The organism is Flavobacterium sp., assembly GCF_004211145.1.
In the GTDB taxonomy this organism is placed as follows: domain Bacteria; phylum Bacteroidota; class Bacteroidia; order Flavobacteriales; family Flavobacteriaceae; genus Flavobacterium.
On record NZ_SEBS01000003.1, the window covers coordinates 115344 to 173014 of the forward strand.

A 57671-nucleotide genomic window follows, 5' to 3' on the forward strand; every position below is an offset into this window, starting at 1 on the left:
ATTTTTGGTCTTCGACGTGCGTGATCTCGGTCACCCAATTCATTTTCAATCCGAAAAGCGGCGTGATCGTATAGTCGATGATCTGGCCGGCGAACATATCGCGATCGCCTCCCGACAATGTCTTGAATCCCATCGAAGGCGGCGTGATCACGGCAAGATTGTTTGGAGTGGAAATGAAATCCCAGACTTTTTGTATGGGAACCGGAAAATTCTGGACGGCGTGCAATTGGTATAATTTCATACTTTAAAGATAAAAACTGTTCAACGATTACCCTAATTTGTTAGACATTTAAAGTTTGGAATTATGGAAATATTAACATTTGACGCAGGCGTTATTCGTAATTTTGAAACGCAACAAAACCACTTAAAAACATGAAGAAAATTATTATTGCTTTAGCGATTTTTATCGCCAACTACGCGATCGCACAAGTAAAAACGCCTGCCGCAAGCCCGCACGCGACATTTACGCAGGTTGTCGGTTTGACCGATGTCGAGGTTGATTATTCGCGTCCGTCGATGAAAGGCCGCACCGTATTCGGAGATCTCGTTCCTTTCGGGAAAACGTGGAGAACCGGCGCTAACCAGAACAGCATGATCACATTCAGCGAAGATGTGACGATCGACGGCAAAACGCTTAAAAAAGGAAAATACGCCATCTTCACGGTTCCGAAGATTGATAGCTGGGACGTTATTTTTTACACCGACATTTCAAACTGGGGAACGCCCGAAGAGTGGAGCGAGGCGAAAGTTGCGCTCAAAACATCGGTAAAACCCGTGATGTTGAACCGAAATGTGGAATCGTTCACACTTGCCGTAAACAACCTTGACAACAATTTCGGTATTTTGGAGATCAGTTGGGAAAAGACGTTGGTTCCAGTGAAATTCGAAGTTCCGACGAATACGACGGCTTTGGCCAGCATCGAAAAAACGCTTTCAGGTCCGGGCTCGAACGATTATTTCTCGGCTGGACAATATTTCTACCAATCGGGCGGCGACATGAACAAAGCGCTGACTTACGTGAACAAGGCGCTCGATCTGAACAAGGACAAACCGTTCTGGATGTTGCGCCAAAAATCGTTGATCCAGGCGAAACTTGGCGACAAGAAAGGCGCTGTCGAAACGGCGAAATTGTCACTGGCCGCTGCTCAGACTGCGAAGAATCAGGATTATGTGAAAATGAACCAGGATAGCATTTCGGAGTGGAGTAAGGGATAATTTGGTTCAAGGTTCAGGGTTCAGGGTTCAAGGTTTGCGATGTGCAAATTTTAAACCTTAAACTCGAAACAAATAAAAAAGGCGTTCCATATCGGGACGCCTTTTTTTTTATATCGTTTGTGACTTCGTTCGGAAAATGGTCGCCTGAAAAATCACGGCCAATACGATCGCCATCGCGGCTCCGATGAAGTTCAGCCATAAAAATCCGATGACTTCTTCCTTGTAGATATACGCGTAGTAAATGTAAAAGATCGAAAGCTGCGTGATCACGGCACTCCAGAAGATCGCCTTCGCTTTTATGAATTTCATATAGAATCCAACGAGGAAGATCGCGAGAACGGTCGGGTAGAAGATCGATCCGATGATGTTCACCAACTGTATCAGATTCTCGAACAAGTTGCCGATACACGCGAACAGGATCGCGATCACGCCCCAGACCAACGTGAAGAACTTCGTCGCGTTCACGTAATGTTTTTCGGATTTTATCGATTTGACGTTGCGTTTGTAGATGTCGATCGCCGTCGTCGATGCCAAGGCGCTCAAACCCGAAGCCGTCGATGACATGGCCGCCGACAGAATCACCGCGAGCAATAATCCGATCAAACCCTGCGGCAGGTAATTCAATATGAAATGGATGAACACGTAATCTTTGTCGTTTTTCTCGGCCTTGCTGTCGGCTTTTGAAATGAGTTCCTTCGCCTGGTCGCGCAAGTCGTTTTCGCGTCCCGACAATGAAACCAGTTGTTTGCGCAGGATCGGATTGTCGTAACCCTGGTTCAGATGGTCGATGTAAATGAGGTTGAACTCTTTCTTTTCCTCGGTGAGTTTCGCAAGTTTGTCCTCGAGCTGATGGTATTCTTCCTTGTATTTCGATTTCTCGATCACGATCTTGTTGTTCGGATTAAAATTCAAAGGCACGGGATTGAACTGGAAAAACACGAAAACCATCACGCCCGTAAGCAGAATGAAAAACTGCATCGGCACTTTCAAAAAGCCGTTCATTATCAATCCCATTTGACTTTCTCGGATCGATTTGCCCGACAGATAACGCCCAACCTGCGACTGGTCAGTACCGAAATACGCGAGCATCAAGAAAAAACCGCCCGTGATGCCGCTCCACAACGTGTATCTCGTTTCAGGATCATACGACAGATCGACGATGTTCATCTTGCCGTTCGCGCCCGCAATCTGCAGCGCATTCGTAAACGACATATCGTTCGGAAGCAGATTCAAAATGAGGAAAAATGTGAGAAACATCCCAAGCATGATCACGAACATCTGTTGTTTTTGTGTCACGTTCACGGCTTTCGTACCGCCTGAAAAAGTGTAGATGATGACCATGATCCCGATGATGATGTTGAGCAGCGTCAGATTCCATCCGAGTAACGTCGACACGATGATCGCCGGAGCGTAAATCGTCAACCCCGTTCCGAGTCCGCGCTGGATCAGGAAAACGATGGCGGCCAGCGAACGCGTGCGCAAATCGAATCGCTGCTCGAGATATTCGTAAGCCGTGTAAACCTTGAGTCGCGCGAAAATCGGGATAAACGTGATGCTGATGATGACCATCGCGATAGGCAACCCGAAGTAGAATTGCACGAAACCCATTCCGTCGGCGTACGCTTGTCCCGGCGTCGACAAAAACGTGATCGCGCTGGCCTGTGTCGCCATGACCGAAAGCCCGACGGTCCACCAAGGCGTCTCGTTATTGCCCAGGATATAATCTTCGACATTCTTGCTGCCGCGCGTCTTATAAACGCCGTAAACCACTATGAACAGTAGCGTGACCGATAAAATGATCCAATCAATCTGGTGCATTTACGAAAAGATTTGCATTAGGAAATAAAAGATCACGATGTAGCCCACGTTCGCGAGCAAAACCCACGTGTAACTTTTTTTCCAGCCGGTGACGTGTTTTTCTCTCATAGTTTTGTTTTTTGTCCGACCGAAATCATGTTTGCCATGAGCCGGAAGGCGCCCGGAACGCCTTCAGGCAATTCCCTGAAGAAACTCAATCCGGTGTAAATGTAATGTCCATTTCCAAATTGGGCGACCAAAATCCCGCCGTCCTTGGCCGATTCGCCTTTGTCGTTAGACGAAATGATCGGCGTGAACGCTTTGTCCCATTCGTTCGGATAGTACAATCCGCGTTCCTGCGTCCAGTTCGAAAAGTCGGATGATGTGATTTTATTCGGGAAATTGAGCAGGCGATGGTCGGGTTTTAAAAACCGGACTTCGGCGTTTTCCTCGGTCACGCGTTCCCTAGATAATTTGAGCGGATACGGCGCCATTTCCTTCGACGTCAAATCGTCGAGCGTATTGTATTGCACGATCATCGTCTTGCCTTGCTTGACGAAATCGAGCAGGAACGCCTGTTTGAATTCGAGTTCCTTTACGACGTTGTACGCGCGGATTCCCGTGATCGCGACGTCAAAATCGGCGAGACGTTCGGGCGTGATTTCAGCCGGGGTCAGCAGCGTGACGTCGTAACCCATTTGACGCAGACTTTTGGGAACTTCGTCTCCGGCGCCCATGATGTATGCGATTTTCTCGTTTCCGGTCTTGATGTCGAGCTTGATGAATTTCGCTTCGGACGCTTTTAAGACCTGTTGTTTCGAGATGTGCGGATAGTTGATTTCAGTCTGTTCCTTGTCCGATTGCTGGCCATTTACGGTCGCGATGCTTTTCACGACGACTTCACTCGCTTTGGATGGCGGCGTTACGGAGAATGTCAACACGGTCGATTCGCCTTTTCGGGCAAGCGAAAATGTCGATGAAGCCGGTTCGACCTTCCAATCATTCGGCAGGTCCAAAGCCAGCGAACCTTTCACATCATTTTCGCCCGACGTCACTTTTACGCTCACCGATTTCGGTTTTGAATCACTGAAAATCGCGACCTTATCCTGAATCGAAGTCGTCACGATCGGGATGATATCGAACGGTTCGTACACTTCGCCCTTCACGTCGTCATTGTATTTGTAAACCACATTTCGGATAAAAGGAATGATGACGTTGTCTATGATGACGCTGTACGTCATTTTGGTGTTGCGCTCCACGTCGGGATTGCCAATAAGACTTTGGTCCGTGACCCGATACATTCCCACGCTTCCTTTTTGGGCGAGCCAATACGGTTGGGTGAAGTCGGCGTTTTTCGCGATCGAAGTGACGGCCGTGAGTGAATATTTTTTGTTGAATTCAAAGGTCTTCGGAGGCGGATCCATAATGACGTCGCCGTACGTGTTGCTGATGCGGATTTCTCCAAATTTCATTGGGATATCGCTTCGGTTGATGGCCTCGATCTTTAACGAAAGCGAACCACCGGGAACGGCTTCGCGCGAATTGGAAACGGCTTCGAGATAAAGTCCGCTGCAGGCCGCGATGATTTCTTTGATTTCCGACGATTTCAGGTCGCGCCAATATCGGTCGTCTATGCTCAAAATAAGTTTGTACGCTTTGATAAGTTCGTGAACGCTGGCCGACGGATTTTTAAAATCGAAGTCTTTTTCCACTTTCGACAAAATTTCACCGATGGCTTTTCCGCCTTCGACACGATTCCATGACGTATCGATGCCGTCAAATAAGTTTTTAAAATCTTTAGGTAAGTCGCCTTTGAGGAATTCGAGATATTCGGATTCTTCGCCTCGTTCGCCTGTGTTTCCGAAACCTTGCGACTTGTGGCTACTGCGGCTCAAGGCGGCAATTTCCTGGTTCGATTTCCCTAATGACTTATAATAGGTTCCGGTTTCGAGTGTCGTCAACTTGGATTTGTCGGCCTTGTCGAATTTCTCTTTACTTCCATAGAACCACCATGATGTGTTCATGAACAATCGCTTCGGTTTCCATGGTTGTACCAATTGCAATTGAGATGGATAAGATTTATTGTCGGACGCTTTAATGAACGCCTCAAGGCTCAACATTGCCGACGACGTGTGATGTCCGTGAGTGCTTCCCGGAGTTCGCGCGTCAAAGCGATTGATGATGACGTCGGGTCGGAATTTTCGGATCACATAAACCACATCCGAAAGTACTTGGTCTTTGTCCCAAATTTGTAAAGTCTCATCCGGGTTTTTCGAATAGCCGAAATCGTTCGCGCGTGTAAAGAATTGTTCGCCTCCGTCGATTTTTCGGGCTTCGATGAGTTCCTGTGTGCGGATTACGCCGAGGAGTTCTCGTAATTCGGGACCGATGAGATTCTGTCCGCCATCGCCGCGTGTCAGCGACAGATAACCCGTCCGCGTGTGTTTTTCGTTGGCGAACCAAGATATGAGGCGCGTGTTCTCGTCGTCAGGATGAGCCGCGACATATAAGACCGAACCCAGAAAATTGAGTTTCTGGATGCGCGCGTAAATCTCCACAGCGTTAGGCTTTACGGGTTGCGCGTGTAAAAAGCTTGTAAAAAACAGGAAAAGGCTGGCGGCCCTGAATAGATGTTTGTGCATGTGCCGGGATAGGTTTTTGCGATGGATTCCAAAAGTACTAAATAACGCCCAACAAAAAAAGGCGCTTATGTGCGCCTTTGTGTTAATGATCGTGGTGACGACCGTGTGATTTCCTATGACTTTTCTTGTAATAGTTCTTGTGATGTCCCGGATGGTGACGATCGGCTACGTAGGCGACGCGTCTTGGGGCATAATGCGGTCTGGCGTAACGCGTCTTGTAGACGTTGTGGCGTTGGTAAGGCGCATATCCACGGTAATCCGTCAAACAAACCGTGCGTCCGCGGTTCAGGTTGTAATAACCGTATGAGGCGGGAAGATGCCTTGCGCGAACCCAACCGCCGCCACCGTAGTAGATGAACTGTGCAGCCGGCCTGTCGTAATAGACTTGTATATCGGGCAAATAATAAAATTGTGCTGAAGGAACCGGAGCCGCGATCCAAGCGGGAGCCGGGGCATTGATGTTTACACTTACTGAAACCTGTGCGTTTGCAAAGGCAGTTGTCAACAATATTCCGAGGGTTAAAATTTTGAAGGTTTTCATGACGTAACGTTTTAGGTTAATGTTACGCTCGGCCTTTCAACTTTGATGCCAATCGGTGGCTGCAAAAAATTAAAAATGCTATTATCATTGATTTTCAGTATCTTAAAAATGAATTTAATTCACCGATGCTGTTGCCGTACGCGATTTTTTCAATGAATTGTAAGGATATTTTTTCTTGTGCGAAGCGAAGAATTGGGTCACATCCTCGTCGTCGTAATCTTCGATCGGCGTATTCACTTTGTTGTACAATCCGTATCCGCGATATCCGCTCGGAATTTCAGGAGCCGACGTCCATTCGCCTTTGTCCCTGAAAATGTAAACTGATTTTTGTTTGTCGAAATATGCTTCGAGGTTCGGATAATAGTAATATCGGATCCTACAGTTGGTGGAGTTGTCGAACGCCAAATCAGTGACCGGTCGTTCGGTTTGCGAAAATACTGACTGGCAAACCACTAGCAGGAATAAGCTGAGCATGTTTTTCAGATTTTTCATCACGTTTGAATATTAGTTTTTGTATTTCGTCGGTAAATATATTTAGAAATATCGATTAAATACATAAAATATCGACGAAATACACAAAAGGTGTCTATTTTGTAAGTTAAAGATTATGTTATGAAATTATAAAGCATAAAAAAACAGGACCGAAATCCTGTTTTTTGCTTTTGGTGGTATGTGGTATTAATTGAAAGCCAATGTGCTGTCGTCCTTTTTGGCTTGTTTGGCATCGGCGGTCTGCGGTTGGCGTTTCGCCGAGTAGTTTGCCGGGTATTCTTTCATGTGTTCCTGGATCAATTCGTATGGTTCGTCTCCGTTATATTCGATTGGAACGCGTTTTCCGTTCGAAACTGAATAACCGCGTAATGCATTCGGCAATTTTGCGCTTTCGATCCAGTCTTTTCCGTCGCGGCTGTATATATAGGTAGAAGTTTCACGATCGAAATATGCTTGCAAATTTGGATAGTAAAAGTAACGCACGTTCAACAAATCAACGTCTGACGTCTTCATCAAACCTTCAAGTTCCTGAGCGACATCGGCGTTTGTCGAATATTGTGCTTTTGTGATATTGGTGCCTAACAAGATCAAGGCGATAGCGAAGTAAGATATAGTTTTCATAGTAGTTTCTTTTAGATTACATTACAAAGTAACGACACTGCCCAAACTATTTTCTTACAGCAATACAACCCATATTTATAGGGTTATTAGGCTTTTTTGCCCGATTTTTCACGGTTACCATGTTTATTTACACGATTGTCAGATATTGGACAATCCACACATTCATCAACTTCATAAAAACAAAAAAGGAGCGTCAAATTGCGCTCCTTGTTCATACTTTTTATTAAGTCTACGATTCATCCTTTGTAGCCTTAACGAGTCCGATTCCCGAAATGAAAAAGATAAGTCCGAGAATACCGTAAATTGCCAACGCCTTCACGTCGCGCATTGCCCCGCCCGTATTCATAAATACGTATGCCGCGTAAATTAACGCGATGATTCCTAAAACGGTAAGCACTGATCCAAAAATTCGTTTGATGTTCATGGTTGTGTTTTTTTATGGATATAAAGTTGCAGAAATGTACTGACCGAACCATTACAGGATTACACAATTGGATTGCAGCATTTCGTTACTCGTATAAGACCGTGCGAGGTTTGGCGAGTTCGAAATCCATGAAGCCGAAATCGTCGGTGCTGAAGGTGTTGGTTTTGAACGCTCCGCCGCCGCCTTCAGGCATTGTCGGGAAATATGACATCGAAAGCTGAAATGTACTGAAAACCAAAAAGTCGTTACTGATCAAAACACCTAAACCGATCTGTGAATACGCTTTGCTTTTTTCAAACCCGTACTGCGCGTTCCCCAACATCCCGATACTGTAACTGAAATAAGGGTTCAATCGAAATCCTATGAAATCCCAAGGCGCGTACGACTGCGTTTGTGCCGTTACGAGCCATTTTTTGGTTCCGAATAACGTCCGACTGTCCAATCCCTGGATTCCCGCGCGGTCCTTAAGTGTCATCATATCGCCCCACGAGGGTTCGCGATGATTCCCTATGACGACGTTGCCCTTTATGAACTGCCGGAATTTCCACTTTCCGGTTTCATAAAGATTAGTGAAGTAGCTGAACTGGAACGAAACGGCGTTCTGCTGGCTTTGTCCATCATTATAATAGGTGCCGTATTCGAGGTTCGCGGCCAGATAGCCCCAGCTGTAATATTTTCCCGATGTGATGCGCGCCCCGAAATACGGCCGCAAAATATCGCGTTTTCGCTGCATTCCTCCCGTAACCCCGAATGCTTTCCCGACCGGAACGTCTTCGATGATACCAAAGTTGAACAGATACCGATCCTCGACGAACTGTCTCGAGGAAACCCCGACTCCGATAAGGTAGTTGCGTTCGGTCGAATAAAAATTAATCGTATCGTACGGAACCGCCGGAGATTCCACGTAATTGAGTTTGTAATAACGAGCCGACGTGATCAGGCGCGTCGTACGTTCATCTTCTGACGGACCCTTGAAAATCCGGATCGCGTGACCGCCCCAAATGTCGGTTGTATTCGTCTTGAAATTCTGCCATGCGAATTGATTGTTGGCATTGGGCAACGTATCGGTTCGGAAGCGCTGGTCGAAATAAATTCCACCTGCCCAACGCGTATACGGCGAGAAGAACGGTCGCTCGAAATTTACGCTCTTCAAATAATTGTTCCTGAGATCGAGTTGGTAGGCGAGTGTCGTCCTGACATACGTATTCATGATGTTCGGAACCGTGTATTTCGCATAATAGGCGTCGTCTCCGTCTGAAAAATCTTTTACGTAACGCTGTTCGACCTGATGTCCGACGCCCAGAAAGTTTCGTTCGGTCAGCTCATAATCGGTTCTCGCTCCCGAGGCCGAAAAGTCGGGGATAAGGCTCCATGAATCCAACTCGCGTATCTCGATGTCGATGGAATCGGGAGAAGAAGTCGCAATTGGTGTAATCTGCACGCGCCTCACGTAACGCTGCGCACGGATCAGACGTTCGGATTCCTTGACGAGCAGCGAATCGAGCGGTTTATTCTTTTTGATCAGGATAAGATTCAGGATCGTGAGCCGCTTGCTTTTTAAGTGGAATCTATTTCCGACTTCGGCCAATCGTTTCCGCGGTTTTTGCGCGGTATCCGATTCCGAATATCCGAACGGATCAAGCGTCACCACATCGATCTTGCGAACGATCTTCCCTTGATAGTCCATAAATCGCCGCGTTTGTGCCTTGCGTCGTGCCTTAAGTTTCTTTGGAGTAAGCGGTTCGAAGATCAGGCCGTGCATGAACGAGGTCCATTTGCGCTTCTTGGAATATTTTTCGATTCGCTTATAAATCGCGGCCGAATCTTTTTTTGCCTCGGTTTCGGTGCTTTGCGAAAAAACGAATTGGCAACACAAGGTCGCCAATACTATATAAAAAAGGTGTTTTTTCGAAAAGGACATCTACAAAAATAGCGGTAAGTGGTTCGTTATAGGCATACCGCAGCGGTTATTTTCCAATTTTCAATTTCTTGAGCCATTTAGATAGCAACGGCGCGCCTTTGTCCTTTAGCACATCGGTGCTCTTGAAAGCAAGGCTTGTGGCTCCCGTTTGTGCGATGGTTCCGACGACTTTGCGTATCATTCCCGGAGAAGAACCCAAAAATAATTTGCGCGTCAAGAAACCTGCGCCAAGCGATAAAATTCCTTTCAATGCGCCTGATTTCACATCAGATGACGTAAACAAATCCTTTACGCCGTCTTTTAAAATTGTCAACGGATTCAAGTTTTTACGAGTATAATCCCATTGATCGCGCAGCGCGATAGCTTCACCGTTTTTTCGTTGTTCGAGTTCTATTATGGCCTGCTGCAGCGAGGCGTCGTTTCTAATTACCTGCATGTTTCTTCTCTTTAAAGATTTCGTGTACGATGTAATTATTGAAGAAGACCTCAAGCACGCGCTTTTTGGTCGCCACTAAAATAATCGCGAGCAATGCGTAAAATCCGGCCACGATGAAAAATCCGTAATACAATTTTCCTAGTAGCTCACCGATCCAAAGCGATGCACCGATCGACAAAATAATGACGAGGAAAGTAATAATGACCCCGATGACGATGCCCGAAGCAACCGACGAAAACACATCGGTAGTCTTATCAATCGCTTTGAGCTTGTAAAGTTCGATGTTCGTCTTGGCGTACGTTTCGGCCTTGTCGATCAATTCCTGGATCATTACTACTTTCTCTTTCATGTTTGGTGTTTTTGGTTAGCTTAAGGTTGTTTTCACGTCCTCGGCCAATTGCTTTCCGTCGCGATAATACTGTTCTTCCTTTTGCTGAGCGGCGTCGAGTTTTGAGGTAATCGAATCGATCGCGCCGTTGTATTTGTTTTTGAGATCGTCAAGGTAACCGTTTCCTTTGTCGGTAATTTTTTGTCTTGTGGCCGAACCTTTATCAGGTGCGAACAAAATTCCAAGTGCGGCTCCTGCGGCAAATCCTGCCAATGCTCCTAAAAATACTTTTCCTGTACTCATGATGTTTGTTGTTATGTTAGAAATTCTGCACGTCGCAGTATTACAAAGATGGGTTTCATCTTACAAAATCGCGTTATAGAACTATTTGGTAACGTTGTATCATTCTTATGAAAAGTGGTTGTTGTTTAATTGGTTTTTTAATCGGTTAATGATCGAGTCATCACTCCAGGCTAATCAGTTAACCGATTCACCGATTCATCACCTATCCAACGCTCACCGATCAACAACTACTTCTTCTTCCTCTCGGCTTCCTTGCGCTTTTTCTCAGCTTCTTTCTTCGCGTCTTCCTCAGCTTCCTTGCGTTTTTCCTCGGCTTCTTCGCGGGCCTTGGCTTCTTTTTCGGCCTTTTCTTTTTTAGCTTTTTCCTGCTTTTTAAAATAGCCGCGCAATAGGAAATTGTCTTTTGCGGCGTCCATGTTCTGGTCGAGTTTTTTCGTACTCGTGCGCAGGTTCAGGATTGTCTTGTCTATGTTCGTCGCCATTGTCGTATCCTGGATCAAACGTCCCAATGTTCCTTGTCCGCCGTTGATTTTCGCGAGAATCTGCGTGATTTCATCGGTGGCGACCGCGGCATTGTCGGCCGTGATCGATAGGCTTTGGATAATGGCATCGGTTTCAGTCGGTTCCGACGATGCGATCACCTGTCCGTCCTTGACTTTTTTCCCGCTCACCGAACCGCTTGAAACCACCACGACGCGATCGCCGATGATTCCTTCTGACCCGATTCCGGCTTCAGAATCAGTCTTGATGAATTCGCGCACATCGTTCTTGATCAACATGTCCACGCGCACCGTCGTGTCGTTCACGATCCGGATGTTGTCGACCGTTCCCACGTTTATGCCCGAGAACCGAACGGTATTTCCGACCTGCAAACCGCTTACGTTCCTAAAATTGGTCGTAAGCTGGAAAACCGGATCGAACAAATTCTTTTGTTTTCCGATGAAAAATATGGCGAGGAAGAAAAGCAAAATACCTACCGAGACGAATAATCCCAATCTTACTTTGAAGTTTGCGCTTTTTGCATTCATGATTTCTGTTTTTTATTTTGTTCTTGTTTTGGTTTATCGGGGCTGAAGAAAAACGATTTCACGAATTCGTCGTCGTCGTTTTCAAATTCCTCGAGGCTTCCGTCCTTGTAGACTTTTCCTTCTTTCAACATGACCAACCTGTCGGCGACCATGCGCGCACATTCGATATCGTGCGTGATGATGATCGATGCGGTCTTGAATTTCTTTTGTATCTCAAGGATCAGGTTGCTGATTTCGTTTGACGTGATCGGGTCGAGTCCCGTCGTGGGTTCGTCGTACAACATGATCGCCGGATCCACGATGATCGTCCTGGCCAATCCGACGCGTTTGCGCATTCCGCCCGAAAGTTCTGACGGCATCTTGTCGATCGCATCGGGAAGGCTCACGTTTTCAAGCGCTTCCTTGACTTTGGCTTCGATTTCTTCTTCCGACAGATCTTTCTTGATCCGACGCAACGGGAATTCAAGATTTTCGCGAACCGTCATCGAATCGTATAGCGCGCCACTTTGGAACAGGAATCCGATGTCTTTTCGGACTTCGTCGAGCTTTTGTTTTTTGAGGTCGGTTATTTCCTTGCCGAACACTTTTATCGAACCCGATTCGGGACGAAGCAATCCGACGATGCATTTGATCAACACTGATTTTCCCGTTCCCGACTTCCCGAGCACTACGAGGTTTTCCTCGGCGTGCAACGACAAATCGAGTCCTTTGAGGATTTCGTTTTCCCCAAAACCGATGTGCAGGTCTTTTATATCGACCGCGTTTTCGCTATTTTTTTCTTTCTCGCTCATCTCAACAAATCGGTTATTTGAACGGCGACCAAGTCGACTAATATCACTAGGAATGACGCTGTGACTACGGCTGAATTCGCGGCTATCCCGACACTTTCAGTTCCGCGCCCTGCGTTGAAACCTTTATAACATCCGACCAATCCGATCACCGATCCAAAGAAGAACGATTTGATCACCGCCGGAATGAAGTCCATGAAGTTCGTCGCTCCGAAAGCCTGGTTGATATACAATACGAAACTCACCGAGCCCTTGATGTTCGCGCCGGCCCAGCTTCCGAGCATTCCCAAAGCGTCGGCGTAAATAGCCAACAACGGGATCATCAGCGTCGCGGCCAAAACACGTGGCACGACGAGGTATTTCATTGGGTTGGTCGACGAAACTTCCATCGCATCGATTTGTTCGGTGACGCGCATCGAACCCAGTTCGGCTCCCATGCTCGATCCGATTTTTCCGGCGCAGATCAATGCGGTAATGACCGGACCCATTTCCCTGATGAGTGAAACGGCGACCATTCCGGGCAGCATCGATTCGGCCCCGAAATCGACTAGGACCGGACGCGACTGTATCGTCAACACCAATCCGATGATCAATCCCGTGACTGAAATCAGCGTGAACGATTTGTTCCCGATCTGGAAACACTGTCCAAGAAATTCCCTGAATTCAAAGCCGCGCGCGAACGTATTTTTGAAAACTCTCACGAGAAACATCGACACATCGGCGACATTGATCAGGAATTTCCTCGCGAACGCACTTTGTTCCATAGTGCTGTCGTGCACTTTTATGGAACGGTTGGCTGCATATTTCGTGAAACTTTTAACGGCTTTCATTGTTTTCTGTAGATGTTTCGGTAAACGTTATGGGCGTATTATTTGGCGTCGTAACGGCAGGTCTCAAGGTCTCGGTGGTTTCGTAATCGTAACGCGGTAGCTTGATCCGATGCCATTCGTATGTCTTGGGCAGGTCATCCCCAAAGAGATAACCCCAAGGTTCCAAAGGTGCGATGCGGTCGAAAATCACCTTCAGGATCGCAATGAACGGAATCGCGAGGAACATGCCGCCGACTCCGCCGAGCGCGCCTCCAATGATGATTCCGACAATGGAAATGAATGCGTTTATCTCAACTTTCGAGCTCACGATCATCGGGACCAAAAGATTGTTGTCGATCAATTGCACGACGATATTCACGATCAGGACGCCGAATACGAGCGAAAAATCGGTGTTCGTGGTGATTGATGCGACGACGGCGAGAACTCCTGCGATCGTGATTCCTATATAAGGAATGAGGTTGAGTAATCCGGTAATGATGCCAAGCAATATCGCGTATTCCAATCCGATTATCATATAGCCGACACTTGTCAGGACCGAAACCACGACCATTTCGATAAGCAACCCGACGATATAACTTTGAACCGAAACTTTGATCCGCGACAAGATATCCTCAAGCACATTCTGATGTCTTTCAGGCACGAGTTTCGAGAGGAATTTCATGAAATGCGTGCGGTACAAAAGGAAAAGGAACGTGTAGACGGGAATCAAAATCAAATTCAGGATCATGTCGCTGAACGAAAGTAACGTCGTGCTGACGAGCGCCTTTCCGGTTTCCATCGAATCCTTCGTCGCATCGTTGAGCATTTTAGTCTGTTCGCGTTTGCTCAAATTGAATGTATCGTGGATCAGATCCTGTAAATTCCTCAAGTGGACCTGGACGTTTTGCTGGATTTTATCCCAATCGCTCACGATATCCGAAACCTGCCACGATATAAAGATGAAGATGCCCGCGACGATTAATGCCATGAACAAGACCGCCATCATCGAGGCCAACACATGCGGCAATCGGACTTTTTTACGGAAAAACCGCGCGATCGGACGCAATAGGATCGCAAACAGCAACGACATCATGATCGGCATGATGATTCCCTGGGCGTAATACAACAGCCCGAGCAACAAGACGATGCTTAAGAGCGTGTAGGCAAGCCGTGCGTTAAACGGAAGTTTAGTAGTTTCAGCCATTTTTCGAATTCGTTTGGTTAGGTGGGTTCGAATCTTCGGCTAAATTGCGCAAATACAATGCGCGACCTGTTATAGAGGAGCGGGTTATTATTACAGAATTTTCATCACAATTTGGAGGGTGAGGTTATTTTAAAGCCTTAAGACGCTGCGCGGCTGACACGAAGACACGGAGGCGCGAAGGCTCTAAGTTTATATTTGTGGTTGTGCAAAGTCGATATTTGTGGAAAGCTTTTGTATGAACTTCGAAAACCTTCGGAAGGCAACGACTCAAATCAACACATCAACGAATCAACAAACCAACGAATCAACATTCAATCAGTAAACTCCCGATCCTCATACCAATTCCTCACAATCGTAATTCCCTTTTGAAGCAATAGATTATTGGGATACGTAATGAGTTCGCCTTCTTTCGTGCGAAGCAACGTGTGGAAAGTCCGGATGTCGTCGATTTCAGCCTCGATAGGGAAATCCTTATCGTGGATCCGGATGATGTCGCCGATCTTAAACGGAAAGCTGAATAACAAGATAATGCCCGACGTGATGTTGCTCAAGATCGACCACTGCGCGAACAATGCCACGCCTATCACGGTTATCACGGCTGACAACGTCGCAATGATGTTCGTAGTTTCAACGCCCCAGATGATGATGATCGCCGCGATGCTTAACGTGCTCAGAAGAACACTTATGTACTTGATGACCAGATTCGTCCTGTGTTCGAGCACTTCACTGATAAGCGAATAACGTTTCACCGCCTTCGCACTTAAAATCCGCAGCAAAACCACGAGCGCGACCAACACGATCGTGCTGATGATCTCGCGTGAATACGTGCCCAAAAACAAAAAATAATCCATACTTATTCGATAAAACTGCTTAAATATCGGTAAAATTTCTCAGTCGGAAGCCCGACGACATTCGTATACGAACCTTCGATTTTCGAAATCGCCGTAAGGCCGAGCCAATCCTGTATGCCATACGCGCCGGCTTTGTCGAACGGTTTGCAAGTCTCAAGATAATAATGGATCGCTTCGTCTGAAATAGGAGCAAAGGTCACTTTCGTCGCTTCGTGGAAAACCGTCACGGCATCGGTCGTCTTGAGGCAGATCGACGTGAAAACCTCATGCGTACTGTCGGCCATCGTGCGCAACATATGGACGGCATCGTCGTAATTTTTCGGTTTTCCGAGCGCTTTCTCATTGTGCCAAACGATCGTGTCGCTCGTGACGAGGACGTCGTTCGGTAGCAATTCCCCATCGAACGCCGACGATTTGAGCACCGCGAGATAATCGGTTATTTCGTGCGCTTTCAAACCGTTAGGATAAATCTCCTCGATTTCCTTTAATCGGATCTCGAAGTCGAGCCCGAGGTCGCGAAAAAACTGCTGACGCCTTGGAGAACCTGATGCCAGGATAATATTCCTGTGTTTCAATTTATCGCTAAGCATTGATTTTCATGTTTATGGTTATCGCTACGATCGATAGTATCCCGAAAAGTAAAATCCATTTTATGAGCATGCTCAGGAAGTGGAATTCCTTTTGTTTTTCTGCCGACCACAATTTCACGGCGACGAAGATCAGCGGCGAAATCAGGAAAATCAGTCCGTAGATCGTCGCATATGTGAGGTTGAAGATGTATTCGTAAATGTACCAACCCAACACAAGCACCGCGATTATCGTAAGTGCGAACGCGACTTTCGCGGTACGTGAAACTCCCAATGCGATCGGCAACGTGTTCATGCCCTGGTTGTAGTCGCCGTTCACGTCCTCAAGATCTTTGACGATTTCGCGTATCAAATTTATAAGGAACGTAAAGATCGCGTAATCGATCAGGATGCCGAAAAGCGTTCCCAGGTAATCCTGGTCGTAAAGCCCGATCATCGGCAGCAAATCGAACAATCCGATGATGAGCACGCTGAACGCAAGCAAAAACGCCACGACGAAATTCCCGATGAGCAGCATACTTTTCAAACTGTTCGCATACAAATACAACGTCGCCGCCACGATAATGAACGCCGCCGCGAATCCGGGCCGCTGTATTTCGTTCGACAGATAAAACCCGATGCCTACGCCGATTACGTTTAGCGCCAGATAATAATTATAAGCCGCCGCCTCTGAAATTCCGCGATTGATCACGACGTCCTGAGGTTTGTTCTCCAAATCGGTTTCCACGTCAAAAACGTTGTTGATCAGATAACCGCCGGCCGCGATGCAAACCGTTGCAAACACCAGCAACCCGAATTGCCAGTCGTAAAGCGCGAGTTGGATTCCCTGATATTTCAAAAATCCGAAATGGAAAATAAGCTGCATCAAGGCGAGCATGAGCAGGTTTTGATAGCGTATAAGTTTTAGGAACTTCATTTTTTAGGGTTCAAGGTACAGGGCGCAAGGTTTATGGTTCGCGGAGAGCCTTGCACCCTGAACCATGCTCCTTGCACCAAAAAAATCAATCATACTTCGCATCAAAATACGCCATCCATTTCCCCTGGACGCGCATCACCTGTTCAATCACATCGCGAACCGCGCCTCGCCCGCCATTGCGATGGGAAACGTATTTGCTCACCGATTTGATCTCGGGAGCGGCATCCTGAGGACAAGTCGGCAATCCGACGCGTTGCATCACGTGATAATCGGGTATATCGTCGCCCATATAAAGGACGTCAGCAGTATTGATGCTGTACAGTTCGGTGTATTCCTTTAGCGTTTCGACCTTATCGTGCGCGCCCAGATGTATGTCGGTAATCCCGAGATTGCGCAATCGCACGCGCACGCCTTCATTCGTTCCGCCTGAAATCACGCACACATTGTATCCGCTGTCGATCGCGGCCTTCATCGCATAACCGTCGCGAATGTTCATGATGCGCAACATTTCGCCCGATGTCGTGATGTGGACCGAACTGTCGGTGAGCACGCCGTCGACGTCGAAAATAAACGTCGTGATGTGGTTCATGAGTTCTTTATAATTCTTTTCGCTCATGTTGTATGGATTGGGTTAGGAGTTTGTAAATGTCTTTTTGGTTCGCGTCCGACAGCAGTTCCAAATGCGCGTCGATCGTATTCTGATCGCGCCTGATCGCCGGTCCGGTCTGGGCTTTTTGGGGAGAAAGCGTTTCGATTTTCGAAGCCGTTTCCTGTATCAGCGGTTTCAGGATATCGAACGGAATATCGTGTTGTTCGCAAATATCGCTGCCGATCGCATACATGTGATTCGCAAAATTGCTCACGAAAACCGCCGATACATGTAAGGATTTGCGTTGTTGCGAATCGATTTCGTACACATTGGCTGAAATTGCTTCGGCGACTCGTTTGAGCAATTGCAGGTCTTTCGCGTTTTGAGCTTCGACACAGATCGGAACTTTTGAGAAATCGATTTCCTTGTCTTTCGAAAATGTCTGCAACGGATAAAAAACACCTTTCCGGTTCCTAGAATCGAGCACGTCGATCGAAAGGCTGCCGGCCGTGTGGACGACGAGTTTATCTTCGAACGGAAACTTCGACGCGACATCGGCTACGGCGCTGTCCGAGATAGAGATGACGTACAAATCGGCGCTTTGCAAATCACTGAAATCATGCACGATCTTGTGTGAAAACGGCTGGGAATTGATTTGAGGCTTACGTGAAAAAATCTGCACAAGCTCAATGGAATCGCTGTTTTCAAACGCCAGCGCCAAATGTTGGGCGACATTTCCGAAACCGATCATGCTAATTTTTACCATGCGGCTAAAATACGAAATCGATTGGCTTTTTGAGGCGTTCCAGACCGATAAATCACTGCGAATAATCCATCGGCAGCAAGTCGCCCACGCGCAGTTTCGACATTTCACCGCCGAACGTGATTTCATAGGCCGAATCAGTATTCCCGTATTCATCGACGTGGAAAGTCGGCGTCTTGAAGATTACCTTCGACTGTTTTTTCCTGTCGTACATCAAGTTGAAAGACGAGTAAAATTTGGGCGCATTGAGCGTATTTGCCGAGTTGATTTTCGCGTCCGATTTCACGTTCACCGCATAAACTCCTTCCGATTGTCCGCCAACGGTAAAATATTCCACGGGATTCGCGGGCCAGCTTCCCGAATACAATTCAAAATCGTCTTTTCCCCATTTGTTGTTGAGCAAATTCCTGAAAAAATGCATTTGTGAACCCAGATAACTTTTGCTGCGATGGTCTGAAAACTTCTTTTTATCGCCGGTCATTTCCTGATAGACCGTGGTTCCCGCGTAGAAACTTCCGACCGCGGTTTCAGGTTTCACGGTCTTGTAGGGGAACTCGATCCAAAATTCGACCAGGCTGAACGTGACCTCGTAACCCAGATACGGATTCGAAATCCGCAACGGCGCGTCGGAACCTGCGGTCAGCGTGTTTGTTTTGACGTCGTACTTGAAATAAATGTCGTCCTCATTGAGGATCTTGCACGCGCGTCCGGCTTTCGTGTCGCCCAAAAAATGAGCGCGGAACGCCTTGAGTTTCTTATCGCGGCTAAAACCTTCGTTCCCGATCACGACCTCGCGAAGTTCCGTCGCCTTGGGCTGCATGTGGATTTCGTACCGTCTTTTCCCGAACGGATTCTCCACGATGACGGTTTCAAACCCTATGAAACTGATTATCAAATTCGTATTGATGCGGCTTTTCACCGACAGTTCGAACGTACCTTTTTCATCGGTCAAAACGCCGATGGAAGTTCCATCGAGATATACTGAAACCCCGGGCATCGTCGCGTTGTTCTCGTCAAGCACCACGCCTGAAACGGTAAGTGTCTGAGCCGAGGCAAACCCTGAGAGCAGTAAAAACAAAAGTAATTTCATCAAAGGAACAGCATTGTAATTTCAAAAAGCAGCGGTTTGTACACAAATTGGCTCAGCACCGCGACCGAACCCGTGAGCAAAATAGCCTTTGGTAAAATCCAATACCATTTTTGGTCGTAGAAACGCTTGATTGCGATAAACGAGAACGTGAAAATCAGTATTGCGGCGACAGGAAGCAAAAAATCATCCTGTATGCGATTGACATTGATGAGCCGAATCGCGGGCAATATTACGATCGGCAGCAACAAAAACAACACCAGCAAAATAAAACTGCACAATTCGGTAGCCATTATAAAATGATCGAACAACGGGCGTTTGCTTCTAAAGAACAGCAATTTGAGAGGAAGCGCCGTAAGTGGAATCAGCAGGAACAGGAAAATTTTCGACAGTTTCTCAGACTTATGATGGAATTCCATTGAAAAATCTTCGAACGAAAGATGCAGCAGCGACATTTTCGCTTCGATCTGCGATTGGAAAGTGGGACCCACGACGGGCATTCCGTTATAAGCCGCCAACGGTTGGTTGAGTCCGGTAAAAATCGGAAACAGTAAGTACAATACGACAAGCAACAGGAAAAACGAAATGGGTTTGTAGTATTTTTTTCGGATGCCGAAGCAATAATCCTGCGACAATTTCCCGGGTTTGAGTAAAATCGTCTTGACGGTCCGCGGCAACGTGCCTTCGAGATGCGTGACGAAATGCAGCGCTTCCTCGACGATGTGGCCAAAATTCTTGTCGTGTTCGCTATAGTGCTTTTGCCCACAATTGTTGCAGAACTTGCCTTCGAATACGGTTTCGCAATTTTTGCAGACGTTCGCCACGCGCATTGGTTTAGAGGTTTACAATGATACGGAATTTCGCGCGAAATCAAAATGCCCGAAAGCGCAAACCTTCGGGCATTTCTCGATAAAGCCTGACGGACTTTTTATTTTCGTACCAATTTTTGGGTGAATCTGTTTTGTTGCGAATCGGTGATTTCGACGATGTAGATTTCGGATTTACAGGTCGGAAGATTTATCTTGGCCGACGGTAAAAAATGACGTGGTTGGCTGTTGGACACGAATTCGCGTAAAGCGTTCCCGCGGCGGGCGAGATTGTGCTTTGCCCGACTTCGGCGACGTCGATTGTCGAGAAATTCCACGTTTGGTTCGCTCCCGAAGGGCCGGGGATGAAGTTTTCGATCTCGGCGTAAAAAGGTAGCCGATAAGTTCATGGGCACGCTGGCCTGTGTGAGTTACGGCTGCGCAAATAGGCAGGCCGATGCAAGCGCGAAGCTCGCAGTCAGATAGATTTTTTTCATGTTCGATTTTGATTAGATGATTTTTTTTCCGCTACGCTCCAAACAATTCGGCTGCGCCTCGGGTAATGATTGTTTTCGTCAGGTTTACATCGGTTTTATTGTTTATTGTTACTATTATTTTTTATTCGTTGTTTCGTCAAACTGCGTTCTGAAATGTTACAGTCAGCTTGTAAAAAAATATTCCGATTGCGTTAAATAGTGTAAAAGAAACCTTTTGACGGACGGCTTTCGCTAAACTTTTCGTTACTTTTGCACACGTTTAAAAATGTACTTCCACAATGGGAAAAAAGCTACTGTCGATACTGTTTTCGACACGTCTCATGGCCCTTCTTTTCATCACGTTCGCGGTTGCCATGGCTGCGGGAACCTTTATCGAGAACGAGTATAATACCGACACGGCCCGCATTTGGGTGTACAATACCTGGTGGTTCGAGGCGATCATGTTGTTTTTTATGATCAATTTCTTCGGAAACATCAAGCGTTACAATTTGCTGCAGAAGGAAAAATGGGCGACGCTGATGCTGCATTTATCGTTCATCCTGATCATCGCGGGCGCATTCGTGACGCGTTACATCAGCTACGAGGGCATGATGCCGATACGCGAGGGTGCGACCGAAAACAAACTGTATTCCGACAAAGCCTATCTCAGGGTCTTTGTCGACGGCATCCACGAAGGCAACATGCGCCGACGCGTATTCGAAGAACCATTATTGCTTTCTCCGGTCACGAACAATAATTTTTCAATCGACGAAGAATTCTCGGGTAAAGATTTCAAAATCGCTTACAAGGATTTCATCATGGGCGCTACCGATACCGTAACGCCTAACCCGAACGGGCATACGTATCTGAAACTCGTCGAAGCAGGCGAGGACGGACGCCACAACCATTACCTGCGTGAAGGCGAAGTGCAGAACATCCACAATTTACTATTCGCGCTCAATAAACCCACGACGGGCGCAATCAACATCAACACGGCCGGCGGCGCGGTGACCGTGCAAATGCCGTTCGATGGCGAGTACATGCGAATGATCGATAAAATGCAGGGCAAAGTCAAGAAGGATTCGACCCAACCGCTTATGTTCCGATCGTTATATAATGTCGGAGCGGCGCGTTTCGTGTTTCCCGATGCGCCGGTCAAAGGGTTCCAGTCGTATAAATCGAATGGCGATTACAAAGACAAGAAATCAACCGACGCGCTCGTTTTGACGATCAGTTCGGGTAAGGATTCAAAAGAAGTTACGCTTACGGGCTCGAAAGGCGCGATAGGCGAACCTCAAACCGTTAAAGTTGGCGAACTCGATTATACGTTGTTTTACGGTAGTAAGGTGTACGACTTGCCGTTCAGCATCAAACTAAACGACTTCATCGCATCGAAATATCCGGGCACCGAGAAGAGTTATTCGGCCTACGAAAGCCAGGTCACGGTAATCGACGGCAAGAAAAAATTCGACACGCGCATTTTCATGAACCACGTTCTCGATTACGAAGGCTTCCGATTTTTCCAGGCGTCGTTCGATCCCGATGAGCTCGGAACGGTACTTTCAGTGAACCACGATTTCTGGGGAACCTGGATCACGTACATCGGTTACTTCCTGCTGTTTTTCGGGATGATGGCGATCTTGTTCACGAAACACTCGCGATTCGCCGAATTGAAACGCAAATTGGAATCGGTCAAGAAAAAGAAGGCGAAGATCGCTGCGGTCGCGCTGTTGTTTTTCGCGATGTCGGGTTTCGCACAAGAGCAACACGACCATGGACACGATCACGCGCCGACCCAGAAACAACCCGCGATGAACAGGGAACAGATGACGAAAGCGCTCATCGATTCGTTGCAGAAATACAAAGTGTCCGAGGAACACGCCGCCAAATTTGGGCGTCTCGTGATACAGGACGACGGCGGGCGCATGAAACCGATCAACACGTTCTCGTCGGAATTGCTTCGGAAAGTCAGCAAAAGCGATACGTACGAAGGCATGAATTCCGACCAGGTTTTCCTTTCGATGAACCAGTATCGCGAGGCGTGGTTCGACGTTCCGTTCATTTATCTCAAAAGCGGAAACGACAGCATCCGCAAAATCATCGGCATCGACAGCAAGTCGAAATACGCGACATTCGGGGATTTTTTCACCGCCGACTGGAAATACAAATTGTCTCCGTATCTCGACGAAGCCTATCGTTCGTCGGTACCGAACCAATTCCAGAAAGACTTCATCGAAGCCGACAAAAAAGTAATCCTTTTGAATTCGGCGTTGAGCGGCGGAATATTACGCATTTTCCCGATTCCGAACGACGAGAACTATAAATGGGTTTCAGGGCTTCAACTCGACAAGGCGAACTTGAAAGGAACCGATTCGACGTTCGCGCGACAAATCCTTCCGATTTATTTTTCGGCTTTGAACAACTCATTCAGGACAGGCGGTTATAAGGAAGCCGATTTCTATTTGTCGGGCATCAGCAAATTCCAAAAGAAATACGGCTCGAAAGTGATGCCGAGCGACGACAAGATCAATTCGGAAATCCTGTACAACAAATACGACATTTTCAAGAAGCTGTATTATTTGTATATGATGTTCGGCGTATTCATGTTGCTGTTCACGATCATCAATATTTTCGTGCAGAAGAAATTCATGGAATACATCATCGGATTTTTCCATATTTCGATTTGGTTTTTGTTTGCTTTACATACGACAGGACTCATCGCGCGTTGGTACATTTCAGGCCACGCACCTTGGAGCGACGCGTACGAATCGATGATCTACGTGGCTTGGGCGACGATGTTTTTTACTTTGGCGTTGGGTAAATGGCCGTTCATCATCGCGAGGATCTTTAAGAAACCGTCGTACGGCTCGGCACTTACGGTCGCTTCGGGAACATTCGTGGGTTCGATGATCCTGATGATCGCGCACTGGAACTGGATGGATCCGAGCATCGCGAACCTGCAACCGGTTTTGAATTCGTACTGGCTCATGATCCACGTGGCGGTCATCGTCGCAAGTTACGGGCCGTTCACGTTGGGAATGGTTTTGGGCGTCGTGGGCATGATATTGATGCTTTGCGTAACTAAGAACAACAAGGATCGCATGGAATTGCACATCAAGGAAATCACTTACATAAACGAAATGGCGCTGACCATCGGGCTTGTGATGTTGACCATCGGGAACTTCCTTGGCGGGCAATGGGCGAACGAAAGTTGGGGACGTTATTGGGGCTGGGACCCGAAGGAAACCTGGGCGTTGGTGAGCATCATGATCTACGCATTCGTGATCCACATGCGATTCGTACCCGGAATGCGCGGCAAATGGATTTTCAACTTCATGAGCGTGATTGCGTTTTATTCGATCATGATGACGTATTTCGGTGTGAATTTTTATCTCACGGGATTGCATTCGTACGCTAGCGGCGATAAGGTCGTGACGCCTGATTTCGTGTATATCTCGGTAGCGGTCGCTCTCTCTTTGGGCTTGGCATCGTGGTTCAGTTACCGACGTTTCAAAAAAGCCTGATTACTTCCGAATGCTTAAACACATTCTCAAACGGTTCTTCGGGTTTTTTGCGATATTCGCTTTGGCTCTCGTGTTTACGGTCGCGTTCCTCGATGGCGGCTGGGGCGGGATCATCATCGCGATGTTCGTAGGGATCGCATTGATGTTCGGATATTCGATCGTGTTGTTTGCCGAATGTCATTGGCTCAGGAAATACGGACAGAAAAACGAGATGATCTTCAACATCATTTTCGGATTGCTGCTGTTTTCAATTTCGATGCTTTATGCAAACGCGCTGCTCTTCGGCGTGCTATAAAACAAAAAGGTCCGGCAATTACGCCAGACCTTTTTCCTTTTATAATCAACTAACCTTTTATACTTTTCCGAGTGTATACAATTGCTCCAATGTCGGGCTTTTGCTTCCTCCGGCAGGTTCGAGCGTGATCCCGAAGGCTTCGGCTCCGTTTGCGCCGTCGACCGCGAAAATGCGCGTGTCGTTGCTCGCGAATCCGTCAAGCAGACCGATGCTCGTCGGTGTAAGCGGATTGAGCTTAAGCGCCCAAACCTGATATACTTTTCCCGCAGGCGGTTCCGGAAGTCCTGAAGCGTCCACGTAAACCGTATTCGTCTCCTTATTCCAGTATACTTTCGCCGATGAAGCCGGAGAAACAGCCTGCCCGCCAAGTGCGACGACCGTGTTTTTCGTATCGCGAATCACGCCAAGCGCAGTCGAATTCGACTTATTCTTGATTTCCAGATCGGTTACGGTTTCCATGAGTTTGTTCTTCTCGTTTCCGGTTACGATGAGCTGCTCGTCGGCTTTCTGCCAGTTAAAATACGAGTAACCCGCGGCCAGTAAGAGTAGGAGCGATGCCGCCCACCCCATGTAAAGGAAAACGTTCGACTTCGGTTTCATCTCGACGACCTTTCCGTGCTTGAGCTCGAGACGTTCTTTGATCTTATCGAAATTCTCGGGCGAAAGGAAAGGCGAGAAGCTGCTCGAAAGCTGCAGGATCGACTTTTCTATCGACACGATCTCCTGATCTATGACCGTGTGTTCGCGCGCCATCTTGCTCACTTCGAGATTTTCATCGTCGCTGAGCAAACCGTACACGTAGAGTTCGAGAATCCCTGATTCTAAATATTCGTTAGGTTCCATTTAATTTAGACTTGTAAGTAGTTGCGTAAATCGTTTATGCAATTTCGGTTTTGGGTCTTTACTGTTCCAAGTGGAATCTGTAATTCATCAGAAGCTTCCTGCTGCGTATATCCTTTGAAGAACAGTAAATTGATGATTTCAATACATTTGGGCTTGAGCTTCTTCACGAAATCCCGCAGACCGATCGCGTCTATGCGGTAATTCATTTTTGAGCCGTCCTCGAGTAGATGTACGAAATTATCTGCCGAGAGGTTTTTCTTACTGTTGTTAAATCCTTTCGAGCGCAGCTTATCGATGCTCGTGTTGCGCGCTATATTAAGGATCCACGTGTAGAAACGGCCTTTGCTCTCGTTGTACGAATCGATGTTCTTCCAGATTTTTACGAAGGTTTCCTGAAGCACGTCCTCGGCTTCTTCCTGTTCCCTTACCATGTTGCTGATTACGGCAAAAAGACTTTTCGAATACATGTTGTACATGTGCGTGAACGCTTTTTCGTCTTTGTTGGCAATCAAGACAAGTAATTGGTCTTGTGTCATAAATGTGATGTTTACTCAAATATATCGAATTCAGTTAACAAACTTGTATTAAACAAATGTAAAAACTTACAATTCAAAAAAAATCGAAAAAATTACGTCCGAAACAAAACCGCAAACAACAACTTTTACGTAAGTAAATCAACCCCAATCTTAGGTTGGCTTTTTTTCCGGTTTTTATCGCAATAATTTCTACGGAAAAGCAGCCGATTATAGCGTCGATATGGCAGTTGTTTGGGATTCGATTATCGCCGCTAAAAAAAGCCCGGAGCTACGAAAGCCGGGCTTTTGTTTTTTAACTTTCACACGTTCGCATAAATCCTTAGCTTTGAAATATAAACACATCACATGAAAACAATCATCACCGCCTTCGTTTGCTTCTTCACTTTCGCCATGGGCGCGCAAAAAGCCCAATCGCCGAACACAAAACCAGCTCCGACCATGCCAAGCATCTACGATAAGAATTATAAAGTCCAGGATATTTCCGGAAACACATTCGACCTGAAATCGCTGAAAGGAAAAAAAGTCATGATCGTGAACACCGCTTCCAAATGCGGTTTGACGCCACAATACAAAGATCTTGAAAAATTGTATCAGGAATATAGGGACAAGAATTTCGTGATTATCGGATTCCCAGCCAACAATTTTGCGGGTCAAGAACCGGGAACGAATGTCGAAATCGCCGAATTCTGCCAAAAAAATTACGGTGTTTCCTTCCCGATGATGAGCAAAATCTCGGTTAAAGGCGACGACATGGATGCACTTTACGAGTTTTTAACGAAGAAATCGTTGAACGGCGTACGGGATTCCGAGGTTGAATGGAATTTCCAAAAGTATCTGATCAATGAAAAGGGTGAACTCGTAAACGTCATTTCACCAAAGGCAAGCCCGAGCGATGAAAAAGTACTCGCTTGGTTAAAGTCGTAATCCGATAATTCAATAGGTGGATTTCCGAATAGCCGAACTTCCCGAAACGAAACTCGTCGGGCTTCATCTCCAAATGTCGTTTGCGCAGAACAGGACTTTCGAACTCTGGCGCAGTTTCATGCCGCGCCGAAAAGAAATCGTGAACGCCGAGAGCCCGGATTTGTTTTCAATGCAGATTTTCGATTCTTCCACGGATTTTTCGAAAATGGAATTGGACGCGACATTCGAAAAATGGGCCGCAGTTCCCGTTTCCGAATTTTCGCGAATCCCCGACGGCATGGAAACTTTTACGATCCCGACTGGAAAATACGCGGTTTTTATTCACAAAGGCTCGGCCAGCGACGGCCCAAAAACATTCGGTTATATCTTTGGAGAATGGCTTCCGAAATCTGGATTTGCAATAGACGCTCGTCCGCATTTCGAAATACTCGGTGAGAAATATAAGAACGATAGTGTGGATTCGGAGGAAGAGATTTGGATTCCGATTCGAGTTGATTAGGAAATTAGAAAATTAGCGGATTAGAAAATTTGGTTTGGATTCGGGTAACGATTCGGTCATTCAAGCAGAGAAAATTTTACTCCTAAAAACAAATAGACTAGTTAGTCGAATCATTTCTTTCTGTAGATTAAAAAAACAATCTTCCGCCAAAGGCAAAACCCGAAGTCAAATAGACAAGTAAACGATTAAACGTTTCAACAATCAATCGTTCCGCCAAAGTCACAAGCTCCAATCAAATCAACGATCCAACAACAACTGCATAAACATCAAGTCCAGCCATCTGTCAAACTTAAACGCCGCATCCTTGATAATCCCGCATTCCTCAAATCCGAATTTTTTGTGAAACGCGATACTGCCTGAGTTCGAAGCGTCAATTCCACCAATCATGTTGTGGTAACCTTGTTCTTTTGCAACCGAAATAAGTTTTTGGAGCAATGCTTTTCCGATGCCGTTTCCTGAAAAACCGTCGGCAACATACACCGAATGTTCCACCGTAAATTGATACCCTATTTTCTCGCGAAATGTTCCATATGTGCTGAAACCGATGACTTTTCCGTCGTAATCGGCGACTAAGATCGGATTGTTCTTCTTGGTTTTCTCGGCAAACCAAAGTTGTTGGTCGGCCAAAAGCTGGGGCGCGTAATTGTAATTCGCCGTCGTGTGCAGAATCGCGTGATTTACGATCCCGAGAATTCCTGGGACATCGCTTTCATTCGCATTGCGTATTGAAAATTCCATGTTATTTGGATTGCAGCCTGTTTAAGATTTCGTCGACTTCTTTGGTTCCGAAGCCTATTTTCTCACAAAATTCCTTGGCCTGGGTCGCCACGGCGATGGCTTTCGGGATGTCGTTCGTCTTCTCGTACAATTTCGCGATCTGTAAGTAACTTTCCTTGCTGGGTTGCAGTTCTGAAGCGCGTTCCGCCCAAACGATCGCCTTTTTCAGCGATTCGGAATCTTTGAACTCCGATAGATAAATGCCAGCGGTATTCCGCAACGTCTGGTAATTTTTCCACGCGAACTTTTCGGTCGCATCAAAAGTCGCGCTGCGATACGCTTTCCAATTCTTCGTGTTCTCATAAATCTGCTTGTCGTACACATACAAAACCGAATCGGTCCTGCGCATCGCCATATCTTTGACTTGTGGCCTGATTTTCTTGTAAGCCGTCGTGTCGCTGGCTTCGGCCAAAGATTTCAACGCTTCCTGTGCGATATTTTCGATTTTGCGCTCGACGCGTTTATCTGACGAAACCGCCGCGAACTCCTTTTGATGTTTCAACACGTATTGGAATTCGCGCGAATTGATGTCGTTCACCGCATTCGCAATGATTTTCCAGTTCGCCGCCGACACCAGTTCCTTGTCCGATTTCGTGTCGAGATAGCTCGAAGCGACATCATCGGCGTCCTGACGCGCCTTGCGTAATGCCAAGACATAGGCAAGGCATTTATCGGCATTCGATTTGTCGGCGTTGAATTCCGAGGCGAGATATGGTAATTGCTTTTTCAAATCTTTTGCGTCGTTCAATTCTTTTATGAGATCGGCTTTCTTGAGTTCACCGCTGAATCCGTAGAGTAGTTTTCCGCTCGCGTCGATAACGATAAACGTCGGGAACGAATTCACGTTGTATTTGCGCATTAGCGCCTTTCCGCCCGGAGCGTCGGTTTCCTGGGCAGCGACGATGAAATTCTTTTCGAGTATTGACTTAACTTCGGCATCGGGAAAAACCTGGTCGCGCATTACGTGGCAATGCGGGCACCACGAGGCGTAGAACATATACAGTACGGGTTTGTTGCCGTTTCTGGCCAGTTTCATCACGGATTCGTAACCGGTTTCGTTGAACGGATATGTCGATTGCGAAAAGCCATCCGTCGGGCAGAAGACCAGAAAAAACAATACGAGGCAAAGCGCGCGAAGTCTCATTTTTTAGTAAATTAGCGGTGGTTTTTAACCGTTGTTACAAATATATATCTTTAATCCGGATTTTATCCGTGCTGCGGTTTCAGGCCGTCGTGTAAAAATCACTCAATGGTTTACCCAAAAATTCCTTTGGCGCAAAGCATACTGCAAATTTGTCTCGCAAAAGGTGTAACTACAATAGTCATTTCGCCGGGATCGCGCAATGCGCCGCTTACGATAGGTTTCGCGAGCCATCCCGAATTTACTTGCTACAGCATCGCCGACGAACGGTGCGCGGCCTTTTTCGCGCTCGGCATCGCCCAGCAAATAAAGAAACCCGTAGCGGTCTTGTGCACGTCGGGTTCGGCATTGCTCAATTATTATCCGGCTGTGGCCGAGGCGTTTTACAACGAGGTTCCGCTTATCGTGATTTCGGCCGACCGACCGTCGGACAAGATCGACATTGGCGACGGACAAACCATCAGGCAGAAAAACGTGTTCGAAAACCATTCGCTTTACAACGCGAACCTGACCGAAGACGCGTCCGAGGAAAACGACATAAAAATCAACGAAGCCATCAACAAAGCGTTCGTCAGGAAAGGCCCGACGCACATCAACACGCCATTCGAGGAACCGCTTTACGAGACCGTGAAAAAACTTTCGGTCGACGCCACGATTTCGTCGACCAATAAATTTTACCGAAATGTATCAATCGAAGATATCATCGCATCGACCAATATCTGGAACGCCGCGAAGAAAAAACTCATACTCATCGGCGGAAACGAACCCGACGAAATCGACCCTGAAATCATTCAAAGCTGGATGAACGACCCGTCGATCGTCGTGATGACCGAAGTCACTTCGAATTTGCACCATCCCGATTTCCTGAGCAGCATCGACTCGATAATCACACCGTTCAAGGACAAGGATTTTGAGGCGTTTCGTCCTGAAATCCTGATTACGTTCGGCGGAATGATTGTTTCCAAACGAGTCAAGGCGTGGCTTCGGAACTATAAACCCGAACATCATTGGCATATCGATCCGTTGCGGGCGTACAATACGTTCGGATGTTTGGCGCATCATTTCGTCGCGAATCCCAACGATTTCTTCAACCAGATCTTGCCGTTCACCAAAAGCGTGAAAAGCGATTACGCAAAGAAAGCCGCGGCCGTCAAACAATCACGCGCGAAAAAGCACGACGCTTATTTGCAGCAATCGCCGTATTCCGACTTCAAGGTTTTCGGGAAATTGATCCCGACGTTGCCAAAGGATTCTATGTTGCAGATAGGAAACAGCGCAAGCGTTCGATACGCGCAACTTTTTGAAGTCGATGAATCGATCGACGTGTTCTGCAACCGCGGTACGAGCGGGATCGATGGAAGTACGTCGACTGCGATTGGGGCCGCCGTCGGTTCACGAAAACCAACTGTTTTCATCACGGGCGACATCAGTTTCTTTTACGACAGCAACGCGCTTTGGAACAACTATATTCCCAAAAATTTCAAGTTGATCGTCGTAAACAATGGCGGTGGCGGGATTTTCAGGATCTTGCCCGGACATTCGGAGAACGAGGTTTTCAATACTTTTTTCGAAACGTCACATAATTTGACGGCCGAACATTTGGCAAAAATGTACGGTTTCAACTATTTCACTGCGTCCGACGAAACGGCGCTTGATGAAGCGTTGTCGGAATTCTACGCGTCTGAAGGCAAGTCCATCCTCGAAATCTTCACGCCCGAAAAACGGAACGATTCGGTGCTCAAAAACTACTTCAAAAGTCTCGAATGACAAATCCTTTGGTTGACGCGGATTGGCTTTTCGAACATCGGAACGATGCGCGGTTGATCATTTTGGATGCGCGAAGCCCGAAGTCGAAAGTGATTGAAAAGATTCCGAACTCGATTCATTTCGATTTGGAGGAAACGTTCAGCGACGTAGCTTCAGGATTACCGCATACGATGATCTCGCCCGAAAAATTCCAACACGAAGCAAGAAAACTCGGCATCGATCAAAACAGTACAATCGTGGTGTACGACGACATCGGTTCGTATTGGAGCCCGCGCGTCTGGTGGATGTTCAGGTCGATGGGATTCGAAAATATCGAAGTGCTCAATGGCGGATTGATAGCATGGAAAGATGCGGGATTCGAAACGGTTGAGAATTTTATTTCACCGACTGAAACCGGAAATTTTACCTCAAAATACAAATCGGAATTCTTTTGTTCCGCGAGCGAACTGTTCGAGAAAATCTCGGAAAAATCATCAGTTGTCATCGACGCCCGAAACACGGATCGGTACAACGGCCTGGTAGATGAACCACGTCAAGGGTTGAAACGTGGTCATATCCCGACGGCGATCAACATTCCATTCGAAGATTGTCTTGCGGGAAACAGGTTGAAACCAAAACCCGATTTGGAAAAACTCTTCGACGACCTGAACAAACAAACCCAACTCATTTTTAGTTGTGGTTCGGGCGTCACGGCTTGCATAGTCGCGCTCGCGGCCACCGTTGCGGGATTCGATGATCTTCGCGTCTACGACGGTTCCTGGAGCGAATGGGGAAGCGGTGATTTTCCCGTGGCGTGATCACTTTTTCTTGGGCACGCAGTTCGGAACTTCTTTCCCGTCTTTTTTCTTGTTTCCGACGCGTTCGTAGCCTTTCCAACACGGATCTTCCTTCGATGATTTTTTCTTGGTTGCCATGACTTTAAGTTTAGGGTTTAAAGTTTAAAGTTACGCACGGTGAACACTTTACGCTTAACAGGAATGTGCGCAAAAATTGCACGATTTAGTTCGTACCTTTGGCGAGCCGTGTGGAAACGTTTACAAACGGCTACAAACGACTACAAATGATTACAATCGGGAAATACAATACGCTTACCATTCGTCGTGAAACTCCAGTCGGCCTTTATTTGGGTGACGAAGACGAAGATGTTCTTTTGCCTAACAAATACGTGCCGCTGACTTATGAAATCGGGCAGGAAGCCGACGTCTTCGTATATCTCGACCACGAGGAACGAAAAGTCGCGACTACGCTCGAACCGTATATTTATCTCAATGAGTTCGCTTTGTTGCGCGTGAATTACACGAACGAATTCGGAGCTTTCCTCGATTGGGGAATGGAAAAGGATTTATTCGTTCCGTTTGCCGAACAGGCGCGCAAAATGGAGCAGGGGAAGCGGTATTTGGTGTATATGTATTTCGACGAGCAATCGAAACGTCTCGTCGCATCGAGCAAGACGAACCAATTCCTCGACAACGAAAATCTTGACATCGAAGAAGGCGAGGAAGTCGAAATCATCGTCTCGCACATCACCGATGCCGGCATAAACGTAATCATAAACGAACGCCACAAAGGTTTGATCTACCAAAACGAGGTGTTCGACGAAAATATCCGCACGGGCGACAGGACGAACGCGTTCATCAAGAAAATCCGTCCCGGAAATAAAATCGACGTTTCGCTCGAAAAACCGGGTTACGAAAAAGTCGAACCCAACGCTCAAAAAATCCTCGACGAACTCAAAGCCAGTCGTGGCTACCTGCGATTGAACGACGCGAGTTCGCCCGACGATATCAAGACGATCCTTAAGATGAGCAAGAAAACGTTCAAGAAAGCCGTCGGTTCCTTATATAAAGATCGTCTCATCGAAATCAAGGACGACGGAATTTACCTCGTGAAATAATGAGCAAGGGCGCTGTCACTGCACTGCTTGAAATTTATTCGAACGCGATCGACGATCTGAAGCGGACCATTTCGGTAATTTCCGATGAAAAACTCGTCGAAGTCACCGACGTCCAAACCGACAATCCCGATTGCATTTCCATTCAAACCGTCCTGACTCACGTCGTGTCATCGGGATTCGGCTATGCGACGACGATCTTGAATAGAAATGGAGACGTAAGGTCACGTCCGCCAAGGGTTGCGCTTGCAAATTCATCGCAATATCGCGCGGCGCTGGACGAGGTGATTCGTTTTACTTTTCAGGTTTTTGAAGATATTTCAGATGAAGATCTGGAAGTATTCGAAGAATCGTCAAAAATGCTTACGAATTGGGGACAGCGGTACGACATCGAACAATTGATGGAGCACGCGATCGTCCACATCTTGCGCCATCACAGGCAAATCAAAAATTTCTTGACGCGTTAAAACTTTTCCAGTCAAAGTTAAAACCCAACTTATAATTATATATTTGTATATACAAATGTTGTATGGAAAGAAAAGATTTTCTAAAAACTATCATAGGAGGAACGCTCATGGCATCAACGCAACCGTTTTATAATTGGACTAAGGATTTACACGAGGAAGACATCGTGCATCCCGTATTATTTATTGGCCATGGTTCGCCTATGAATGCGATCGAGGACAATGAATTTTCAAGAACATGGACGAAATTTGGAAGCGAAATCCCGAAACCGAAAGCCGTTCTCGTGATCTCGGCTCATTGGCTAACGAAAGGCACGCACGTAACCGCAATGGATTTTCCGAAAACCATACACGATTTCGGAGGATTTCCCCAGGCATTGTTCGACGTGCACTATCCGGCGCCCGGAAACGCGAAGCTCGCTGCCGAAACTGCTGCCTTATTTTCAGGAACGACGATCGGTCTCGATCACGATTGGGGATTGGATCACGGTACATGGAGCGTAGTTCGGCACATGTATCCCGACGCCGACATTCCCGTTTTACAGTTTAGTATCGACTACCACAAACCGCCCGAATATCACTATAATTTGGCACGCGAACTCAAGGCGTTGCGCAAGAAAGGCGTGCTGATCATTGGGAGCGGAAACATGGTTCACAATTTACGCATGGTCGCGTGGGACAAACTCCGGGAACCTGAATATGGCTTCGACTGGGCGATTGAGATGAACCACATTTTCAAGGAAAAAATCGGAAATGACGATTTCAAGGCGTTGATCGACTACGAGAAATTGAATCCCGCGGCGAAACTCGCGATCCCGACGCCCGACCATTATTATCCGTTGTTGTATTCGATGGCGTTGCGTGATTCTAAGGATGACGTGGAATTCTTTAACGATAAGGCCGTTGGCGGGTCGTTGACTATGACGTCGGTGAAACTCGGTTGAAAGAAAAGTTGCGATTTTTGACTCAAAAGCACAAAGACACGAAGTCACAAAGAGTTCAAGATAATTTAAAATCTTGGCGCCTTTGTGACTTTGTGTTTTCGCGTTAAAATTGAGGAATTTTAGCTCGACAAACCTTTTTTCGTCTTGCCGATCAACCCATTCTTATTTACCATTACTGAAATCGCCTTCAACTTCAAATACGGTACGCTCATGTAAACGAATCCGCCGTTTGCGACGTTCTGCGTTCCCCATGAGTTCTTGACTTTATAATAAACATTGCCTTTTTGATCTTTCACCTTTCCGACGATGTGCATCAAATGGTCGTCGGTCGTATTGAAATTCTCGAATTCCGATTGGCGAAATTCCTGTGTGATTTGCTTTTCAGGTTTGATTTCCGACAGAATGGAAACCGCGTCATCGGCATTCGCCGGAATCACCGCCACGCCTGATTTTCCCGAGAACGTTTTTTCGCTTACATCGGCATCAAGCGCCAAGGTATAACCTTTTTCCAGCGCGTTGTCGATGTTGGCCACGAACTCGTCCAGCGGCACGTTGTACATTTTTCCGTTCGAGAAATTGTCGGGAATGTCAAGGATGAAATTCGTATGGAACGGCGCTTGGGTAAACGACGTAATCGTAACGTAATCAGATAATTTAAGTTTCGTCATCTCAAGGAATGACTTAGGCGTATACGTTTTACCTTCATAGTTGAAAGTCGTGACGTCTTTGCCCATGTATTTGTCGAGGATGTCGTTTGCTTTTTGCTTCCAGTCGGCGCTTGGTTTCTTGGTGTTCGCCTTGACAAGCGCTTCGAGTTCTTCGACCATTTTTACGTGGTTGTGTGATTTTGCGTCTTCAGTCAATCCTGAAAATACGCCCACGGGAACAATCCCGAATTCGCGAGCGCTGTTGATCACGTCATGGTTCAATCCGCCTTCGCCGAACTGGGCGTTTCCCTGGCGCATGATATAATTGTATGCTTTTTTCGGGTAGGTGTGGCGCACGTTGTACATTTCTGAAAGGTCGATGTGTTTGCCCGAAGTCCTGAAAATCTCAGATTCAAGGAACGACGTACTCGAAAAACTCCAACAAGTTCCCGTCGAACCTTGGGAAATCACGGGCTCGCATTCGAGATCTTTAATCGACTGGAATTCATATTTTTGGGAAAAACCTGTACAGGCTACCGTAAAAAGTGCGATTGAGGCAATGTATTTTTTCATGGAAAGCTAATTTTTATGCGGCCGAAAAGTAGTATTTTTACGCAAATAAATCTACCAAAATGGCAGAAATTAACTGGCAGACCGCCATCGAATTCGAAGACATCACCTATAAGAAATACAACGGCGTCGCCCGAATCGCGTTCAACCGACCTGACGTGCGCAACGCTTTCCGGCCCAAAACCACAAGCGAATTGTACCGAGCGTTTTACGATGCGCAGGAAGACACGTCGATCGGCGTAGTTTTATTGTCAGCCGAAGGTCCGTCGACCAAAGACGGCATCTGGAGTTTTTGCTCGGGCGGCGACCAGAAAGCGCGCGGCCATCAGGGTTACGTCGGAGAAGACGGCATGCATCGCTTGAACATTCTCGAAGTGCAACGCCTGATCCGATTCATGCCAAAAGCCGTGATCGCGGTCGTTCCGGGTTGGGCTGTCGGTGGCGGACACAGTTTGCATGTCGTCTGCGATTTGACGCTCGCAAGCAAAGAACACGCGATATTCAAACAAACCGATGCCGACGTGACGAGCTTTGACGGCGGTTACGGATCGGCGTATCTCGCGAAAATGGTCGGACAGAAAAAGGCGCGCGAAATCTTTTTCCTCGGACGCAATTATTCGGCCCAGGAAGCCTTCGAAATGGGCATGGTAAACGCCGTGATCCCGCACGGAGAACTCGAAGACACGGCTTACGAATGGGCGCAGGAAATCCTCGCGAAATCGCCAACCTCAATAAAAATGCTCAAATTCGCAATGAACCTTACCGACGACGGAATGGTCGGGCAACAGGTTTTTGCAGGCGAGGCGACGCGCTTGGCCTACATGACCGACGAAGCGAAAGAAGGCCGCGATGCGTTTTTGGAGAAGAGGAAACCGAATTTTGAGAAGAAGTGGCTTCCGTGATGGCGGCAAGGTGCAAGGCGCAAGGTACAGGGTGCAAGGTTTAAAACTTGTCTTCCGTACCTAAACATTATTCATAACGATTCTCCCTGAACCCTGAACCCTGAACCCAAAAAATGGAATTCACCAACGAAACCCTCAACACCAAAAACCTTCCGCGCTTCGAAGAAGTCCAGCTCGACAAACTTCACCGCGATTATTGGAAAGTCGTGCTCATCGTCGAGGCGATCGTATTTTTGATTCTGGGTGTCGCGGCAGGGTTGATTTATCATTTCCAGCAGGAGTTCACGGGATTCGGGACGTACATTATTTCAGTTTACTTTGTTCTGCTCGTTTTCACAGTGTTGTTTACGCGAATGAGTTTCGTCAAGAAAGGATTCGCTTTCCGTGAGCACGACGTGATTTTTCGCGATGGCGTAATTGCGACGCACACGATGGTAATCCCATACAACAGGATTCAACACGTCGCGTTGCACGAGGGCGCGATCTCTCGTCTTTTCGGATTGGCCAAAGTCGAGATTTTCACGGCCGGCGGCAACCAAAGCGACATAGAAATCCCGGGTATCGAAAAAGAACAGGCTGAAAACATCAAGCAATTGCTCATGGGCAAAATCCGAAAAGAATTATAGATGACGAACGATTTCGGCACGCCCCAACGCCAATCTCCAGTCGGGATTTTGGTCATGTTCACGCAAACGCTCCAGGAATGGGCGCGCGGACTGGCGCCGATGCTGGTACTTTTGGCCGTGAATTTCAAAAAGGAAAAAGCCTTTTATCTCATCATCGGTCTCGTCGTGTTTTTCGTGGTTTTGGGGATCGTCGCATTTTTCCGATATAGAAACTTCACGTTCTGGATCGACGATGAGAACGACGAATTCGTGATTACCGACGGCGTTTTCAACAAGACCAAAACCCTGATCCAACTCAATAAAATACAACAGGTAAACATCGGGCAATCGTTGCTGCAACGGATTATCGGCGTGTACACGGTCGATGTCGACACGGCAGGTTCAAGCAAAAAAGAAGGCAAGATCCGCGCGGTTTCCCACAAATTGGCGCTCGCATTGAAAGCGCGTCTGCTCGAGAACACGAAAACACGGATCGTTTCTGGAAATGAGATCGCCGAGATCCCGTCCGACGAAAATGTTTCCGACGAAATCAAGCCGTTCATCAAAATAAGCTTCTTCAGCCTTTTCAAATACGGAATCACTTCGAATTACCTGAGAACGCTCGGCGTCATGCTCGCGTTTTTCTTCACGATTTATGAAAACGTGCAGCGCGTCGTCGACACGAGCCGATACGATTCCAAGATTGACAACATGTTCAATGAATCCATCGCGCTCCAGGCCGGATTGATGTTCGTCGGATTGTTGCTGCTCGCGATTTTGATCGTGAACGTATTGCGCGTGATGCTTCGGTACTTCAACTTCACGATCGCGAAACAAAAAGGATCATTAATGTTGTCATTTGGCCTGATCAACACCAAATCGACGATCATAAAGCCCGAAAAAGTCCAAATTACGACGGTTTCCCAAAACTATTTCCAAAAGAAACTCGACATCCTCGAAATGCGCATCAAGCAAGCGACGGCGGGCGAGAAGGAGCAAAAACAATCGGCGATTGAAATTCCGGGTTGCAATGAAAACGAACGGGATTCGATCTTGAAATTGTTGTTCCGCGCGATTCCTGAAAAAGGCGTGATGCTGAAACCGAATTATCGCAAGCTAGTTTTTTCGATATTCCTGTCAATTGTCTTACCTTTAGGAATAGCCTATTTCGCGATTCCGTCCGATATTTTCGCCGATGTCGTGTGGATTTTCCCAGCTTGGATCGTCGTGAGAGGAACATTGCTGTATTTCGGATTCAGGAAATATCGACTGTTCATCCACGATCGGTTCATCATCAAGCAAAGCGGCGCGTGGGATATCGCCAACCAGATCATCGAGCCCAAGAAAATCCAGGCGTTGTCGGTGTCGCAATTGTTTTGGCACAAATCGGCGAACATCGGATATCTAACGATTTATACGGCAGGCGGAAACTTGTCGTTCCAACTCGGGAATTATTCGGTGATCAAACAATATGTGAATCAATGGTTGTTTGAGATGGAGACGAGCGATAGTAATTGGATGTGATCGGAGTGCCTGAGTGCCTAGTGCCTGAGTGCCTGAGTTTCGTTCGCGTAAAGGAAATCGCACTTCCTCGGAAGGCAACTAAATCGAATAAACAAATAAACAAATCAACAAATCAACAAATCAACAAATCAACAAATAAACAATAAATGAAACACTGGGTCGAAGCCGCAAGAGTCCGAACATTACCACTTTCCGTTTCCGGAATCCTTGTCGGCTGTTTTTACGCCATGTCACAAAGCGTGTTCAATTGGAGCATCGTGTTTTTTGCGCTCACGACGACATTGGGATTACAGATTTTGTCCAACTTCGCGAACGATTACGGCGACGGGGTCAAAGGAACCGACAACGCTGACCGGATCGGGCCCGCGCGAGCCGTACAAAGTGGAATAATCTCGGCCGCACAAATGAAACGCGCGATGGTCTTCATGTCAATTTTGACGATGATCTCGGCGATTGCATTGATTTACGTTTCGTTCAAGGAAGAATATCTACTGTATTCATTGGGATTCCTTTTGCTTGGATTTCTGGCGGTCGCATCGGCGATTCGATACACGGTCGGGAAAACGGCTTACGGCTATCGCGGCTACGGCGACGCGTTCGTATTCGTGTTTTTCGGTTGGGTAAGCACGCTCGGCGTAAGTTTCATGTTCTTGAAAGAAGTCGACCCGTTGTTGATCCTTCCCGCGACCGCGATCGGGTTTTTGAGTGTCGGCGTTTTGAATCTCAACAACATGCGCGACGAGGAATCCGATAGAAAAGCCGGCAAGAACACCGTCGTCGTTAAAATCGGACGTGAAAAAGCGCGCGCGTATCATTTCTTCCTAATCGTTTCTTCAATGATCCTGCTACTCGTTTTCGCCGTTTTGTTCGACTGGTACAAGGACAACGATCCATATTACATCAATTTCGACATCTATTTGTTCCTGATCGCATACGTTCCGTTGATCAAACACCTGAATTTCGTCTCGAAAAACACGGTTCCGCGCGAACTCGATTCACAACTCAAGAAACTGGCGTTGAGCACATTTTTCATTTCGGTGCTTTTGTCGGTGCAGATGATTTACCTGCTTTCTGACTTCATCGTCCAAATTGTAAACGGCTTGTCTAACGGTTTAAAATAATATACATGAAAATTACATACTTGGGCCATGCGGCTCTCAGCATCGAACTTAGCGGCCGACACATCATCGTGGATCCGTACATCTCGGCCAACGAACTCGCGGCTCATATCGACATTGATTCGCTAAAAGCCGACTATATTTTATTGACGCACGCTCACGGCGATCACGTGCTCGACGTCGAAGTCATTGCGCAACGCACGGGCGCAACGATCGTCTCGAATGCCGAAATCGCTACGTATTACGAGAAAAAAGGCTACAAAAGCCACGGCATGAACCACGGCGGATCGTGGGAATTCGACTTCGGAAAAGTGAAATACGTGAACGCGATCCATTCGAGCGCGTTTCCCGATGGAACGTACGGTGGAAATCCCGGCGGTTTCGTAATCGAAGGCGAACACAAGAACATCTACATCGCGGGCGATACGTCGCTCACATACGACATGAAATTGATTCCGTTGCGCACGACGCTCGACTTGGCGATTCTACCGATCGGTTCGAATTACACGATGGACGTCGAGGACGCAATCATCGCGTCTGATTTCCTCGAGTGCGATAAGATTTTGGGTTACCATTACGACACCTTCGGATACATAAAAATCAACAAGGACGATGCGAAGCGCAAATTTTTCGATGCGGGCAAAGACTTGATGTTGCTGCCGGTTGGCGATTCGATCGACCTTTAATTTTTTAAAACCGTTAAGTTCATTAAGCTCATTAAGATTTTACAGCTTTAATGAACTAAATGTTCTTAATGGTTCAAATTTTTATTTGCAACTCGCGTTTTACTACTTTTGGCAGCTATTCCGTCTGCATGTTCCTAGCTTTCTTGAAAATGCCGTTTTTGCATTTCACGCCAAGAGCTTCCTTTGGTCGCTTCGGCGTTTCGGCAAAAACAAGCATTTTCTTCAAAAGGCTATCCACAGCATCCGGGCTGCTCAAACACACGAACTATGACTATCTTAAAATCGGCATTTTTTTTCGCTCTGATCGCGGCAACCTCGGTCGCTTCGGCACAAAACGGCTATTGGGATAAAGATCGCGCCACGACCCGTGAAATAATCGTTCCCGCCGGAGATCGCATCGTCGTCAAGACCGAGAATTTCCCACTCGGCACGACCGAACTCGTCTACCGCATAACGGTGCTCGACGAAAACCAGCAGATGGCCAACAGCTTGGTTTCATTGCTCAAATCGATTCCGGATCCGTCGGGAATCAGTCAGGGATCGGCCGGAGCGGTTTTCCTGTTGTCGAAAATATCGGGTGACGACAAATGCAATTACGCCGTATTCACTGACAAGCAAAAGTCCGAAGCCTACAGGAAATCGGGAAAACCTGAAGGCGCCTGCATTTACACCAACATCGCGGTCAACAAGGAAGCAAAGGTCATCACGGGCCGTTCGCTGTGCCTGAATTCCCCTAATCTGTATTTCGGCTTCGAGAGCGAGAACTGGATCATGAAGCAGAAAATCGTGGTCGAGGTCGTGCCTTGGGTCGACAAGAAAGCGAGCATGGGGTGGACGAACGAAAACAAGAAATCCATCCTCGAGTTGTGCGGAACATCAGGTTTGGCGCAACTCATGACCGATTCCCAAAGCCTTTGCAGTTGCGTGCTCGACCAATTCACGTTCAAATATTCGTATGCGGAATATGAAAAGCTGTTGATCGAGGAGAAAACGAAAGCATTCCGCGATTTCGGCGACAATTGCCTCGACTCGAAAACCGCGAACAAAGGTTTGTTGCAAGCCGTCCGAACCCAGGCGCAGCAACATTATGCGTCGGGTCGTTATGAAAAAGCGATCGATTTGCTGAACTCGGCGATCATCGTATACGGAAACGCGAATGCGCGCGACTACTATAATCAAGGAATGAATTACCTGATGTCGAAACAAATTTCCAAAGCGAAACAATCGTTCGAATTGGGTGAAAAGCTCGACGATTCCGATCTGTCCATCAAACTCGGAAAGGCGCATGCGTTGCTGCTCGGCGATGATTTCTCGCGTGCTCGCGACATCTATCGCAAATACAAAGGCGAAAACGTCGATACCAAAACCAGTTGGACAGATCGCGTCAAGAAAGACATAACCGATCTCAAGAAAGCCGGCATCGACTCCAAAGACTTCGACAAAGTGCTCAAGATGCTTGAAGACTGACGTGAACGCGACATATAAAAAATATCTGCTTGACTTCAAACGCCCGTCGGGAACTTCGCGTGGCGTGCTTACCCAAAAGGAAACCTGGTTTTTGTTCCTCGAACGCGATGGCAAACGCGGAGTAGGCGAGTGCGGCATCCTTCGCGGCCTGAGTGCCGACGATCGTCCTGACTACGAGCAAAAACTCATCTGGACGTGCGGCAACATTCATTTGGGCGAACAAAAACTGTGGGAAGCGCTCGTTGAATTTCCGTCGATACAGTTCGGTGTCGAGATGGCATTCCGTTCGTTGGAGAGCGAAAATCCGTTTGAATTATTCCCGTCCGAATTTACGAAAGGTGAGAAATCAATCCCGATAAACGGACTCGTCTGGATGGGAAATGAGGCCTTCATGCTCGAACAGATTCGCGACAAGATCGCATCGGGATTTGATTGCATCAAACTTAAGATCGGAGCGATCGATTTCGAAAAAGAACTTGAATTATTGCGCTTCATCCGATCTAATTTTGACGAGGAAACTATCGAAATCAGGGTCGATGCGAACGGCGCTTTCAGTTCCGAATCGGCTTTAGGTAAATTAAATCAATTATCTGAATTTAAAATACATAGCATCGAACAACCGATTGCCAAAAACCAGCATGACAGCATGTCAGTCCTATGTAAATCGACTCCCATTCCCGTAGCGCTCGACGAGGAATTGATCGGTGTTTTTACATCGGTAGAAAAAGAAGAATTACTCCAAAAAATCCAACCTCAGTACATTATTCTCAAGCCCAGTTTCATCGGTGGATTTCGCGGCACGCAGGAATGGATTTCGCTCGCCGAAAAATATGATATCGGTTGGTGGATCACGTCGGCTCTTGAAAGCAACATCGGGTTGAACGCAATCGCACAATGGACATTTCTGCAGCACAATTTGATGCCCCAAGGTTTGGGAACGGGTGCGTTGTATACGAACAATATCGATTCGCCTTTGGTCGTGAAAAACGGAAATTTGTTTTACGATCGGGGTCTGGACTGGCGATTTGAGTTTTGACCGCAAATTTTAGTGAGGAATTTTTCGGCATTTGTAATTAGATTAGCCGCGACCCGAACCTATTGTCTCGGGTCGCGGCAAAAACAATCCTCAGTTTCTTTCAATCCAATCCAAAATATAATCGGCTTCCTCATGCCAGGTCGGTAAACCCAACACGAAGTGGTTTTTGCCTGCGAATTCCTTGTAATCGGTAACCGAATCCGGTGTTTTATACGCCCTGAAATTACGAAGGTTCATCGAAGCCGGCGTGATGTTGTCGGTACTTCCTGAAATCAACAACAACGGTACGTGCGGTTTCTTGAAGTCGATTTTCGCTGCCGATGTCAAGCCGCCTCTCGCGACGGTTTTCGATTCGGGAATGACGTTTTCTTCCCAAGATTGCTGTTGTTCCTCCAGCGTCATCCCATTCGTAAATGCATATTGCCAGTCAGATAAAGACATCGTGTATGTTTTCTTGAGTGACGTAAACAGTCCCAAGACCTTATATCCGGCTTTCAGGAACGAAAATTCATACGGAATAACAGGTTGCGGAGGAATCGAATGGATTGCGATTCCCGCGGCGGCCAAACCGCGATTGACGAGGATTTGCGTCACCATACCGCCAAGCGAATGCCCGATTATAATTGGTTTTTCAGGAAGTTGTTTCACGAATTCGGCGTAATGGTCGACGAGTTCGGTAAGCGTGAGTTCGGCAAGCGCCACATCGTTCGGAGCTAATGCGCGCAATTCTTGGGCCGTCCCGTTTTTGTGCGGCCAAGCCGGGTTGTATGTCACGTAACCTTTGGACTCGAAATAGTCTTTCCAAGGATTCCAGCCATTGTGCGTCACGAATGCGCCGGTGATAAATACTACGGTGTTTGATGCAATTGTTTTCATATCAGTAAGTGTTTGATTGTTATTATTTTACTGATACAAAGTTGGGGTAGAAAGTTGAGGAAAAAATTAACTTGGGTTAAGAAGTGCAAAGTGCGAAGTACAAAGTACAAAGTGCAAAGTACAAAGTACAGAGTACAAAGTATAAAGTATTGCGAAAGCGGCAGACATCTGGCCTTTGTACGCTGCGCTGTGCACCTTGCACTACCTTCCAACCAACCGCTTCCTAATCCTGCTCAAACTAGGGCTTTGAATCCCCAGATACGACGAAATATGGTACAGAGGAATGCTGTTGAAAATCGTCGGGTGTTGCGACATGAGATCCAGATAGCGTTGTTCGGGGCTTAAAAATAAAAAATCTTCGGTGCGACGGATCGCCATGCTGAACGCGGTTTCAGCTATGCGTCGGCCGAGGCGTTCCCATCCGTGAGATTTTGTGTAGAGTTTTTGTAAATCGTCGATATGGATGTACAGTATTTTCGACGCCGTCATCGATTGCGTATAATAGTTACACGGCGCTTGGGCGATGAAACTCTGGAACGACACCACGATTTGGTGTTGCGAAAAGAAAAATACGTTCTTTTCCTCGTCGGATCTGTCGTCGACATAGTACGTCCTGAAAACGCCCTCGATAATGAAACCCAAATACTTGCACACGTTCTTGTATTCGTTGTAGAATTCGCCCTTCTTAAATTCGCGATATTGCCAGCAGCCTTCAGACAGCGCAAATTCTTCAGGCGTCAATCCCGCGAACTGCTGTAAAGCCGCGCCGAGTATGTCGTGTTCATCCATCATAAAACGATATTATTTACAGGCGTTATCGCGGTCGGGATGTTTTCTTCGTCGAGCATTTCGCGCAGGTCGATCTCAATCGTTCGGCTCATGTTGGCCATCGGGATGTCGTTGGGCCCGCCTTCGAAAGGATTTTCGGTCGCTTCACCCACGCGGTCCATCGATGTGAAAACCCACGACACGATCATGCTAAACGGAATCGCGAACCACGCGCAATCGGGATGGATACGGGCGAATTCGCCTAACATTCCCATCGGCAACAAAATCACGAACATCCACACGAAAAACAGCGTGATGCTCGCAAACTGCCTCGGGTATGGAAAGTTTTTGATACGCTCGCATTTGCCTTGCTGTTCGTAGAGATTCGCGAGCATATTTTCGAGTTCGATATGTTCAAGCCCACCAATCGCGTCTTTTTGTCGCAATTCTTTCAGGTGCTTCGATTGGAGTGCGATGACTTGCGTGGCGCGGTTTTTCTTTGAAAGTACATAGTGAAGTTCATCGGCCGAAAGGTATTTTTTGAGTTCATCCTCAAGTGGGATTTCCCATTCCGGAACAGAATAAAACTTTCGATATTCCTTGAAATGCGCGCGCCCCGAATTTTCCCAAGTCCTCGGTTCGCGCAATTGATAACGCAAAGCCGTGAGCCACGCGCAATGACGAAGCATGAACTGTTGATGGACCGATTTGTCGACCTTGATGAAATCGCGCGACAGGATTCCCCACGAACGGCTCGAGTTTACGATCGCGCCCCAGATCTGACGCGCTTCCCACAGACGATTATAGGTCTGCGTATTCTTGAACCCGATGATAAAAGCGGCCGCAGTCCCGACCATCGCGATCGGAACCCACGGAAGCGCGACCCAATGGATGTTGAATATTTTATACAACACGGTCGGAATCACGGCCAAAACGAATAGCCAATAGATGTCGCGTCGCGTCCAAATGAGGAATTCTTTGAGTTTGTAGCGTTTTCCCGTGTGCATGTTAATTAAAAATTAATGAGTTATAATCGATACTCAGTGATTTGAAAATGGGTGTTTTAGGCGGAGGAGAGCGAGATTGCTCAACAGGATCGGGACTACGATAACGGCACCTTTTAAATCGCCATGAAAAATCTCAAGGCCGATGATCAATAGAATACCTGCGGCCATCAGGAAATTTCCGCCGACGAATATCTTGGGGAAAATAACCAGCAACGCGCTTGCGATCGTGCTGATGCCGTTGATGAAAACCGAGGTTTTGCTCCATCCGAACCGGCCGAAAAATCCCAACATCCCGAATTTGCCCGACGTCACCGCCAAGCCTTGCTTAAAGCCCGTGAATGCAGCCGCGAGCAATATAATATCGCTGATAATTTTTAGGATCATGTCGTTTCGGTCGGTGAATGTTAAAAATAACGGATTCCCGCCGAACTATCTAATTATCAGTGAGAATTTGCGCGCCGAGACAACTCTGAGGAATCGCGAACGCGTCGACCAAAGGCACAGCGTCCTGCCTGATATCCCAACACAATTGGTTCACGAGCTTTCGGATCGCCTTTGTTTTCGCGCTTTCCATGTAGCCGTCCTCGAGATACCAACCCTTGTGTCCTTCTATGAGCGACAACGCGAACAATTGGGCGAGCTGGACGAGTCGGTTTTTGATATCGGCATCCGAAACGGTTGTGATAAACGCATGATATTGTTCTAGGATTACGCGTTCGAGATACGCATTGGCGACGTCCATCATCTGATGTTGGGCGACGTTGAACGCATCGTAAGCATCCATTCCGCCGTCGATGAGTTTTTTCAAACGCCTTGCCGCCGAAGCCAGTATCGTTTTTTCACGGTAATAAAACGCTTGCAGATGGAACTCGAAATCACGTAGATGCGCCTCGTCGGTTCGCCTGGTGATGATCGGATTTTTCTCGGAAACTACCGTCTTGGCATTTTCATACACATACGTGATCATGCCGCCGACGTCGAGTTTTCCGAATTCCTTCCTGAACACCGACAATCGATTCTTGGCGACCAATTGCATCAAGACCGTATTGTCGCCTTCGAATGTCGTGTAGATTTCAGTGTCGTTTTTTAAGGCGTCGATGCGATTCTCGGACAGATAGCCTTTCCCACCGATGGCTTCGCGACATTCCTGCAACGCATCGCGCACCGTCCACGTCGTATAGGCTTTCATTCCCGCGGCGAGTGCTTCGATTTTCTGCATTTCGTCTTCGGTCCGGTTGAGGAATCGGTTCGTGAGATGGCGCAACGTGAAGTGAAGCGCATAGCTTTTTGCGAGATACGGGAGAAGTCGGCGTTGGTGCATGCGATAGTTCAGGATCGGGACTTCGGAACCGCCTTCAGGCCCGAACTGTCGGCGTTGGTCGCTGTATTTTATCGCAATCGTAAGTCCTGATTTCATCGCCGATAATGCCGATCTCGGGATTCCGATTCGGCCGCCGACCAACGTGCCCAGCATCGTAAAAAATCGTCGGTTGTCGCTCGGGATCGGGCTTTCGAACTCGCCGTTTTCATTTACCGACGCGAATCGGTCGAGCATGTTTTCTTTGGGAATGACGACATCGTGGAACGAGATCGTGCCGTTGTCGACGCCGTTCAGTCCCATTTTGTGCCCGCAATCGCCGATTTCGACGCCGTCCGCGATTGTTCCGTCGACATTTCTGATCGGAACGATGAACGTATTCACACCGTAATCTTTCCCGTCGATGATGAGTTTCGCGAAAACCGTCGCCATCTGACCGTGTTTCGCGGCGTTGCCTATATATTCTTTCTGCGCTTTTTTATGTGGTGTCTTGATGACGAACGTCTTGTTCGAATGATCGTACGTCGCCGTCGTCTCAAGGCCTTTTACGTTCGATCCGTGATGCATTTCGGTCATCGCGAAACAACCCGGAAGTTCGAGCGAACCGATTTTTTGGAGGTATTCTTCGTGGTGTTTTTGAGTTCCGAGGAAATATACGCTCATTCCCCAAAGCCCGAACTGTACGCCGAACTTGATTACGAGACTCAAATCGTGATAACTCAACGTTTCCATGATCGCGAAGTAATCGCGCATGTTTCCGCCGCCTCCGAATTCGGTTGGAAAAGCCATGTTTCCGAGATTTTCGTCGGCTAATATTTTACACCATTCGAGCACTTTTTCGCGGTAAACGTCAACGTCGGTCGAGGTTTCGTACGCAAAATCACGTCGCGTGATGACGGCTTTTACTTTTTTGATGATGTCCGATTCATCGCCTTCGAGCAACCTCGTAAGTTTTTCGATATCGAATCCATGAACCGTGTCGTGCTTTGCCGTCAGCGTATTTTCGCCGGTTCGGAACGACAGCAGGATTTCCTCACCCAGAATCCCCAATTCATTTTCGAGCTGTACGAATTCGTTTCGGGCATTCGCGAATCCATCGGAATTCCCGGACAACGCAAGCGACAGCGAAAAAAGTGAACGCAACTCGGGATTTTTTACGAGTTCCGAATGAATCGTCGTTTTCCACGCAGCTAATTCCTCTCGCGACGGCGGGGCCGAAACATCGAGTTTCGAAAGCAATTCGCTTTTACTTGAATCCGACAACCAACTTTGGGACGAAATGAATCCACGTATGATTTCGTGTTCTTTTTGGGTGAGTAAGTCGTCGGACCAGGCGAGGTAGAGGAGCGGGAGGAAAGATTGTTGGTTGTTGTTCATTTGTTCATTTGATTTTGTTCATTTGAATCGTTGTCTTCCGTCGGAAAATCTTTTTTTGAGAATGTAAAACACAATAGTTCATTCGGTATGATTTCAAATCAACAAATGAACAAATGAACAATTTTCACGACTGCCATTTCCGCAAAGCCGCCAACGCCTGCCTTTTAACCTTATCCTTCAGAAACGACGTGTTCCCGAGCAGCCAGCCCGTAAGACCGAACGCTTGTCTGTTCCATTTGTAGAAGTCGAAATGGTCGTCGTGCGTGAAGATCAGCCCATCTTTGAACGTGAATTTGGCTTCGATGTGGTTTACGATCTTGCGGTTGGTTTTTGAGAAGTCGTACGAAGCGACCCATTTTGCGGAACCTTTTTCATTGTCGGCTGAAATTCGAGAAAATTCGATCACGAGATTGCCTTTGCTGCGCGAGATCAGCATGCGCCACATATCGGCGGCGTCCTTTCCATGGAGTTTCCCGAAAACGGGATCGCTGAACGTCACTTCAGGATGATAGCAACTTGCCATGGTTTCAGCCTCGTGCTCGGCAAACGCGGCATAAAATTCTTCAATGAGTTGTTCGTGCGGATTCATTCGTGTCTTTTTCTAAAGTTACGAAAGAATTTCAAATGCGGCTAACGAGAATGACTTCGTTGTGGTCTTCGACGCGCGGGATGAGCTCGATCCGGAACTCCTTTCGAGGGAAATGCGAGATGTATTCTTCGTTCCTGTCGTTGTGGTCGCCATTGAGCGTCATAGTGTTGAACAGGATCACACCCTTTTCGGCGAGTAGGAAACCGACGCGGTTCGCGAAGAATTTCTCGAACAAAAAATTGGGCATGACCGTATCCTGGAAAACGTCGATGATGATAAGGTCGTATTTTTTTTTGGTTCGCAACACGAATTCGAACGCATCGTCGATGATGATCTCGAGGTTCGGGATTTTGTCGAGTTGGAAATATTGGTTGGCGACTTTGATGATTTCGGCATCGATCTCGACGCCCGTGATATGCCCTTTGCATCCGATTTCGTCGGTGAGCGTTTTGATCACGCTTCCGCCGGCCACGCCCAATACGAGGATTTCCTGCATGGCTTTGACCTTTTTGTATCCGATGGTTTTCAATCCGCGCCTCAACACGCGCTGCAAGCTTCCGTACGAATAATTCGTGTTCTTGGAATCGAGTACGAGCTCGCCGTTAGCCCATGTGATTTCGATGGTTTTACTGACCGACGATTTACGTGAGTGGATGTTTATGGGGAGAATGTAGCTGAGGATGCGGCGGAACATGGGGTGGTTAGGCGGTTAATCGGTTAATTGTTGATTCGTTGATTTGTTGATGTGTTGATTTGAGTTATTGCCTTCCGTTGGGAAAGTTGGTTTTGATTGGTGTGAGAAACGCTGCGGCTTTAAGGCGATTTACGGATCAACAGTTTCAAAAATAATCAATTTGTTTGTTTGTCGATCGGCGACTTGAAAATGTACTGCGCTTGCTGTAATTCTCAGTTGCTTAAAAATTGATACTATCGTCGGAAGACATCGACCTCAAATCAACAAATCAACAAATAAACAAATCAACGATTTTCGACAACAAAAAAATTAACATACCAAAAAAAACCACAACAAACCTTCCTACGTAAATAACCCCAGAGACGATACTCAAACCGCTCTTTTGCGGTTCGTAAATAATTTTTGTGTTTGTTTTATTGGTTCTGAAACCCCTGTTGCCCTAAACTACGGGGGTTTCTATTTTAATAGAGTTGCGTACTTTTGCGGGAAACCACGCAATAATGGATTACAGGCAACTCTTCGACCAATACAAGGAATCTTCACTTCACGGACGTTACATCACGCTCGACGACATCGCGCCTTTGCTCAAGAAACGGCAGGATCGCGTAAAGATTTTCGGCAAGTCGGTCGATGGAAAACCATTGCTTTCCTATTATAAAGGTAGCGGAAAAACCAAAATCCTATTGTGGTCGCAAATGCACGGCAATGAAACCACGGCGACGAAGGCGTTGTTCGACCTGTTTAATTTGCTTGAGGCTGACGACGAGTTGTCCAGGCGTTTGCTTTCGGAATTTACATTCTGTTTCGTACCGATGCTCAATCCTGACGGAGCGTTGAAATACACTCGCGAAAACGCAATCGGCGTTGATTTGAATCGGGATTTCCACGATCTGTCGCAACCCGAAAGCCGCGCGCTCACGGAACTCTTTGAAAGTTTTGAACCGGATTATTGTTACAATCTTCACGACCAGCGCACGATTTTCGGTGTCGGAAATACTGGAAAACCGGCTACGATTTCGTTCTTGGCGCCTGCGTACAATCATGATCGCGACATGAACAAGACGCGCGAGAAAGCCGTTTCTATAATCGTTTCGATGAACGACGCGCTGCAACGACTCATTCCCGGACAAGTCGGGCGGTTCGACGATACGTTCAACATCAATTGCGTGGGCGATAATTTCCAGTTTCGCGGCGTACCGACGATATTGATCGAGGCCGGGCATTTTCAGGAAGATTACGATAGGGAAGAGACGAGATTTTACTTTTTCGCGTCGCTGCTTTCGGGTTTTTCGCATATTTACGAAAACGATATAGTTGATAACGTTATTGAGAAATATTTAAATATTCCTCAAAATATGGTTGTTTTTTTTGATTTTGTATACAAAAATATCAAGATAAATTATGACGGTAACGAAAAAATTACGAATTTTGCGGCTCAATACAAAGAGGAGCTTGTAGGTAATTCCCTCTTTTTCAATGCCTACTTGGCGCAAGTGGATGATTTGGAAAACCATTTCGGACATGTAGAGTACGATGCAGAGGAAAGAATTTTTTCAAGCGATTCGGGAAATATTCCTGAAATTGGGCAAAAAGCAAATTTTTCTATCGGAAATGATGTTAAAATTGTTAATGGCTTAAAAAAAATGTAGCGTTTACGTTTTTTTATTAAGGAAAAAATATTTCATTTGTATTAACACAAAATATAAGACCGATAAAATACAAATACAAAAATTATGAGCAAGTTTCGTTTAGATGAAGTTGATCACCAGATACTGGACATGTTGATCGATAATACAAGAGTTCCATTTACCGATATCGCTAAAAAATTGCTTATTTCAGCCGGAACCGTTCACGTGCGCGTGAAGAAAATGGAAGACGCCGGGATCATCATGGGATCTTCACTTACGCTTGACTACGAAAAGCTTGGTTATTCATTCATCGCTTACGTCGGGGTTTTCCTCAACAACACGTCCCAGACCAAATTCGTTTTGGAGCGCATCAACGAAATCCCTTTCGTGACGGTCGCTCATGTGACGACAGGAAAGTTCAACATCTTCTGTAAAATCCGTGCGAAAGACACGAAACACGCGAAAGACGTGATCTTCATGATCGACGACATCGAAGGCGTTTACCGCACCGAGACGATGATTTCACTCGAAGAAAGCATCAACGACAAGAAACGTCTGATGCACACGATCTTTAAAAACATGTAATCAATACGTTACGATTTATACAAACCCCGGCCATTCGTCGGGGTTTTTTAGTATCTTAAAGCAAAAAATCCAAGCCATGTACACGCTTCCAAAAATCGAGCGATTCAACCGCAGTGTCCTTTCAAAATACAACGTTTACAACAGCGTTTTCCTGACGCTTCCGTTCGACGCGATCGACAATACGGGTTCGCTCTTGCCTTTATTTACCGAGGTTTGCGAGAAAGGATTCGCCAATCAGGAATCGCCTGAGCAGATCGTTAATTTCTTTGTCGAAAAATATCTCGATGCACCGTCAGAACAGGAACGAATTGATCTGATGTTCCGATTCATCCAATATGTCGAACGCCAAATCGTATTATTCGACGCGATCGAAGATGCCGCGTTTGAAGAAATAAACAACCTCGAAGGAACAGGTTCGATGCGCGAAATCCGCGATAAGGCGGAAGCGACCGGAAAACGTGAAGAACTTACGGAATTTCTCGACAGTTTCAACGTCCGAACCGTATTGACAGCTCACCCGACCCAATTCTATCCCGGTCCTGTTTTGGGGATCATCACCGATCTGACCGAAGCCATAAAAACGGACAACCTATACGAAATCAAACAATTGTTGTCGCAACTCGGGAAAACGCCCTTCTTTAAAAAGGAGAAACCGACGCCGTTCGACGAAGCCGTGAGCCTGATCTGGTATCTTGAAAATGTATTTTACGATACGATTGGCGAGATCGTGAATTTCATCTGCCGAAACATTTACCAGGGAGAAAAAATAAACGGTTCCATTTTAAGCCTTGGGTTCTGGCCCGGAGGCGACCGCGATGGGAACCCGTTCGTGACGACTGAAATCACGAACAAAGTCGCTGACCGTCTGCGCACTTCAATACTCAAATGTTATTACAACGATATCCGAAAACTCAGGCGAAAACTCACGTTCGCGAAGGTCGACGTAATGGTTACCGACGTGGAATCGAAATTATATCGCTCGGTCTTTTATTCCGAGGGGGAAATTTTCATCACTCAGGACGAGTTCAGGAAGACATTGCTCGAGATCCGAAAAATAATCGTGAGCCAGCACCAATCGCTGTATCTTGGTGAATTGGATTCGCTGCTCAACAAACTCAACGTATTCGGGTTTCACTTCGCGACGCTTGACATCAGGCAGAACAGCAAAATCCACAACGCTGTCATAAAAGATATTTTCGACACGCTCAAGAAAAGTGATCCCGAGTCATTTCCCAAAGAATATTTCGACCTTGAGGAAAAAGACCGCATCGAAGTCGCGACGAACCTCCATAAACGATTGAAGCCCGACGCTTTTTCGGACGAAATGACACAACAGACGCTGCAATCGATCTATGCGATGAAAAACATACAGGAACGAAACGGCGAGAAAGGTTCGAACCGCTACATCATCAGCAATAACGAGAGCGCGCTGAACGTAATCGAGACGCTTGCGTTGTTCCAGCTCAGCGGATGGGAAAATCCGAGCGTCGATATCGTTCCGCTTTTCGAGGCCGTCGATGATTTGCGCAACTCCGACAAAATCATGGAAACGCTGTACACGAATCCCGATTACGCCGAACATCTTAAGCGCCGAAACAACGTCCAGACGGTCATGCTCGGTTTCAGCGACGGCACGAAAGACGGCGGTTACCTCATGGCGAACTGGAGTATTTACCTTGCCAAGGAAGCGATCACGGCCATGTCGCGCAAATATGGGATTGAAGTGATTTTCTTCGACGGACGCGGCGGACCTCCGGCTCGTGGAGGCGGAAAGACGCACAAATTTTACGCATCGTTGGGTTCGGACATCGAAAACAACGAAATCCAGATTACGATCCAGGGACAAACGATCAGCTCGAATTTCGGAACGTTCGATTCTTGCCAGTTCAACCTTGAAAACCTGTTGAGCGCGGGAATCAGCAATCGCTTGTTCGACAAGGGCAAAAACGATTTATCGGCTGGTGACAAAACGCTGCTCAGCGATCTCGCCGAAATCGGTTACAAGAAATACATCGATTTTAAGAACCATCCCGAATTCATTCCGTTTTTGGAACAGATGAGTGCGCTCAAATATTATTCGATGGTCAACATCGGCAGCCGTCCCGCCAAACGAAACAAAGGCGACAAGTTGAATTTCGGCGATCTGCGCGCGATCCCGTTCGTGGGTTCGTGGAGTATGTTGAAGCTCAACGTTCCGGGATCTTTCGGCGTCGGAACCGCTTTGAAGGAGTTCGAGAAATCGGGCAAATGGAACGACGTGCAGGAACTTTACGACCGTTCTTTATTTTTCCGTACGTTATTGGAAAACAGTATGATGTCGTTGGCTAAGTCGTTTTTGCCTTTAACTGCATATATGAAGGACGATCCCGAATTCGGAGCGTTCTGGCAGGTCATTTATGACGAGTTCGCGCTCACCAAAGAAATGCTTCTCAAGATTGCGGCACACAAGGAACTCATGGAAAACTATCCCGATGGAAAAGCGTCGATCGCCGTCCGCGAGCACATCGTAATGCCGTTGCTCGTGATCCAGCAGTATTCGCTTCAGCGCATAAACGAACTTCAAAAAGAAGCCAAACCCGACGAAAAATTGATCGCGACGTATGAGAAACTCGTAACGCGCGCTCTTTTCGGGAATACTAACGCCGCCAGAAATTCAGCCTGATGAAACCAAGCCAATTAATGCCCGGAGAATATCCGGCCTACCAAAAAACGTATATCGATACGGTCGAAGAAATCGATCTGATCGAAGAGCTTGAAATTTCGTTGCACCGATTCATCCGTTTCGCGAGAGAGATTCCGATGGAAAAATTCGATTACCGATACGCGCCCGGGAAATGGACGATCAAGGAAATAATCCAGCACGTCATAGATTGTGAACGCATCTTCGCGTATCGCGCGTTGGCCTTCGCCCGAAACGACAAAACGCCTTTGCCGGGATTCGAGGAAAATGATTACGCCGACGCGAGCGACGGAAATTCGCGTCATTTGAATGCGTTGCTCACCGAATTGTCTGAAGTGCGCCAATCGAACATCACGCTGTTCAAGAGTTTTTCAGATGAAGCTTTGTTGCGCATTGGCAACGCGAACGGGAATCCGAATTCGGTACGCGCTTTGGGTTTTGCGATCATCGGGCATCAGAATCACCATCAGAAGGTTTACGAGGAAAGATATTTGAAAGAAGTTTAGGGTTTAGAGTTTAGAGTTGATGCAAGTAGGTTGAGACAGCGTTTTTTATTCGCGTTTTGGAATCGATTCGTGAAATGACAACGTACTAACCCTAAACCCTAAACCCTAAACCCTAAACCCTAAACCCTAAACCCTAAACTCTAAACCCTAAACTCTAAACCCTAAACCAATAAACTCTTCCATTTCAACAATTTTTCTTCAAACTTCATCGTATTCGCCGGACTCGTAGACGGCATCACGAATTGAGGCAGTGGAATCGTGTTTCCAAAGGCTTTCGTGAACAAGCGATGGCTTTCTTTTCCATTAAAGAAAATTGCTTTGATGTTTGGGTTTTCGGCGAGCAATTCGGGGATTTTATTCGGAACCGAATTCTTGATGTTCGTATCAAGGCTTCCTTCGCGTTCGCAGGTTTCGAGTACATCCCAGAGCGCGATGCCGTTGTCGATCAGCAATTGTTTGCGCGATTCGAAATCAGGTGGAACGGGCAATTCCGCGAAAATTGAAAACATGATTTTCCAGAATGCGTTTTGCGGATGCGCGTAGTATTGTTGCTTTTGCAGCGATTGCACGCCGGGCATTGTTCCTAGGATTAGAATTCTGGAATGTTTATCGGCTAATGGAGGAAAAGAGCAGATCAAGTATTTTATTTTTACAATTAAGAGATTTGAGAAAAGTTAAGAAAAACTCGTCGAAAAAAGCAAGCCTTAACCAACCTTAACTATCTTAATTGTTAAAAATTTCCGCAGCGACAATAAAATGAAAGCTTCGAAATTTTCATCGGCGCGACCAGAGAAAACACAAAGCAAGTATTTTTTTTTACAGTTAAGATAGTTGAGAAAAGTTAAGAAAAACGCATCGAAACAAGCAAGCGTTAACTAACCTTAACTATCTTAACTGTTTGAAATTTCCGACTTGACAATAGAATGAAGGGCACGGAATTTTATCGACGATAAAAGCAACCCTCGTATTTATTTCTATCATTAAGAAATTATGGACAGTTAAGCAAAAATAATTACCTTAATTTTTATAGTTTAAATTTTCGCTGCGACAATCGAATACACAAACGGAATATCATTCCTCAAATGCGCAACCCTAAACTTTCCGGGCGCGAATTCCTCCATATTACTGAAACAATTATAAGGCGAATAATCGTACTCGTCGAATTTCTGAACGGTCAATCCATTTTCAAGTAAACTCGTAACAACCTCCGAAAGCGAATGGTTCCACGAAATCGATTGGTTTTTAATGTCAGCTGATTTATCGGCATAAGTTCCCGTTTCATTTTCAATGATCGCGCCGGCTTTGAAATAATTGTACGCGACATATTTGAACTCGTCGTCGAACATCCAAACCACGGGATGAAATTCAGCGAACACGAACTTTCCACCGGGTTTCAAAAAATGCGAAACGACTTTTGCCCATTTATCAAGGTCGGGCAACCAGCCGATCGTGCCGTAACTCGTGAACACGATGTCGAATTCCTGATACATGCGATTTGGTAAATCATAGATGTCGCTGCAGATGAATTCCGCGTCGGCGTTTAAATCACGTGCGATTACTTGTGCCGTTTCTATTGCCTTGTCTGAAAAATCAACTCCGACGGTTGTCGCGCCCAGTCGAGAAAGTGAAATCGTGTCTTGTCCGAAATGACATTGTAAATGCAGAATCCGCTTGCCTGAAACATCGCCGAGCAAAGCAAGTTCGATTTCCTTTAGCGAGGATTTTCCGTTGAGAAAAGCTTGTTGGTCGTAAAATTCTGAGTGTAGGTGGACGGAAACTTTGTCGTTCCAGGTGTTGCGGTTTATGTTAAGGTAGTCGTCAGGATTCATTTTGCTTTTTTGTGTAAGTTACATATTTAGGTTTGTTTTTTTTGCCACGAAGGCACGAAGGCACGGAGTTTTTTTGACGTTGACACTGTATTCTTAAGTCACAAGTAAAGCTTCGCTTTTATGAAAATTGATTCGTTATTTACACAGGCCAATAATTAAAATAAACAATATTTGCATTTTAATTTCAAGTGAATCTTTGTATTAACGTCTTGTTTGTCTTCGTTCTTAAATAAAATTCAAATATTAAAAATGACTTAGAGACTTCGTGCTTTCGTGTCTTCGTGGCAAAAAAAAACTTCTAGTCTTTCAAAAAAAAAAGGAACCCATTCAGGCTCCCATTTTCTATTTCTCATCGTCTTCATCATCATCCTCGTCGTCATCGTAGGATTTTGAATCGTCTTCGAAGTCATCATCGTCGTCGTCATCGTCTCCGTCGGCATCCGAATCTTTTTCAGGTTTGTCGACATCGTCAAGATCGTCATCGTCATCGGTTGCGGCATCGTCGTCCTCGATATCCATTTTCATCGAATCAATCGGTTCCACGACATCGTCAATATCGTTGTCTTCGTCGAATTTCTCGAGACGGCTCGCGAGTTTCGTGCTCACTTTCACAAGATAGATCGTGTCTTCAGTTCGGACTTCGACCGCTTCGATGAGCTCGTTTTGAGCGTTTCGGAAACGGATGATGTGCGAATCGTCATAACCGTCGGGAAAGCGCTCCAACAACAATGTCAGGATTTCATTCGTTAGCTTGTTATAGTCTACAATTACTCTTTTCATAGGTTACATATCTAATAGGTAGGCGAAAATAAGTGGCGCCACGATCGTAGCGTCAGATTCAATGATAAATTTGGGCGTGTTGATATCGAGTTTTCCCCAAGTGATCTTCTCGTTGGGAACGGCTCCTGAATACGAACCGTAGCTCGTGGTCGAATCGGAAATTTGGCAAAAATAACTCCAGAACGGAACGTCGTGCATTTCCATATCCTGGTACAACATCGGGACGACGCAAATAGGGAAGTCGCCCGCA

General features: G+C 46.7%; 59 protein-coding genes (2 of these 59 cut by a window edge). 21 read left to right on the forward strand and 38 right to left on the reverse strand.

Features of this window, described 5'->3' with window-relative positions; genetic code table 11:
- Positions 1–241, reverse strand: partial view of an SRPBCC family protein gene (locus EOO50_RS02305; protein ID WP_290837490.1) — the 5' portion only. 221 nt of this gene lie to the left of the window's left edge; only the first 241 of its 462 coding nucleotides appear in the window; its start codon is at positions 239–241; its stop codon lies off the left edge, out of view.
- A gap of 131 nt (positions 242–372) precedes the next feature.
- Between EOO50_RS02305 and EOO50_RS02310 the strand changes: the two genes are divergently transcribed.
- On the forward strand, positions 373–1215 hold the full coding sequence (locus EOO50_RS02310; protein WP_290837492.1) for a DUF2911 domain-containing protein: 843 nt from the start codon (positions 373–375) through the stop codon (positions 1213–1215).
- A gap of 108 nt (positions 1216–1323) precedes the next feature.
- On the opposite strand, the gene EOO50_RS02315 is transcribed toward EOO50_RS02310, so the two are convergent.
- The 21 genes from EOO50_RS02315 to EOO50_RS02415 all read right to left on the reverse strand — a co-directional run bounded on the left by EOO50_RS02315 (position 1324) and on the right by EOO50_RS02415 (position 20166).
- The gene (locus EOO50_RS02315; protein ID WP_290837494.1) at positions 1324–3033 is read right to left on the reverse strand and encodes a sodium:solute symporter; all 1710 of its coding nucleotides are present in this window, start codon (positions 3031–3033) and stop codon (positions 1324–1326) included.
- A gap of 104 nt (positions 3034–3137) precedes the next feature.
- Positions 3138–5654: a PIG-L family deacetylase gene (locus EOO50_RS02320; protein WP_290837495.1), complete on the reverse strand. Its 2517-nt coding sequence runs from the start codon at positions 5652–5654 to the stop codon at positions 3138–3140.
- 82 nt (positions 5655–5736) lie between these two features.
- Positions 5737–6195, reverse strand: a complete 459-nt coding sequence (locus EOO50_RS02325) for a hypothetical protein (protein ID WP_290837497.1) — start codon at positions 6193–6195, stop codon at positions 5737–5739.
- Positions 6196–6309: 114 nt separating this feature from the next.
- Complete coding sequence (locus tag EOO50_RS02330; protein ID WP_290837499.1) at positions 6310–6687, reverse strand: hypothetical protein; 378 nt, start codon at positions 6685–6687, stop codon at positions 6310–6312.
- A 186-nt stretch (positions 6688–6873) separates the two neighbouring features.
- Complete coding sequence (locus tag EOO50_RS02335) at positions 6874–7308, reverse strand: hypothetical protein (protein WP_290837501.1); 435 nt, start codon at positions 7306–7308, stop codon at positions 6874–6876.
- A gap of 229 nt (positions 7309–7537) precedes the next feature.
- On the reverse strand, positions 7538–7732 hold the full coding sequence (locus EOO50_RS02340; RefSeq protein ID WP_290837503.1) for a hypothetical protein: 195 nt from the start codon (positions 7730–7732) through the stop codon (positions 7538–7540).
- Positions 7733–7817: 85 nt separating this feature from the next.
- Positions 7818–9494 (reverse strand): hypothetical protein, encoded by a 1677-nt coding sequence (locus EOO50_RS02345; RefSeq protein WP_290837505.1) that lies wholly within the window; start codon positions 9492–9494, stop codon positions 7818–7820.
- A 205-nt stretch (positions 9495–9699) separates the two neighbouring features.
- Complete coding sequence (locus EOO50_RS02350; protein WP_290837507.1) at positions 9700–10089, reverse strand: hypothetical protein; 390 nt, start codon at positions 10087–10089, stop codon at positions 9700–9702.
- Positions 10076–10438, reverse strand: coding sequence for a phage holin family protein (locus EOO50_RS02355; RefSeq protein ID WP_290837509.1), 363 nt, complete (start codon positions 10436–10438; stop codon positions 10076–10078). Before EOO50_RS02355 ends, EOO50_RS02350 begins: the two co-directional genes overlap by 14 nt.
- 15 nt (positions 10439–10453) lie before the next feature.
- On the reverse strand, positions 10454–10720 hold the full coding sequence (locus tag EOO50_RS02360; RefSeq protein ID WP_290837511.1) for a YtxH domain-containing protein: 267 nt from the start codon (positions 10718–10720) through the stop codon (positions 10454–10456).
- Between the two features lie 227 nt (positions 10721–10947).
- On the reverse strand, positions 10948–11748 hold the full coding sequence (locus tag EOO50_RS02365) for an MlaD family protein (protein ID WP_290837513.1): 801 nt from the start codon (positions 11746–11748) through the stop codon (positions 10948–10950).
- On the reverse strand, positions 11745–12539 hold the full coding sequence (locus EOO50_RS02370) for an ABC transporter ATP-binding protein (RefSeq protein ID WP_290837515.1): 795 nt from the start codon (positions 12537–12539) through the stop codon (positions 11745–11747). The genes EOO50_RS02365 and EOO50_RS02370 overlap by 4 nt, the downstream gene beginning before the upstream one ends.
- Positions 12536–13246, reverse strand: a complete 711-nt coding sequence (locus EOO50_RS02375) for an ABC transporter permease (RefSeq protein WP_290837651.1) — start codon at positions 13244–13246, stop codon at positions 12536–12538. The genes EOO50_RS02370 and EOO50_RS02375 overlap by 4 nt, the downstream gene beginning before the upstream one ends.
- A gap of 106 nt (positions 13247–13352) precedes the next feature.
- Positions 13353–14549 carry an AI-2E family transporter gene (locus tag EOO50_RS02380; RefSeq protein WP_290837517.1) on the reverse strand — a complete coding sequence of 399 codons (1197 nt, stop codon included), beginning with the start codon at positions 14547–14549 and terminating at the stop codon, positions 13353–13355.
- 311 nt (positions 14550–14860) lie between these two features.
- Positions 14861–15400 (reverse strand): mechanosensitive ion channel domain-containing protein, encoded by a 540-nt coding sequence (locus EOO50_RS02385; RefSeq protein ID WP_290837519.1) that lies wholly within the window; start codon positions 15398–15400, stop codon positions 14861–14863.
- A 2-nt stretch (positions 15401–15402) separates the two neighbouring features.
- Positions 15403–15990, reverse strand: a complete 588-nt coding sequence (locus EOO50_RS02390) for a Maf family nucleotide pyrophosphatase (protein WP_290837521.1) — start codon at positions 15988–15990, stop codon at positions 15403–15405.
- A complete protein-coding gene (locus EOO50_RS02395) occupies positions 15983–16903 on the reverse strand; it encodes a geranylgeranylglycerol-phosphate geranylgeranyltransferase (RefSeq protein WP_290837523.1) in 921 nt (306 codons plus the stop codon). The genes EOO50_RS02390 and EOO50_RS02395 overlap by 8 nt, the downstream gene beginning before the upstream one ends.
- Positions 16904–16988: 85 nt before the next feature.
- Positions 16989–17519, reverse strand: a complete 531-nt coding sequence (locus EOO50_RS02400) for an HAD-IIIA family hydrolase (protein WP_290837525.1) — start codon at positions 17517–17519, stop codon at positions 16989–16991.
- Complete coding sequence (locus EOO50_RS02405) at positions 17500–18258, reverse strand: Rossmann-like and DUF2520 domain-containing protein (protein WP_290837526.1); 759 nt, start codon at positions 18256–18258, stop codon at positions 17500–17502. Before EOO50_RS02405 ends, EOO50_RS02400 begins: the two co-directional genes overlap by 20 nt.
- Before the next feature lie 52 nt (positions 18259–18310).
- On the reverse strand, positions 18311–19345 hold the full coding sequence (locus tag EOO50_RS02410) for a carboxypeptidase-like regulatory domain-containing protein (protein ID WP_290837527.1): 1035 nt from the start codon (positions 19343–19345) through the stop codon (positions 18311–18313).
- Positions 19345–20166, reverse strand: a complete 822-nt coding sequence (locus EOO50_RS02415; protein WP_290837528.1) for a DUF3667 domain-containing protein — start codon at positions 20164–20166, stop codon at positions 19345–19347. The genes EOO50_RS02410 and EOO50_RS02415 overlap by 1 nt, the downstream gene beginning before the upstream one ends.
- Before the next feature lie 757 nt (positions 20167–20923).
- Between EOO50_RS02415 and ccsA the strand changes: the two genes are divergently transcribed.
- Together ccsA and EOO50_RS02425 are read left to right on the forward strand one after the other, a co-directional pair.
- Positions 20924–24148, forward strand: a complete 3225-nt coding sequence (ccsA, locus tag EOO50_RS02420; RefSeq protein ID WP_290837530.1) for a cytochrome c biogenesis protein CcsA — start codon at positions 20924–20926, stop codon at positions 24146–24148.
- 10 nt (positions 24149–24158) lie between these two features.
- Entirely contained in the window at positions 24159–24443 is a 285-nt protein-coding gene (locus tag EOO50_RS02425) for a hypothetical protein (RefSeq protein WP_290837532.1), read from the forward strand.
- Between the two features lie 57 nt (positions 24444–24500).
- On the opposite strand, the gene EOO50_RS02430 is transcribed toward EOO50_RS02425, so the two are convergent.
- Positions 24501–25286 carry an anti-sigma factor gene (locus EOO50_RS02430; protein ID WP_290837534.1) on the reverse strand — a complete coding sequence of 262 codons (786 nt, stop codon included), beginning with the start codon at positions 25284–25286 and terminating at the stop codon, positions 24501–24503.
- A gap of 5 nt (positions 25287–25291) precedes the next feature.
- The gene (locus EOO50_RS02435) at positions 25292–25822 is read right to left on the reverse strand and encodes a sigma-70 family RNA polymerase sigma factor (RefSeq protein WP_290837536.1); all 531 of its coding nucleotides are present in this window, start codon (positions 25820–25822) and stop codon (positions 25292–25294) included.
- 390 nt (positions 25823–26212) lie between these two features.
- Between EOO50_RS02435 and EOO50_RS02440 the strand changes: the two genes are divergently transcribed.
- Positions 26213–26746, forward strand: coding sequence for a glutathione peroxidase (locus EOO50_RS02440; RefSeq protein WP_290837653.1), 534 nt, complete (start codon positions 26213–26215; stop codon positions 26744–26746).
- A 16-nt stretch (positions 26747–26762) separates the two neighbouring features.
- Positions 26763–27245 (forward strand): GyrI-like domain-containing protein, encoded by a 483-nt coding sequence (locus EOO50_RS02445; protein WP_290837538.1) that lies wholly within the window; start codon positions 26763–26765, stop codon positions 27243–27245.
- A gap of 237 nt (positions 27246–27482) precedes the next feature.
- Here EOO50_RS02445 and EOO50_RS02450 read toward each other — a convergent pair whose 3' ends face one another.
- Together EOO50_RS02450 and EOO50_RS02455 are read right to left on the reverse strand one after the other, a co-directional pair.
- Complete coding sequence (locus EOO50_RS02450) at positions 27483–27983, reverse strand: GNAT family N-acetyltransferase (protein WP_290837540.1); 501 nt, start codon at positions 27981–27983, stop codon at positions 27483–27485.
- 1 nt (position 27984) lies between these two features.
- Positions 27985–29166, reverse strand: coding sequence for a thioredoxin family protein (locus EOO50_RS02455; protein ID WP_290837542.1), 1182 nt, complete (start codon positions 29164–29166; stop codon positions 27985–27987).
- Between the two features lie 105 nt (positions 29167–29271).
- Here EOO50_RS02455 and menD point away from each other — a divergent pair, with 105 nt between their 5' ends.
- The 5 genes from menD (at position 29272) to ygiD (ending at position 34229) form a co-directional block, all read left to right on the forward strand.
- Positions 29272–30930, forward strand: a complete 1659-nt coding sequence (menD, locus tag EOO50_RS02460; RefSeq protein WP_290837544.1) for a 2-succinyl-5-enolpyruvyl-6-hydroxy-3-cyclohexene-1-carboxylic-acid synthase — start codon at positions 29272–29274, stop codon at positions 30928–30930.
- Entirely contained in the window at positions 30927–31727 is an 801-nt protein-coding gene (locus tag EOO50_RS02465) for a sulfurtransferase (RefSeq protein WP_290837546.1), read from the forward strand. The genes menD and EOO50_RS02465 overlap by 4 nt, the downstream gene beginning before the upstream one ends.
- A 263-nt stretch (positions 31728–31990) precedes the next feature.
- The gene (locus tag EOO50_RS02470) at positions 31991–32824 is read left to right on the forward strand and encodes a S1-like domain-containing RNA-binding protein (protein WP_290837548.1); all 834 of its coding nucleotides are present in this window, start codon (positions 31991–31993) and stop codon (positions 32822–32824) included.
- The gene (locus tag EOO50_RS02475) at positions 32824–33288 is read left to right on the forward strand and encodes a DinB family protein (protein ID WP_290837550.1); all 465 of its coding nucleotides are present in this window, start codon (positions 32824–32826) and stop codon (positions 33286–33288) included. Before EOO50_RS02470 ends, EOO50_RS02475 begins: the two co-directional genes overlap by 1 nt.
- 62 nt (positions 33289–33350) lie before the next feature.
- On the forward strand, positions 33351–34229 hold the full coding sequence (gene ygiD, locus EOO50_RS02480) for a 4,5-DOPA dioxygenase extradiol (protein ID WP_290837552.1): 879 nt from the start codon (positions 33351–33353) through the stop codon (positions 34227–34229).
- Positions 34230–34348: 119 nt separating this feature from the next.
- On the opposite strand, the gene EOO50_RS02485 is transcribed toward ygiD, so the two are convergent.
- Positions 34349–35449: a C1 family peptidase gene (locus EOO50_RS02485; protein ID WP_290837554.1), complete on the reverse strand. Its 1101-nt coding sequence runs from the start codon at positions 35447–35449 to the stop codon at positions 34349–34351.
- Between the two features lie 59 nt (positions 35450–35508).
- Here EOO50_RS02485 and EOO50_RS02490 point away from each other — a divergent pair, with 59 nt between their 5' ends.
- The 7 genes from EOO50_RS02490 (at position 35509) to EOO50_RS02520 (ending at position 42784) form a co-directional block, all read left to right on the forward strand.
- A complete protein-coding gene (locus EOO50_RS02490; RefSeq protein WP_290837556.1) occupies positions 35509–36348 on the forward strand; it encodes a 1,4-dihydroxy-2-naphthoyl-CoA synthase in 840 nt (279 codons plus the stop codon).
- Positions 36349–36461: 113 nt separating this feature from the next.
- Positions 36462–36974, forward strand: coding sequence for a PH domain-containing protein (locus EOO50_RS02495; protein WP_290837558.1), 513 nt, complete (start codon positions 36462–36464; stop codon positions 36972–36974).
- Positions 36975–38477: a PH domain-containing protein gene (locus tag EOO50_RS02500; RefSeq protein ID WP_290837560.1), complete on the forward strand. Its 1503-nt coding sequence runs from the start codon at positions 36975–36977 to the stop codon at positions 38475–38477. It abuts the gene before it with no gap.
- Between the two features lie 146 nt (positions 38478–38623).
- Positions 38624–39598, forward strand: coding sequence for a 1,4-dihydroxy-2-naphthoate octaprenyltransferase (gene menA / locus EOO50_RS02505; protein WP_290837562.1), 975 nt, complete (start codon positions 38624–38626; stop codon positions 39596–39598).
- 5 nt (positions 39599–39603) lie between these two features.
- Positions 39604–40281 carry a metal-dependent hydrolase gene (locus tag EOO50_RS02510; protein WP_290837564.1) on the forward strand — a complete coding sequence of 226 codons (678 nt, stop codon included), beginning with the start codon at positions 39604–39606 and terminating at the stop codon, positions 40279–40281.
- A 267-nt stretch (positions 40282–40548) separates the two neighbouring features.
- Positions 40549–41748, forward strand: a complete 1200-nt coding sequence (locus tag EOO50_RS02515) for a tetratricopeptide repeat protein (protein WP_290837566.1) — start codon at positions 40549–40551, stop codon at positions 41746–41748.
- 1 nt (position 41749) lies between these two features.
- A complete protein-coding gene (locus tag EOO50_RS02520; RefSeq protein ID WP_290837655.1) occupies positions 41750–42784 on the forward strand; it encodes an o-succinylbenzoate synthase in 1035 nt (344 codons plus the stop codon).
- 90 nt (positions 42785–42874) lie between these two features.
- On the opposite strand, the gene EOO50_RS02525 is transcribed toward EOO50_RS02520, so the two are convergent.
- From EOO50_RS02525 to EOO50_RS02555, 7 genes are all read right to left on the reverse strand, one after another.
- Positions 42875–43660 (reverse strand): alpha/beta hydrolase, encoded by a 786-nt coding sequence (locus EOO50_RS02525; protein WP_290837568.1) that lies wholly within the window; start codon positions 43658–43660, stop codon positions 42875–42877.
- A gap of 201 nt (positions 43661–43861) precedes the next feature.
- Entirely contained in the window at positions 43862–44452 is a 591-nt protein-coding gene (locus EOO50_RS02530) for a Crp/Fnr family transcriptional regulator (RefSeq protein WP_290837570.1), read from the reverse strand.
- Positions 44449–45435, reverse strand: coding sequence for a bestrophin family ion channel (locus EOO50_RS02535; protein ID WP_290837572.1), 987 nt, complete (start codon positions 45433–45435; stop codon positions 44449–44451). Before EOO50_RS02535 ends, EOO50_RS02530 begins: the two co-directional genes overlap by 4 nt.
- Positions 45436–45468: 33 nt before the next feature.
- Positions 45469–45819, reverse strand: a complete 351-nt coding sequence (locus EOO50_RS02540; protein WP_290837574.1) for a hypothetical protein — start codon at positions 45817–45819, stop codon at positions 45469–45471.
- A 49-nt stretch (positions 45820–45868) separates the two neighbouring features.
- A complete protein-coding gene (locus tag EOO50_RS02545) occupies positions 45869–48130 on the reverse strand; it encodes an acyl-CoA dehydrogenase (RefSeq protein ID WP_290837576.1) in 2262 nt (753 codons plus the stop codon).
- 124 nt (positions 48131–48254) lie between these two features.
- The gene (locus EOO50_RS02550) at positions 48255–48719 is read right to left on the reverse strand and encodes a nuclear transport factor 2 family protein (RefSeq protein WP_290837578.1); all 465 of its coding nucleotides are present in this window, start codon (positions 48717–48719) and stop codon (positions 48255–48257) included.
- A 31-nt stretch (positions 48720–48750) separates the two neighbouring features.
- Complete coding sequence (locus EOO50_RS02555) at positions 48751–49413, reverse strand: fused MFS/spermidine synthase (protein ID WP_290837580.1); 663 nt, start codon at positions 49411–49413, stop codon at positions 48751–48753.
- A 500-nt stretch (positions 49414–49913) separates the two neighbouring features.
- Here EOO50_RS02555 and EOO50_RS02560 point away from each other — a divergent pair, with 500 nt between their 5' ends.
- The 4 genes from EOO50_RS02560 (at position 49914) to EOO50_RS02575 (ending at position 54812) form a co-directional block, all read left to right on the forward strand.
- Positions 49914–51062: a M14 metallopeptidase family protein gene (locus EOO50_RS02560; RefSeq protein ID WP_290837581.1), complete on the forward strand. Its 1149-nt coding sequence runs from the start codon at positions 49914–49916 to the stop codon at positions 51060–51062.
- Positions 51063–51146: 84 nt separating this feature from the next.
- Entirely contained in the window at positions 51147–51626 is a 480-nt protein-coding gene (locus EOO50_RS02565; protein WP_091140893.1) for a winged helix-turn-helix transcriptional regulator, read from the forward strand.
- Positions 51627–51702: 76 nt separating this feature from the next.
- Complete coding sequence (locus tag EOO50_RS02570; RefSeq protein ID WP_290837587.1) at positions 51703–54288, forward strand: phosphoenolpyruvate carboxylase; 2586 nt, start codon at positions 51703–51705, stop codon at positions 54286–54288.
- A complete protein-coding gene (locus tag EOO50_RS02575) occupies positions 54288–54812 on the forward strand; it encodes a DinB family protein (protein WP_290837589.1) in 525 nt (174 codons plus the stop codon). The genes EOO50_RS02570 and EOO50_RS02575 overlap by 1 nt, the downstream gene beginning before the upstream one ends.
- Positions 54813–54973: 161 nt before the next feature.
- Here the strand turns inward: EOO50_RS02575 and EOO50_RS02580 are convergent, their stop codons facing one another.
- The 4 genes from EOO50_RS02580 to EOO50_RS02595 all read right to left on the reverse strand — a co-directional run.
- Positions 54974–55450: a DNA-deoxyinosine glycosylase gene (locus EOO50_RS02580; RefSeq protein ID WP_363331696.1), complete on the reverse strand. Its 477-nt coding sequence runs from the start codon at positions 55448–55450 to the stop codon at positions 54974–54976.
- A gap of 393 nt (positions 55451–55843) precedes the next feature.
- Positions 55844–56641 (reverse strand): class I SAM-dependent methyltransferase, encoded by a 798-nt coding sequence (locus EOO50_RS02585; RefSeq protein ID WP_290837591.1) that lies wholly within the window; start codon positions 56639–56641, stop codon positions 55844–55846.
- A gap of 342 nt (positions 56642–56983) precedes the next feature.
- A complete protein-coding gene (locus EOO50_RS02590) occupies positions 56984–57421 on the reverse strand; it encodes a DNA primase (RefSeq protein WP_290837593.1) in 438 nt (145 codons plus the stop codon).
- A gap of 3 nt (positions 57422–57424) precedes the next feature.
- Positions 57425–57671: the final stretch of a deoxyhypusine synthase family protein gene (locus EOO50_RS02595; protein ID WP_290837595.1), read on the reverse strand. Its footprint extends 725 nt past the window's final position; the window shows 247 of its 972 coding nt (coding positions 726–972); its start codon lies beyond the right edge, outside the window; the stop codon is at positions 57425–57427.

Bases quoted from the DNA above. Each gene is read 5' to 3' on its own strand.
- EOO50_RS02310 (WP_290837492.1), top strand. From the start codon at position 373: ATGAAGAAAATTATTATTGCTTTAGCGATTTTTATCGCCAACTACGCG.
- EOO50_RS02530 (WP_290837570.1), bottom strand. From the start codon at position 44,452: ATGATGGATGAACACGACATACTCGGCGCGGCTTTACAGCAGTTCGCG.
- EOO50_RS02380 (WP_290837517.1), bottom strand. From the start codon at position 14,549: ATGGCTGAAACTACTAAACTTCCGTTTAACGCACGGCTTGCCTACACG.
- EOO50_RS02555 (WP_290837580.1), bottom strand. From the start codon at position 49,413: ATGTTCCGCCGCATCCTCAGCTACATTCTCCCCATAAACATCCACTCA.
- EOO50_RS02335 (WP_290837501.1), bottom strand. From the start codon at position 7,308: ATGAAAACTATATCTTACTTCGCTATCGCCTTGATCTTGTTAGGCACC.
- EOO50_RS02565 (WP_091140893.1), top strand. From the start codon at position 51,147: ATGAGCAAGTTTCGTTTAGATGAAGTTGATCACCAGATACTGGACATG.
- EOO50_RS02540 (WP_290837574.1), bottom strand. From the start codon at position 45,819: ATGATCCTAAAAATTATCAGCGATATTATATTGCTCGCGGCTGCATTC.
- EOO50_RS02485 (WP_290837554.1), bottom strand. From the start codon at position 35,449: ATGAAAAAATACATTGCCTCAATCGCACTTTTTACGGTAGCCTGTACA.
- EOO50_RS02350 (WP_290837507.1), bottom strand. From the start codon at position 10,089: ATGCAGGTAATTAGAAACGACGCCTCGCTGCAGCAGGCCATAATAGAA.
- EOO50_RS02385 (WP_290837519.1), bottom strand. From the start codon at position 15,400: ATGGATTATTTTTTGTTTTTGGGCACGTATTCACGCGAGATCATCAGC.
- menA (WP_290837562.1), top strand. From the start codon at position 38,624: ATGAAACACTGGGTCGAAGCCGCAAGAGTCCGAACATTACCACTTTCC.
- EOO50_RS02495 (WP_290837558.1), top strand. From the start codon at position 36,462: ATGGAATTCACCAACGAAACCCTCAACACCAAAAACCTTCCGCGCTTC.
- EOO50_RS02410 (WP_290837527.1), bottom strand. From the start codon at position 19,345: ATGAAATTACTTTTGTTTTTACTGCTCTCAGGGTTTGCCTCGGCTCAG.
- EOO50_RS02320 (WP_290837495.1), bottom strand. From the start codon at position 5,654: ATGCACAAACATCTATTCAGGGCCGCCAGCCTTTTCCTGTTTTTTACA.
- EOO50_RS02535 (WP_290837572.1), bottom strand. From the start codon at position 45,435: ATGCACACGGGAAAACGCTACAAACTCAAAGAATTCCTCATTTGGACG.
- EOO50_RS02325 (WP_290837497.1), bottom strand. From the start codon at position 6,195: ATGAAAACCTTCAAAATTTTAACCCTCGGAATATTGTTGACAACTGCC.
- EOO50_RS02525 (WP_290837568.1), bottom strand. From the start codon at position 43,660: ATGAAAACAATTGCATCAAACACCGTAGTATTTATCACCGGCGCATTC.
- EOO50_RS02330 (WP_290837499.1), bottom strand. From the start codon at position 6,687: ATGAAAAATCTGAAAAACATGCTCAGCTTATTCCTGCTAGTGGTTTGC.
- EOO50_RS02515 (WP_290837566.1), top strand. From the start codon at position 40,549: ATGACTATCTTAAAATCGGCATTTTTTTTCGCTCTGATCGCGGCAACC.
- EOO50_RS02390 (WP_290837521.1), bottom strand. From the start codon at position 15,990: ATGCTTAGCGATAAATTGAAACACAGGAATATTATCCTGGCATCAGGT.
- EOO50_RS02340 (WP_290837503.1), bottom strand. From the start codon at position 7,732: ATGAACATCAAACGAATTTTTGGATCAGTGCTTACCGTTTTAGGAATC.
- EOO50_RS02365 (WP_290837513.1), bottom strand. From the start codon at position 11,748: ATGAATGCAAAAAGCGCAAACTTCAAAGTAAGATTGGGATTATTCGTC.
- ygiD (WP_290837552.1), top strand. From the start codon at position 33,351: ATGGAAAGAAAAGATTTTCTAAAAACTATCATAGGAGGAACGCTCATG.
- EOO50_RS02585 (WP_290837591.1), bottom strand. From the start codon at position 56,641: ATGAATCCTGACGACTACCTTAACATAAACCGCAACACCTGGAACGAC.
- EOO50_RS02475 (WP_290837550.1), top strand. From the start codon at position 32,824: ATGAGCAAGGGCGCTGTCACTGCACTGCTTGAAATTTATTCGAACGCG.
- EOO50_RS02405 (WP_290837526.1), bottom strand. From the start codon at position 18,258: ATGGTAAAAATTAGCATGATCGGTTTCGGAAATGTCGCCCAACATTTG.
- EOO50_RS02345 (WP_290837505.1), bottom strand. From the start codon at position 9,494: ATGCACGGCCTGATCTTCGAACCGCTTACTCCAAAGAAACTTAAGGCA.
- EOO50_RS02470 (WP_290837548.1), top strand. From the start codon at position 31,991: ATGATTACAATCGGGAAATACAATACGCTTACCATTCGTCGTGAAACT.
- EOO50_RS02590 (WP_290837593.1), bottom strand. From the start codon at position 57,421: ATGAAAAGAGTAATTGTAGACTATAACAAGCTAACGAATGAAATCCTG.
- EOO50_RS02355 (WP_290837509.1), bottom strand. From the start codon at position 10,438: ATGAAAGAGAAAGTAGTAATGATCCAGGAATTGATCGACAAGGCCGAA.
- EOO50_RS02560 (WP_290837581.1), top strand. From the start codon at position 49,914: ATGGATTACAGGCAACTCTTCGACCAATACAAGGAATCTTCACTTCAC.
- EOO50_RS02435 (WP_290837536.1), bottom strand. From the start codon at position 25,822: ATGACACAAGACCAATTACTTGTCTTGATTGCCAACAAAGACGAAAAA.
- EOO50_RS02360 (WP_290837511.1), bottom strand. From the start codon at position 10,720: ATGAGTACAGGAAAAGTATTTTTAGGAGCATTGGCAGGATTTGCCGCA.
- EOO50_RS02545 (WP_290837576.1), bottom strand. From the start codon at position 48,130: ATGAACAACAACCAACAATCTTTCCTCCCGCTCCTCTACCTCGCCTGG.
- EOO50_RS02500 (WP_290837560.1), top strand. From the start codon at position 36,975: ATGACGAACGATTTCGGCACGCCCCAACGCCAATCTCCAGTCGGGATT.
- EOO50_RS02575 (WP_290837589.1), top strand. From the start codon at position 54,288: ATGAAACCAAGCCAATTAATGCCCGGAGAATATCCGGCCTACCAAAAA.
- EOO50_RS02440 (WP_290837653.1), top strand. From the start codon at position 26,213: ATGGGCGCGCAAAAAGCCCAATCGCCGAACACAAAACCAGCTCCGACC.
- EOO50_RS02430 (WP_290837534.1), bottom strand. From the start codon at position 25,286: ATGGAACCTAACGAATATTTAGAATCAGGGATTCTCGAACTCTACGTG.
- EOO50_RS02425 (WP_290837532.1), top strand. From the start codon at position 24,159: ATGCTTAAACACATTCTCAAACGGTTCTTCGGGTTTTTTGCGATATTC.
- ccsA (WP_290837530.1), top strand. From the start codon at position 20,924: ATGGGAAAAAAGCTACTGTCGATACTGTTTTCGACACGTCTCATGGCC.
- EOO50_RS02375 (WP_290837651.1), bottom strand. From the start codon at position 13,246: ATGTTTCTCGTGAGAGTTTTCAAAAATACGTTCGCGCGCGGCTTTGAA.
- EOO50_RS02490 (WP_290837556.1), top strand. From the start codon at position 35,509: ATGGCAGAAATTAACTGGCAGACCGCCATCGAATTCGAAGACATCACC.
- menD (WP_290837544.1), top strand. From the start codon at position 29,272: ATGGTTTACCCAAAAATTCCTTTGGCGCAAAGCATACTGCAAATTTGT.
- EOO50_RS02450 (WP_290837540.1), bottom strand. From the start codon at position 27,983: ATGGAATTTTCAATACGCAATGCGAATGAAAGCGATGTCCCAGGAATT.
- EOO50_RS02395 (WP_290837523.1), bottom strand. From the start codon at position 16,903: ATGAAGTTCCTAAAACTTATACGCTATCAAAACCTGCTCATGCTCGCC.
- EOO50_RS02315 (WP_290837494.1), bottom strand. From the start codon at position 3,033: ATGCACCAGATTGATTGGATCATTTTATCGGTCACGCTACTGTTCATA.
- EOO50_RS02400 (WP_290837525.1), bottom strand. From the start codon at position 17,519: ATGAGCGAAAAGAATTATAAAGAACTCATGAACCACATCACGACGTTT.
- EOO50_RS02455 (WP_290837542.1), bottom strand. From the start codon at position 29,166: ATGAGACTTCGCGCGCTTTGCCTCGTATTGTTTTTTCTGGTCTTCTGC.
- EOO50_RS02510 (WP_290837564.1), top strand. From the start codon at position 39,604: ATGAAAATTACATACTTGGGCCATGCGGCTCTCAGCATCGAACTTAGC.
- EOO50_RS02465 (WP_290837546.1), top strand. From the start codon at position 30,927: ATGACAAATCCTTTGGTTGACGCGGATTGGCTTTTCGAACATCGGAAC.
- EOO50_RS02570 (WP_290837587.1), top strand. From the start codon at position 51,703: ATGTACACGCTTCCAAAAATCGAGCGATTCAACCGCAGTGTCCTTTCA.
- EOO50_RS02550 (WP_290837578.1), bottom strand. From the start codon at position 48,719: ATGAATCCGCACGAACAACTCATTGAAGAATTTTATGCCGCGTTTGCC.
- EOO50_RS02370 (WP_290837515.1), bottom strand. From the start codon at position 12,539: ATGAGCGAGAAAGAAAAAAATAGCGAAAACGCGGTCGATATAAAAGAC.